The following is a 48,320-nucleotide window of genomic DNA, read 5'->3' on the forward strand; positions in this document are numbered from 1 at the left end:
GCCTGGACTGCGTCGGCCTCGTGCTCGTCGGGCTGGCGGGGGCCGGGCTGAGGCCCGACGTTCCCGCAGATTATTCGCTGAGGGCCGACAATAGGCGTCGCCTTGCCGACGGCCTTCGTTCGGCGGGGCTGATCCGGGTCGACGCCGCAGACGCTGCGCCGGGCGACATTCTGGAATTCGAAGCCGGGCCGGGCCAGCATCATCTGGCGGTGCATGCCGGGCGAACCCTTATCCACACCGATTTTTCGCTGCGGCGGGTCGTGGAGACCACCCCGCCGCCAGAGTGGAACCTTCGCGCGGTCTGGCGCGCGCCTGAAGCGAACGACAGGACGGACTGACATGGCGACACTTTTGCTATCGGCCGCCGGAACGCTGGTTGCCGGTCCGATCGGCGGTGCCGTCGGATCGCTGATCGGCGCGCGGGTCGATTCCCATCTGCTGGATCGTGGCGGCAATCGCGAGGGACCGCGTCTGAGCGATCTGTCGGTGCAAAGCGGCGATTACGGCGCTCCCCTGGCGCGGCACTACGGCGTCATGCGCAGCGCGGGCACGCTGATCTGGTCGGATGGGCTGCGCGAGACGGCTCATCGATCGGGCGGCGGCAAGAAAAGCGGCGGTCGCACGACAAGCTACTCCTATTCGGCGAGTTTCGCCGTCGCACTGGCCGGCAGGCGCATCGACGGGGTCGGCCGCATCTGGGCGGACGGCAAGCTGCTTCGCGGCGCGGCGGGTGACATGCGGTCCGGCGGGCGAGTTCGCGTCTATGACGGCAGCGAACGGCAGACGCCCGATACGCTGATCGAAGCGGCACTGGGGCCGGGCCACGCGCCCGCGTTTCGCGGACTGGCCTATGCCGTGTTCGAAGATCTGGAACTCGCCGATTTCGCCAATCGCATTCCGAACCTGAGCTTCGAAATCTTCGCGGGGTCCGCTGCACCGGAGACGATCGTAGAAGATCTGGGCGCGGCGTGCGATGTGGAGATGTCCGCCAGTCGCCTGACGGGGGACATGACCGGCTTTTCGGCGGCCAGCCATTCCGCGCTGAAGGATTTGCTGGGCGTGCTGGCACCGATCGTTCCGCACAAGGTGCTCGCCTCGCCCGTAGGACTGCACATTGCCGGTCCCGCCGAGACGAAGGCATGGGAGGTTTCGCCATCCGACCTGGTGGGCGGGGAAACCATCGGTGAACGGAGACGTGACGTCAGGAGCGCGGCGAGCGGATCGCCCGGCATCCTGACCCTGGCTGCCGCCGATCCGGACCGAGACTTCCAGCCGGGTGTCCAGCGCAGCTTTCGCGTCGGTGCCCGGCAAGCCGGCGTTCGGCATATCGAATTGCCGGTGTCTCTGCATGCCGGCCGGGCCAAGCAGGTGGCGGAAGCCTGTTTGAGGCGCCTGTGGGACAGGCGCCGGTCAGGAGAGCTGCGGCTGCCGTTCCATCACATCCATCTCGCGCCGAATGACGCGATCCGCTTGTCGGACGGCAGCGAGTGGACCGTGACCGGGACCGAGATTGCGGGGTTCACGGTGACGCTGTCGGTCGAGCAGCGGGTGGGGGCGGGACCGCAGACCCCGCCAGCCGCCGACGGCGGAACCCCGCGGGTGGAGGCGGACATACCGCAAGGCGAGACCGTCACGCGCGTCTTCGAACTGCCGCCGATGGACGGCGACCCGGACAGTTCGATCCGGCTGCGCATCGCCGCGGGGGGACGCAGCCCGGGCTGGCGATATGCCGAGATCTGGGCGAGCCTGGACGCCGAGGAAAGCTGGCGTTCCATCGGAGTGATCAGCACGGCCGCGAAGATGGGGCGCGTATCGGCGGTTCCGATGAGTGCGGATTCTTCGTTTTGGGACATGCAGTCCTCCGTGATCGTCGACATGCTGGACGACCAGGCGCTGGAGAATGCCAGCCGCAACGCGGTCCTGTCCGGCGCCAATCTGGCGAAGGTCGGCGACGAGCTTCTGCAGTTCTGCCGCGCGGAGGAGATCGCGCCTCGGCGCTGGCGATTGAGCGAATTGCTGAGAGGACGCCGCGGGACAGAAGCAGCCATGGCGACCCATGTCGAGGGCGAGGCGTTCCTGCTGTTGGAACCCGAAGCGATCATGCCCTTCGATGTGCCCTTGGACCGGCTGGGTGGAACGATTCATATCAAGGCCGCAGGGCCTGCCGACTCGCTTCCCCTGGTTCCTGTGGAGGCGGTTACGATCAGCGGCGCCAATCTGCGGCCCCTGTCCCCAGTCCATATCCATATGCGGCGCGGCGCGGATGCGGGGCTGAACGTCTGCTGGATCCGCCGCAGCCGGCGTGGCTTCGGCTGGCCCGACCATGTCGACGTGCCGCTTGCCGAAGGGCGGGAACGCTACCGGCTTCGCCTGTCCTCGCAGAACGGCACGGCCGAATATCTGGTGGACGAGCCGCAGTTCGCACTGTCCGCCGCCGATCAGATCGCGACCTTCGGAGCGCCGGTCACCGGGGGCACTCTGGCGGTCTCGCAGCTCAGCGACCTCGTCGGTGACGGTCCGGAAACGGTTTTCGAATTCTAACCTCCAGAGCATGCGGGAGCATTTGAATGTCCGAACATACGGGCCGCCTCGGCCTTCCCTTGATACAAACCGGTCAGGCGCAAAAGGAGGTGACGCATAACGCCGCCCTTCACAGGATCGATCGCTGCATCGGTCTGCACGTTCGCAGCCGAAACCTACCGAACGCTCCCGGAGCGCCGCAACCCGGCGATACCTGGATTGTCGGGACAGACGGCCAGGATGTCTGGCACAGCAAAGACGGGCTTCTTGCCGAATGGGCCGGCGAACAGTGGACCTTTCGCGCCGCGCCCGATGGTGTCACCGCATGGGTCGAGGATGAAGATGCCTTCATCGTTCGCAGCGCGGGGCAGTGGAGGCGAGGCCTGCCTGTGGCCGGACTGGTCATCGGCGGCCGCGAGGTTCTGGCGGCAGAGCCATCCGAGGTCGCGCAGCCGCATGGCGGGGCCGTGGTGGACGTAGAGGCTCGTACGGCTATCGCGGCGCTGCTGACCGGTCTGCGCGCGATGGGTCTGGTTTCCTGATGGTTCCGAGAGATGTGATGCCTTTTTGCCACAAAATGAAAATGATCGAAGCTTGCTTGGGAAATAAAGCCAGATTACAGCGTTCAGCGCGTGTTCCAGTAGGGATGTGTGTAAATATGAAAGGGGAACCTTATGCGTAGACTGGTCCTTGCCGCTGCCCTGGCGGGCACGGCTTTGGCAGGTCCGGCGCTCGCGCGTGATGATGCGTGGTACGTCGGTGTTGAAGGCGGTGCCTTCATTCCTGAGACCAATGGCTTCGATCTTTCGGACGATGCCGACAATATTGCCGATAACGGCGTCGAACTCGACTATGACAATGGTTATGAGCTCGGCGGTCTCGTCGGTTATGACTTCGGCGTGTTCCGCACGGAGTTCGAGGTGGCCTACAAGGACACCAATCTGAACTCGGTAAGCGTCAATGCGCCGGGCGATCTTGCTCTTCCGGGCGGCGTAGGCACGGGTGCTTTCGACACCGCGCGTGGTAACGTGTCGTCGCTTAGCTTCATGCTGAACGGCATGTTCGACTTCGGCGCCAACGAAGATACGCCCATCGGCGGTTATGTCGGTGGTGGTGTCGGTGTCGGCCGCACGGAAATCGAGAATGCGCGTCTGGCCTCCGGGTCGCAGGCGTTCCTCGACGACAGCGACACGGGTTTCGCCTGGCAGCTGCTCGCGGGTGTGACGTACGCCCTGAACGAGAATGTCGACATCGGTGCGCGGTACAAGTTCTACAACCACGACAAGGTTGAGTTCGTCGGCACGAACGGCGCCGCTGTGGAAGGTGACTTCCAGACGCACTCGCTGCTTGCGACGCTGAGCTACAATTTCGGCGAGCCGGCCGCACCGCCGCCTCCGCCGCCTCCGCCGCCGCCGCCGCCGCCTCCCCCGCCTCCGCCTCCGCCCCCGCCGCCGCCGCCTCCGCCGCCGGTCGTTGAAGACTTCATCGTGTTCTTCGATTGGGACAAGTCGGACATCACGGCGGAAGCCGCCGACACGCTGAACCGTGCGGCCGCGGCCTACAAGGAAACCGGCTCGGCCCGCATCACGCTCGCCGGTCACGCCGACCGTTCGGGTCCGGCCGACTACAATGTCGGTCTGTCGCAGCGCCGCAACGAAGCGGTCCGCGACTATCTGACGGGTCAGGGCATTCCGACGGGTGTCATCTCGTCCGAGGCGTTCGGTGAAAGCCAGCCGCTCGTCGAGACGGCCGACGGTGTGCGCGAGCCGCAGAACCGCCGCGTCGAGATCAATCTCGGCGGTGCCGGCTCCTAAGAGCCAGCGCCTTCAAGGCAAGAAAGAGGGCCGCTCCCATCATGGGGGCGGCCCTTTTTTTGTCGTGACGGAGACCGGAATCCCAAAAGGGTGCCGGAACAATCGCGGCGTCCCCAGGGAGTTCGTGGGCCCGGTATCCGGAACAATTGCGGTTGGGCTTTGCCTCCCGCGGAGGCGATAATGATTAATCGCGGACCGAACTCGTCGCTCTGCACCTGTCATTGCAAGGCGGCGGTAAAGCACGATCGGCTGCGAACGATGAGCGAAGGGATGTGCGGCGAGGAGAACGCGTCGCGGGTGAAGCCATCATCGCGGCGTGCGCGCTCGTTGCGGCGGCTAAACTCGTTTTAGTCCCTGAGCCCGCCCCGGCGCTCGCCGACCAAATCCGGGGAGCGGGCAGGGCATAAAAAGGGCGCCGAACCCCATGTCCGACGCCCTCGATCTTTTTGCTTATGAGGATTTCGTCAGCCGAAAACCTTGCCCAGCTGCATCGCAACCGACATGTCTCCGTCGATTTTCAGCTTGCCCTGCATGAAGGCCATCTGCGCGTTCAGGTCGCCGGAGGCGATCTTCTCGAAATCCGATTTCGACACCTTTACCGTGCAATCGGTAGACGCGTCCTCATTGTCGACGACGGCCGGCGACTGCGTATCGTCGATACGCACGATGCCATCATCCCCGAAATCAAACTTAACGCTCTTGTTCAGCCCGGCATCCGCCCCGACGCGGCTGCGCATGTTCTCCGTAATTTCGTCCAGCGTCATCGATCCTCTCCCATCATAGCTTCGTGCCTATTCGGCGGTTTCGTCTTCCGGTGCGCCTTCTGCTGTCGCCGCATCCTGTTGCAGCATTTCGATGCCCGCGTCGGCAGTGCTCGGGTCCGCCTGTGCCGGGGCGCCGCCCGCAACGACATCCACGGACATTGCGTCCATGGTCGAAGCGTCGAAGTCGATACCCTCCTCGGCGAGTTCCCGGTTGACCGCGCTGCCCGCCGGCGCCGCATTGTCATCGCTGTCGCCGCAGGCTGACAGTGCGAGCACGCTGATTGCGCCGGCAAAGGCTAGTTTGCTGAAACTGTTCATAAACCTGCCATCCCCTTTCGGACCTGCAATGCCCTACCCGGATTATGAGCGGCCCTCAAGTGCGGTCGGCATCTCTTGCTGCCGGATTAACCAATCCAAAACCTTCCGCTGCTAGAGTGGCGGATATGATGGCGACTTCTGCCTCTCCTTCGATGAACCGCGACGACGGGTTGCTGCTGATCGTCTATGCTCTTGGAGCCTGTGTCCTGACATGGCTTGGGCCTGCTCTTTGGGGCGTATCGCAGGGCGTGGCCGTGATATCCGCCTGGGGGGCGGCGGGTGTCTTCATTCTCACGCATTTGAGCCTGCGGATCGGCGCCGGCTTCTCCGCCATATGGCGAAACGAAGGCAGCGGAGAAGAGGCGTCGCCATTGGGCGCGGGCGAGAGGCCGTCAGGAGGATTCAACTTGGCGCTTGCGGAGGCGGAAGCGCCGTCTTCTGACGAACCGGAGGCGCCAAAGCCGGCGGGAAGCCCGCCCGTCGAGCTGTTGCTGCAGCCTGTTGTTGCGCTGCGCGACGGCAGGGCGCGACACTTCCTTGCGCGTTTCGCCACCGGCGGCGTCAACTGGAATGAAACGGCGGCCGATTGGGAAGCGGCATCCGACGCGAATCGCATCGATGAACTGGCGGATCTTGCGCTGGGCTGGGGTGCCCGTTCCGCGGAGACGAGGCTGATGGTGCGCGTTTCGAACGCGGGTGCCCGTGATGCACGCGCTCTGGCGCACCTCCGTGACACCCTGCAGCGTCATCCCGAACTGCGGGCGCGGCTTCTGCTGATCGCAGGTGCTGCGGTCACTGCCGAACTGGCTGCAATCGGATTCGCCACTGGAACGCTTATCGACGCCCCAATCGACCTTGCGGGGGTCGATCCCGGATCGACCTTGTTCCTGACGGAGGCAGCCCTGGCGCCTCTGCGGACTGCGGACATGAAGCTGGCCAGACGACTAGGCATCAACGTCATCGGTTGGAATCTCTCCCGTGAAATTGCCGCAGAAGCCGCCCTCCTTGGGGTGGTGCTGGCCTGGGGCGACAGCTTTGGAGAGGCGCGTGCACCGGTGCGCACGGAGAAGCTGGCCACCCCCTTGCAAGTCGCGGCCTGACCCGCGCTAAAAGGGGGAGTGGCGCCGCAATGCGGCGTCGATGTCGTCGAGAGGGACTTCGATGCCGAGAGCCGAGAGGCTTGTGACCGGGTAAGGAAGGCCGCAGGGCACGATCCCGCGGAAATGATCGAGGTGCGGACTGACGTTGATGGCAAGCCCGTGCATCGTCACCCACCTGCGAACGCGGACACCGATGGCAGCGATCTTCGCCTCCCCCTGAGGGGTGTCCACCCAGACGCCGATCCGGCCGCAGCGAAGTTCCCCCTGCACGCCGAAATCGTTCAGCGCGGCGATGATCCATCGTTCCAGATCCTCGACATAAGCGCGAACGTCGCGGCCGCGACGCTTCAGATCGATGGAGGGATAAACCACGCGCTGGCCGGGGCCGTGATAGGTATACTCTCCGCCGCGGCCACTTTCGAAGACCGGAAATGTCGCCGAATCGAGAAGGTCCGCTGCCTTCGCGCTTGTGCCCGCCGTGTAAAGCGGCGGGTGCTCGAGCAGCAGGATGCGATCGCCCGCCGTCTGTGCATGTATCGCTGCTGCGCGGCTCTCCATATCCGCCAAGGCGTCCGGGTAGGGAGTAAGGCCCGCGAGGGTCGTCCATTCGGTCATGCCGCCCTAGATAGTGCGCGTCGCCGTAAAGTGCTGCCACAAAATCCGTACGGCTTGCCCGGCGCACACTTGCGTCCGCTGCCGCTTGAGAGGCGCCGGCAATCTTCGGCCTTTTATCGCTTCATTTCGTCTCCCGGCGTGACGGTCACGCCGCAAGCGCCCCGTGGCGCTCGGCGAGGATCGTGTCGGAAATCTTCTCTGCGATCATGATCGTCGGAGCGTTCGTATTGCCGGAAATGAGCGTCGGCATCACGGACGCGTCGACGACGCGCAGGCCGTCGACCCCGCGTACGCGAAGGTCCGTTCCGACGACGGCATCATCGCCGCGCCCCATATGGCAGGTGCCGACCGGGTGATAGATCGTCTCCGCCCATTCGCGAATGCGTTCGACGAGCTGGTTCCGACCCTGGACATCCGCGCCAGGCCACTGCTCCCTGGCGCCGAGGCGGGCGAAGGCAGGCTGGCGGCCCAACGCGCGCGTTATTTCGAGGCCGGCCAGCAGGACCTCCAGGTCTTCCGGCGCGCCGAGATAATTGGGGTCGATGCGTGGAGGCGCCGCCGGATCGTGTGATGCCAGGCGGACCGTGCCCCGGCTTTCCGGCCTCAGCTGGCAGACATGAATGGTGAAACCATGCACCTTTCCCAATCCCCCGCGACCATGCGGGTCGCCGAGTGCGGGGAGGAGGTGCAGCTGAATGTCGGGTGCGGCAAGATCCGGGCGCGTCGACAGGAACGCCCCGGCCGGCGTCGGCATGAAGCTGCCGGTGCCCTGCCGCACCGCGAGCCATGACCCGAGTGCCTTCAGCTGGTTCGTCAGCTTGGCGTTCGAATTCAGGCTTACAGGCTCATCGATCCGCCACTGCACGAGCAGGTCGAGATGATCCTGCATATTACCACCCACGTGCGGGCTGTCATGAACGACGGCAAGCCCATGCGACTTGAGATGGTCTGCCGGGCCGATGCCGGACAGCATGAGCATTTGCGGAGAGTTGATGGCGCCGCCACACAGGATGATCTCCCGCCCCACGGCGATTTCGCTCTTGCCACCGGCGCGGTAGCCGACGGCATGGGCGCGGCGGCCCCGGAACAGCACACGTTCGGCCTGGACGTCCGTCAGCACGTCGAGATTGGCGCGGTGCAGGATGGGCGTCAGATAGGCCCGCGCCGCAGACCATCGTTCGCCGCCGTGAATCGTGGCGTCATAGCGTCCGACCCCTTCAAACCGGGGCCCGTTGAAATCATCCGTCAGATCGTGACCGGCCTGCTCGCCCGCTTTCAGGAAGGCGTCGACCAACGGGCTCTGCATCGACTTTTTGGACGTGTGCAACGGCCCGCCCGCGCCGTGCCAGTCGGTTGCTCCGCGTTCCGAATCCTCGGACTTCCGAAAGTACGGCAGGACGCTGTCCCAGTCCCATCCGGTACAGCCCATCTGCGCCCAGCGATCGTAATCGCTGCTGTGTCCGCGAATATACACCATGCCGTTGATGGAGGATGAGCCGCCAAGGCAGCGCCCGCGCGGCCAGTAGAGACGCCGGCCGTTCAGGTGTCGCTGCGGCTCGGTCCAGTATCCCCAGTTTTCCTTGGCGATCCGATCGGGACTGATCAGCTTGCCGATACCGGCCGGGAAGTGGATGAAGGTATTCTTGTCGCGGCCCCCGGCCTCCATCAGCAGGACGCGAATGCCGGGATCGGCGCTCAGCCTGTTCGCAAGAACGCAGCCGGCCGAACCCGCGCCGACGATGATATAGTCATAGTCCTGCATGCCCTGTCTTCCCCCCGATTGTTGTTTTCTGCCGGGTTAGCCGAGCCGTGAGGAGCGGCAAGCTGTCAGTTTGCTGCGGCGCGCACGGCCGCTGCGGCGCGTTCCTCCTTCGTCGCCTCCGCCTCCGGCAGCCGCCGATAGAGCATGATGAGACAGGTCAAAGTGACCGGCACCATCAGGAGCAGGCTGAGAACGCCTGTCGACAGGCTGCCTGTTCGGGCCGACATCTCTCCGGCGAACCAGGGTCCGAGACCCAGGCCGATCAGGGTGGTTCCCAGGAAATAGGTCGCGGTCGCGGCACCGCGCATGCGGGGCAGGACAAGATCCTGGCTCGTCGCGGCTGCAACGCCGATCCACATGCTGGCGATCATCTGCGCCGGAAAGTTGAGAACATAGAACAGCGTCAGGTTGTCGGTCGTGAAGAGGACGAGGATAAACGGAATCATGAGGAGGATCGTCGCAATTCCGATCACGATCCGTCCGCTCGGTATCCGTCGGCGCAGAGCGTCGGAGATGCGACCGCCGAGGATCGCGCCGATGAAGCCGCCGCCGGCCCCGGCCCCGCCAAGGATCAGGCCGACAGTCGCCGCATCGACGCCGGGAAAGGTGCGCAGCACATAGGGGGCGGCCCAGAATGCCGCCGCATAGGTGTTGAAGGCGATGGAGCCGAACCCGACCAGCATCAGGATGAAGGACGGCGTGCCCCAAATCAGAGCGAATGTCGCGGGGTCGCGGCGGCGGATCGACTGCGCCCAGGAGAAGACGGCATAGGCGCCGAGGCCGATGGCGGAAAACTGCAGGACGGCGCCGGTGAGCGCTATGATGCCGAGAGCGGCCGCGACGATGACGGCGAGGCCAGCCAGATTGACCATCAGCGCGCGCGTGCCGCCGCGAGCGGCATCGATCAGGGTGAGGGGCGGGATCACGCTGGCCAGTTCGCCGAAGAATTTGCGCCAGGGGTGCGGCTCCGCCGGTTCGACGAAGCCCTCAGACATGCCGCGCAGAGGCTCGCGCAGGGACGCGATCCAGAACGCAACGAGAAGGCCCGGGATACCGACGGACAGGAATGCGGCCTGCCAACCGACGATGCCGTGCCATCCGCCGGGAAAGGCCGCGTTCCAATTCCCGGCGATGGCGCCGCCTATGAACAGCGAGATACCGCCGCCCAGATAAAGACCGCCGGAGTAGATGGCGAGCGCGGTCGCCCGGCCCTCCTTGGGAAAATAGTCCGACAGCATGGAGAAGGCGCAGGGACTTGCGGCCGCTTCGCCCACCCCCACCCCGACACGCGCCGCAGCGATCTGACCGAAATTCTGGGCGAGGCCGGAAAGCGCGGTCATGGTGGACCAGACAGCCAGCCCGATGGCCATCAGGCGTTTGCGAACCCACATGTCGGCCAGCCGGCCCAGGGGGATACCGAAAAGAGCATAGAAGACGGCAAAGGCGGTGCCGTAGAGAAAGCCCATCTGGCCATCGTCGATGCCCAGGTCGGCCTTGATGTCTTCCGCCAGGATCGAGAGGATCTGCCGGTCGATGAAATTCAGCATGTAGACCAGGACCAGAACGCCCAGCACGTACCAGGCATAGGGGCTGCCGACATCCTTCGCACGCTCGTCCGGCACGGGGGTCGCGCCCTCCGGCAGCGAATCCCTGCGCGCTGCGATCCCTGGATTCATCGTTTCACTCCCCCGGACGTGGTCACCTTTTGCAGTGATCCGGCGAATTGGCTAGCAGGCGCCTTCAACCTTGGAAAGCCGAGAGAAATGCCGCCCGTACGCGTCCTGTTCGTTTGCCTAGGCAATATCTGCCGCTCGCCGGTCGCGGAGGCGATGTTTCGTGCCCGCGCGGCGGAGGCGGATCTCGATGTTCATGTGGAGAGCGCCGGCACGCAGGATTACCATGTCGGCGAGGAGCCGCAGCCCGGTTCGCAAAAGGTTGCGACCGCGGCGGGCCTCGACATGGCTCGGAAGCGGGCGCGGCAGATCGAGACGGAGGATTTCCGGCGCTTCACGCACATCATCGCGCTCGATGAGGACAATATGGATGTGCTTCGCCAGCGTGCGCCGGAAGACAGCACGGCAACCGTCCAGCGCCTGATGTTCTATTCCGACCGTTCGGAGGAGCACGTCCTTGATCCTTACGGGCTGGACGATGATGCGTTTCAGACGATGTTCGAGCAGTTAGAAAGTGGAATCACCGGCCTTGTCGCCGACCTGAAGCAGGCTCACTGAACCCATTCCTCAGCAGATCGGGGCGGCACGAACCCATCATAATCGCCCGGATCGAAGAGAGAGCCCTGCGCGAATTCATATCGCTCGACGATGGAATAGACGGCACCCTCCTGCGTCAGGTGACTTTCGAACAGGCAGAAGTCGCTGACCATGAAGGGCGGGATGCGGAAACCGCCATGCTGCGCCATGAAGTGGTCGAGCGGCCCGGCGCCGCGAGAAAACCGCGCGATGGTCAGATGGGGGAGATAGGCACGGCTGTCCGGACGAACGCCGACACCCTCCAGCGCGCGGGACACCTTCTTTTGCAGGCGGCGGACGTCGTCCGCCGGGCGCACGCCGACCCAGAGTGATTCGGGCCGGCCCTTGCGGTCGAACTGCCCGATTCCCTCCAGCCCCATCGCGGCGGAACGTGCAGAGACGTAGGACAGGCATTCGGCGATATCGTTCGCCTCCCGCGCGGGGCGTTCTCCCAGAAAGCGCAGGGTGATGTGAAGCTGGTCTTCGTCCTGCCAACGCGCACCGATGATGCCGCCCATGATGTCCATGACCGCATCCTTCACGTCCGAAGGGGGCTCTATGCCCACGAACAGGCGGTGCATGGCGGCGCTCCTTCGCGTTCGAACGCATCAGCGCTATTCGGCGTCACCTGCGCCGGTCAAGAGGCTTTGCGAAGCGCCGCCTCCACGCTGGGCAGGATGCCGCGGACGATTGCTTCGACGCCGTCCGCATTCGGGTGCAGATTGTCGGGCAGCAGCAACTGCCGCTGGAAGATGACGCCGTTCAGGAAGAACGGATATAGATCAAGATCGTGCCGGTTGGCGAGAAACGGATAGACGGCATTGAAATAGCGCCTGTTGTCTTCGCCCATGTTCGGCGGTCCGAGCATGCCGGTCAGCAGCACGTCAATGCCCCGGCCCTTCGCCTCCTCGATGATGGCATTCAGATTGCGCAAGGTCTCGCGCGGGTCGATGCCGCGCAGCATGTCGTTCGCGCCGAGCTCCAGGATCATCAGATCGGGCGTCCGCTCCAGATTGTCGAGCGTCCATTCGATCCGCCGCCGGCCGGCCGCGCTGGTATCGCCCGACACGCCGGCATTGATCACGGTCACGTCCATGCCGCGGGCGGTCAGCGCCTCCTGCAAGCGCGGCGCAAAGCCCTCCCCAGGCTTCAACTGATAGCCGGCGGTCAGGGAATCGCCGAAGGCAAGCACCGTCCTTTCCTGCGCACGCGCCTCTCCGGCGAAAGCCATTCCCGCCAGCCAGACGAGCGCCAGAAGCGCCGCAAGCCGCGCAAGTGCCGCATGGACAAGCCGGGGCGAAGCGCCATAACGCTGGTGCGCTGCAACAAGGGGCATACCGAACATCCTCATGGTTTCCGACATCTCCGATCCGGTCATCCGGGCTACGAACGTCAGCCTGACCCTGACGGGGACCGCCGGTCCCGTCCATATCCTGAAGGGCGTGAGCCTCGAACTGAACCGGGGCGAAAGCGTAGCGATCCTGGGACCGTCGGGTTCCGGAAAATCCTCCCTGATGGCCGTTCTGTCGGGCCTGGAACGTGCGACGGCCGGCGACATCCATGTTGCGGGCGCCGATTTCGGCACGTTGTCCGAAGACGGGCTGGCCACTGCCCGTCGCGGCCGGATCGGCATCGTTCTACAGGCCTTTCACCTGCTTCCGACCATGACTGCGCTTGAAAATGTCGCCGTGCCGCTGGAGCTTGCGGGCGTCGGCGATGCGTTCGAGAGGGCGGAGGCGCAGCTGCGAACGGTCGGCCTCGGCCACAGGCTGTCCCATTATCCCGCGCAGCTGTCGGGCGGGGAACAGCAGCGCGTTGCCATCGCACGCGCGACGGCGCCCGGACCCGCCATCGTCTTCGCAGACGAACCGACGGGCAATCTCGATGCGGCGACCGGGCAGGACATTATCTCGCTCCTGTTCGAACGTCAGGATGCGGGGGATACGACGCTTCTGCTCGTGACGCATGATCCGGAGGTCGCGGCCCGCTGCGGCCGCGTGGTGGAAATGCGCGACGGGCAGATCGTCTCCGACCGGGCGCACGGTCCCGCATGACGCTCGCCTGGCGTCTGGCGCTGCGCGAAATGCGTGGCGGACTTGGCGGTCTGCGGCTCCTCGCCGTGTGCCTGTTCCTTGGCGTTGCGGCCATTTCCGGTGTCGGCAGCCTGTCGAGCGCCATTCTCTCCTCCCTCGCCAGTGAGGGGCGCGTCATCCTGGGCGGCGATGCGGCCGTCGAGATCGCGCAGCGCCGGGCCATGCCGGAGGAGCTCGCCGCTTTTCGCGATGCGGGAACGGTTGTCGAAATCCTCCAGATGCGCGCCAATGTGTCGACCGCCGACAATGCGGAAACGGTCATCGGCGAGTTGAAGGCCGTCGGGTCCGGCTATCCCCTTTACGGCGAGTTCACGCTGCAGGGGGGAGGGGACTTTCAGGATGCGCTCTCCCGCGGTGTTCTCCTCGGCCGCGAAGGCGCGAACCGCCTCGGGCTGCGCGTGGGCGATGCTGTGCGGGTCGGCGGCGCGCGGCTGCCGCTGACCGGGATTCTGGATCACGAACCCGACAAGGTGGCGGAGGGCTTCGTGCTTGGCCCGACGATCCTCATGTCGAAGGCCGACTTCGCGCGGACCGGGCTGGAACGGCCCGGCACCCTGTTCGAAAGCGAATATCGCATTCGCATGCCGGCAGGCGCTGACCTGGAGGCGTTCGAGGAAGATCTGCTTGAGCGGTTCCCGGATGCGGGATTTGACGTCGACACGCGGGAAAATGCAGCGCCGGGCGCGCGCCGCTTTATTTTGAATACCGGGCAGTTCCTGACCATGGTGGGACTGACGGCGCTGCTTGTCGCCGGAGTGGGCGTGGGCAGCGGGGTCACATCCTATCTGCGAACGAAGACGCGCAGCATCGCGTCGCTGAAAAGCGTCGGCGCGGATTCGGGCCTGATCTTTCGCATCTACTTCCTGCAGATCGCGCTGGTTTCCGCGGCCGCGACATTTTCCGGTGCAGTCCTCGGCAGCCTCGTTCCCATGATCGTTGGCTCCGCGGCGGGGGAAACGCTGCCGGTGCCGCCGGCTGCGGGCGTCTACCCGCTCCCCCTTGTCAGCGGCATCGTCTACGGCCTGCTGGCGGCTTTCATTTTCGCGCTTTGGCCGCTCAGGCAGGCGCGCGAGATTCCGGCGGCGCGGCTGTTCCGCGCGGGCGCCGTGTCCGTGGGACGGCCGCCCCGTTCCGTGCTCGTCGCCATGGGCGTCGGCGCGCTTGCGATTTTTCTGATCGCAATCCTGCAGGCCCGCGCGCCGCTTTTCGCCGCCGGCTTTCTGGCCGCGGCGGTTGCCGTGCTGTTCCTGCTGGCCGGCCTCGCACGGGGAATCGTGCTTGCCGCGCGTCGTATCCCGCGCCCCCGGCGCCCGCTCCTGCGCCTCGCGATCGCGAACCTCACCCGGCCGGGCGGGATGACGATGGAGCTGACGGTCGCGCTCGGCCTCGGTCTGACGCTGTTCGCCGCGCTCGCCATCATAGAGACCAATCTGTCCCGGCAGATCGAGGAGACCATACCGGTCGATGCGCCCAGCCATGTCATTCTCGACATTCCATCCGAGGGGGTGGACGGGTTCCGCCAGATCGTCCGCGACGAGCGCGCGGCAGGCGGCCTGCGCATGGTGCCCAGCCTGCGCGGTGCCGTCACGGCGCTGAACGGCGTCGAGGTTTCCGAGATGGAAAATATCCCGGAAGAGGCGTGGGTTCTGCGCGGCGACCGCGGCCTGACCTATACCGGCCGTATTCCGGAGGGAAACCGCGTCACGGCGGGGGAATGGTGGGACGAAAACCATGCCGGCGAGCAGCTCGTGTCGCTGGAGGCCGAGATGGCCGAAACGCTCGGCCTCGCCGTGGGCGATACGCTGACCGTGTCCGTTCTCGGAATGCCGCTCCAGGCGCGGATCGCGAACTTTCGGGAGGTCGACTGGCGCAGTCTTGGCTTCAATTTCGCACTCGTCTTTTCGCCCGGCCCCATAGAAGACGCGCCGCACAGCTATATGGCCACGGTCCATGTGCCGGAGGGCGGCGACCGCGCCCTTTCGCGCGCTGTCGGCACCGCCTTTCCCAGCGCCTCCATCATCCGAATCGCTGACGTCATTGCAGGTGCGCAGGATATCCTCGGCCAATTGTCAGCGGCCATCCGGGCTGCTGCCTCGGTGGCGATCCTGGCCGGCATCGCCGTGTTGATCGGCGCCGTCGCCGCCGCGCGGCGGGCAAGAAGCTACGACGCCGTCATGCTGAAGATCCTCGGTGCCACGCGCGGGCAGATCCTTGCGGGATTTCTGGCTGAGTTCGTGATCCTCAGCACATTGGTGGCGGTTCTCGCGCTCCTCCTGGGGGCAGCGGGAGGCTGGTATGTCGTGACGCAAATCTTCGAGCTGGAATGGCTGCCCCTGTGGGGGCCGGTCGTTCTGGTGGTGGCGCTGGGCGCCCTTATGGTTGTCGTCCTCAGCCTTTTTGGGTCATGGGCGGCGCTTCGCACCCGGCCGGCGGCGGCACTGAGAGCGCTGTAGCGCCCACGGAAATGGCAGATGCGGCGTCTTGTCCGGTTTCGCTTGAAACCCGCTCTCAACAATACCAAATTATAAAGACAGGCCGGACGTATCCCGTCCGGACCAATTTGGGAGAGACATAGAGATGGTAAATCGCACCGATCCGCGCTTTGCGGCGCGGCAGCAGATGGGCGGAGCCGCCGTCCCGAAGGCAGGCGCGCGCTTCGATGCGGGTCTGCGCAAATATATGCTGAGCGTCTATAATTACATGGCGTCCGGCGTGCTTCTGACCGGCGTCGTCGCGCTGCTGACCTATACGTCGGGTTTCGTGACGGCGTTCTTTACGCCGACCGGGCCGTCGCTGCTCGGCTATATCGTCATGTTCTCGCCGCTCGCCTTCGTGCTGGCGCTGTCGTTCGGCATCAATCGCATGTCGACCTTCGCGGTGCAGGCCACCTTCTGGGCGTTCGCGGCGATCATGGGTCTCAGCATGTCGACGATCTTCATCACCTTCACGGGTGCGTCGATCGCGCAGGTCTTCTTCGCCACGGCAGCAGCCTTCGCAGGCCTCAGCCTGTGGGGCTATACGACGAAGAAGGATCTCAGCGGGATGGGCACGTTCCTGATCATGGGTCTGATCGGTCTGATCGTGGCGAGCGTGATCAACATCTTCCTGCAGTCCGGCGCGATGCAGTTCGTGATCTCGATCATCGGGGTGCTGATCTTCGCGGGTCTGACCGCCTATGACACGCAGAAGATCAAGAACATGTATTTCCAGGTGGCCGGTTCCGATTTCGCCGGCAAGGCGGTGGTGATGGGCGCCCTGTCGCTCTACCTCGACTTCATCAACATGTTCATGTTCCTGCTCCAGCTGTTCGGCAATCGCGAATAGCTGTTCGCAGGGTAGATCCCGATAGCAGAAGAGCCCGGCGGATCGACCGCCGGGCTCTTTCTTTTTGACGTTCGTGCATGGGCGGGCAGCGCGCCCGCACTTATGCGTCCACAATCTTGGCGCTTCCGCCTAATCTATGGAAATCGCGGACCTGATCCTGTCACCGGCGGCCGAGACGCCTACGCGGGCCATCTGTTCGCCCACGGCGTTCATCTCGGCCTCGACGGCGCGGCGTTCCTCCTCGCTCTCCGCATCTTCCAGACGGTCGGACAGATCGTTCATCTCATCGGCAAGGGTTTCGAGCTGCGCCTCATAGGCCTCGATGCCGGCTTCGAACTCCGCATCGAAACTGCCATCAGAGGCAATCTCGACGCGGGAGACATGCGTCTCATCGTCATCGTCCCAGTCAAAGGATATCTCGTCGCTGGCTGCATCGCTGATGACGCCCAACGCCAGAATCCCGCCGACGATGGCGCCGGTGCGTTTCCAGTTGATGTGGCCAGTGTCAGGCATCGACCTTGTCCCCTTCGTCATCGCCGCCGGCAGACTGCGTCTTCGGAGTTTTGCCGCGGCCTTTCTTCTTCGTGCCCTTCGGCGGGGCGGCGGTGATCTCAAAGGCCGGCTTGCCGTCCTTCAGATGCACCACGACCTCACCGCCATGCATCAGCCGGCCGAAGAGCAGTTCCTCCGCGAGCGGCTGCTTGATCTCCGTCTGGATAAGGCGCGCCATGGGCCGCGCGCCGTATAGCTTGTCATAGCCGCGCTGCACCAGCCAATCCTTGGCATCGTCCGCGAGCGAGATATGCACCTCCCGGTCGGCAAGCTGCAATTCCAGCTCCAGCACGAACTTCTCGGCCACCATCGCGACGACTTCCGTCGGCAGATAGTCGAACGGCACGACCGCATCCAGGCGGTTCCGGAATTCCGGCGAGAACATGCGCTTGATCGCTTCCTCGTCCTCGCCCTCTCGTGCGGATACGCCAAAGCCAATGGCTTCGCGCGCCATTTCCGCCGCGCCGGCGTTGGTCGTCATGATCAGGATGACGTTGCGGAAATCGACGGTCTTGCCGTGGTGGTCGGTCAGCTTCCCGGCGTCCATGACCTGAAGCAGGATGTTGAAGAGGTCGGGATGCGCCTTCTCGATCTCGTCGAGCAGCAGCACGCAGTGCGGGCTCTGGTCGACGGCGTCGGTCAGCTGGCCGCCCTGATCATAGCCGACATAGCCCGGCGGTGCCCCGATCAGCCGGCTGACGGAGTGACGCTCCATATATTCCGACATGTCGAAGCGGTGCAGGGGGATGCCCATGATCGACGACAGCTGCTTCGCCACCTCCGTCTTGCCGACGCCGGTGGGGCCGGAGAACAGATAATTGCCAATGGGCTTGTTCGGTTCGCGCAGGCCAGCACGCGACAGCTTGATGGCGGAGGACAGGATTTCGATCGCCTTGTCCTGTCCGAACACGACCCGCTTCAGATCCTGCTCAAGCGTGGCGAGCTGCATCTTGTCGTCCTTGGAGACGGATTTCGGCGGAATGCGGGCCATCGTGGCGATGACGCTTTCCACTTCCTTCACGCCCATGGTCTTCTTGCGCTTCGACTTGGCGACGAGGTTCTGGCTGGCGCCGACCTCGTCGATCACGTCGATCGCCTTGTCGGGCAGTTTGCGGTCGTTGATGTACCGCGCCGACAGCTCGACCGCCGCCTTCAGGGCGTCGTTCGTGTAGCGGACGTCGTGATGCTCCTCGAAATAGGGCTTCAGGCCCTGAATGATCTTGATGGCATCCTCGACCGTCGGCTCGGCCACGTCGATCTTCTGGAACCGGCGCAGAAGCGCGCGGTCCTTCTCGAAGTGATTGCGGAATTCCTTGTATGTGGTGGAGCCGATACAGCGGATCGCGCCGGACGAAAGCGCCGGCTTCAGAAGGTTCGAGGCATCCATGGCCCCGCCAGACGTGGCGCCCGCGCCGATGACGGTGTGGATTTCATCGATGAAAAGAACCGCGTGGGGCATGTCTTCGAGTTCGGACACCACGCCCTTCAACCGCTCCTCGAAATCGCCGCGATAGCGCGTGCCGGCGAGGAGGGCGCCCATGTCGAGAGCGTAGATTACCGCCTCCTGCAGGACTTCGGGCACGTCGCCCTCAACGATACGGCGCGCCAGACCCTCCGCGATCGCGGTCTTGCCGACGCCGGGATCGCCGACGTAGAGTGGGTTGTTCTTCGAACGGCGGCAGAGAATCTGCACCGTGCGATCGACCTCTCCCTGTCGACCGATCAGCGGGTCGATCTTGCCGCTTTCCGCGCGTGCGTTCAGATTGACGGTGAACTGGTCGAGCGGCGATTCCGCCTTCTTCTTGCCCTTCTTCGCGCCGGCCTCAGCCGTTTCCTCCTCCGCGCCGCGCGCCGGTCGGCTCTCACTGCCGCCCGACTTGGCAATGCCATGGCTGAGGTAGGAAACCGCATCCAGGCGCGTCATGTCCTGCTGCTGCAGGAAATAGACGGCGTGGCTCTCCCGCTCCGAGAACAACGCGACAAGGACGTTCGCCCCGGTCACCTCGTCTCGGCCGGACGACTGGACGTGCAGGATGGCGCGCTGCACGACGCGCTGAAAACCCGCTGTCGGGTTCGGGTCGATCGCCTCGCTGGTGCGAAGCGGTTCGAGTTCGGTGTCGAGATATTCGGTCAGCTGCCCGGCAAGGACGTCCGTGTCGACGCCGCAGGCACGGATCACCGCCCCGGCATGGTTGTCGGCAATGAGGGCGAACAGCAGATGTTCGAGCGTCGCATATTCGTGGGTGCGCCGCGACGCCTCCGCAAGCGCGTTGTGGAGAGTGTTTTCGAGTTCCCGAGAGAATGCTGGCATCAGGGCTCCTTCGCCAAGGAACCGGCCGCATACCGGCCCCGCTTGAGCGTTAGATTTGCACGGCTGGCGCAGGAATCAAGAGCGAAGCGGTGAAGCGCTGCAGGCCGTGCCTCGGCTCAGGCGATGAGGTCGGGATTGATGATGTCGCGCAATCGCTCGATCTCGTCCTTCATATGCAGTTTCTTCCGCTTCAGCCGTGCGATCTGAAGCTGATCGGGGGCGGCGGAATCCGCCAGGGCCTGGATTGCGGCATCGAGATCGGAATGTTCGACCAGCAGACCCTGCAATCGGATCCGCGCCTCCCGCTCGTCCATGATGAAATGCCCCTTCGCTGCGGTGAACCCTGACCACCTGAAAATTTCGCCGAGTCGGATTGATGACATCCGCATGGATTTGATGTCTGGTACCGAGTCCCACGAGTACCAACAAGGAGGTTCACTGATGGGACAAGCCTATACCGATTCTCTTCTCCGCAAGCACGCCGCTCTGGATAACGAGATCAGCCAAGAGGCGCATAGGCCCCATCCGGACGACCTTCGAATGCGACATTTGAAACGCGAAAAGCTCAAGCTGAAGGACGCGATGTCCGTCCAGCTCTGAAGACCGGTCCGGCGGAGGCGCGGCGCTGAGAGGCTAGTCCGCGTCGGGTGCGGCGCCGACGCCGGCCGACATCATCATTCTGGCCGCCCGGATTTTGGATTCGAGGTCGGATCGCCACGGGGCGCCCGGCGGCGTGCGTGCCATGAGTGTTTGCCAGACACCGAGCGCGTCCTGGGGGTCGCCGGCCTGCAAATAGGCAAGGCCGAGAAAATAGGGCGGTGCCGGATGGTCCGGCTGCATCGCAGAGGCGCGGCCAAATGCAAGCCGGGCGGCGGGCGTCACGACGCCATCCGCATGCGCCATCAATGCCGTGCCGAGCAGGATCTGCAGGTCGGCGTTCGGCGGCAGGTTACGTGCGGCGAGGGTCAGCCCGCGCACGGCCTCCTCGGTTCGTCCCTCCGCGATCAGTGCGCTGGACAGTGCCCCCCATTGTCGAACGTCGGCGGGATTCTTGCCGAGCGCGTCGCTGGCCCGTGTCAGCGCGGCGCTCATTTCCGCTGAGGGCTGTTCGGTTCGGTGCTCGCGACTGGGCTGCGAGGGATGCCCGGCCATTGCGTACGCTGCGACCGCCGAGGCCAGGATCGGCACGAGCCACAATGCAGGCATCCGCGCCCGCAGAAGCGCCGCAAGCGTCGCTGCGCCGAGAAGGACCGGGCCCAGCCAGATCATGCGTCCGGCCGCTTCCGGAACAGTCGGATGGCGGCAATGCCGCCGATCAGCAGGAAGACGAGCGGGGCCAGCCAGAGGAACAGGTTGAGGCCGCGCTTCGGCGGCGAAAAGGTGACCCAGTCGCCGTAACGGCTGACAAGGTATGAGCGCACCGCCTCCGGATCCTGCCCATCCTCGATGCGCTCCCGGACCAGCGCGCGCATGTCGGCGGCCATGTCGGCGTCCGAGTCGGCGATGGATTGCCCCTGGCAGACCAGGCAGCGCAGTTCCTTCATCAGCGTCTGCGCCTGCGCCTCCTCCGCCGGGTCGGGCAGCGGCACGTCCGCCGCCAGCGCGGGGACGGGCCCTGCGAGAGCCAGCAGCAGAGCGGGAAGGGCCACCCTCATTTCCATCGCTCCAGCTCGGCGAGAATTTCCGGCACCTGCTCATCGCGAATCTGGCCGATCCATTGCCGGCGGATGACGCCGTTTCCGTCGATCAGAAAGGTTTCGGGCACACCGCTGGCGCCCAGTTCGATTTGCATTCGTCCGCGCGGGTCCAGTCCGATGCGCGCGAACGGATCGCCATTCTCTGTCAGGAACCGCTCGACGTCGCGACGCTCGTCGCGAATGGCGATGGCATGAACGACTGCGCCGCCTTCGGCGAGTTGCGCAAGTTGCGGCGCCTCCAGTCGGCAGGGCACGCACCAGCTGCCGAACAGGTTGACCAGCACAGGCCCACCCCGGCGCAGGTCGCTGGCAGCAAGACCGGGATTGTCGGCGTTGAGCCCCTCCAGCTCGAAATCGGGCAAGGGCTGTCCGATGACCTGCGACTCGATCGGGGCATTCTGCGGCGTCTCAAGACCGACGAGCGCCACGACCACGAAGGCGATGAAGAGCGCGAGCGGAACGATGATCGACAGTCGTTTCGTAATCGTCATTGGGCCGCTTCCCTCCGTTCGCGCCGCCGCCGCCGCCCGCCGGCAAGGGCACCGACCAGTCCGCCTGCCGCCGCAATCAGGCCGCCGATCCAGATCAGCGCGATCATGGGCTGCCAGTGTAGACGGACCTGCCAGCGCCCTTCCGCATCATTATCGCCGATCACGGCGTAGAGATTGCCTGTCCACAGCGGCAGGATATCGGTTTCGGTCGTGACCTGCATGGGGCTGATGAAGGCCCGCCGCTCCGGCTCCAGCGGCATGACCCTGCCATCGACGAGCACGGAGATCAGGCCCCGGACGCTCGTGTAATTGGGGCCGGCGACCGGCTCAACGCCGTCCAGGCGCACGGCAAAGCCGGCCACCCTGTCCGTTTCCCCGGGTGCGAGGTTCGTGATCCGCTCGCTGGAGCCGGCTGCGCTGATGGCAATGCCGAGTGCGGTTATCGCCACGCCAAGATGGGCGATTGCGGTGCCGGCGCTCGCGGCGGACAGGCGGCGCGCGCCCTTTCCCGCGACGATCATCACGCTGGCCGCACCCAGCCAGGCAGCAATGGCAATGCCGAGGATGGTCAGCACCCCGCGAATTCCGACCGCAAGGGCGACTGCGGCGAAAATGGCTGCGGTCACCAGCGCCGGAACCATACGACGCGCAGCGGCGCCCGTCTGGCTGCGCCGCCAGCGCAGGAATGGACCGATGGCCATGACGATCAGGAGCGCCAGCATCAGCGGCATCAGCGCGCTTTCGTAATAGGGCGGCCCGACGGACACGCGTCCGCCGCCCAGCGCCTCCAGCACGACGGGATAAAGCGTGCCGATGAAGACGACGCCGAGAATGGCGCTGAGGATCAGGTTGTTGAAGACGAGCGCCCCCTCCCGGCTGAGCGGGCGGAATGGCGCGCCGTGTGTGACGCTGCCGGCGCGCACCGCATAGAGCGTCAGCGCGCCGCCGACATAGAGCGCAAGAAGTGTCAGCAGGAACAGTCCGCGTTCGGGATCGACGGCGAAGCTGTGGACGCTGGTCAGCAGTCCCGAGCGGACGATGAAGGTGCCGATCATGGAAAAGCTGAAGGCGGCGACGGCAAGAAGGATCGTCCAGTTGCGGAGTGCATCGCGGGCGGCGAGGACGCCCACCGAATGAAAGAGTGCGGTGGCGGCGAGCCACGGCATCAGCGAGGCATTTTCGACCGGGTCCCAGAACCACCAGCCGCCCCAGCCGAGCTCGTAATAGGCCCAGAAGCTGCCGAGCATGATACCGCCGGTCAGGAATGCCCAGGCGGTCAGAACCCAGGGTCGCACCGTGCGTGCCCACAGCGGACCCACCTGCCGTTCGATCAGCGCGGCAACGGCGAAGGCAAAGGTGACGGACATGCCGACATAGCCCAGGTAGAGGAGCGGCGGGTGGAAGGCGAGGCCGGGATCCTGCAGCAGCGGGTTGAGGCCGGCGCCCTCCGCCGGCGGATTGGGCAGACGCGCGAACGGATTCGAACTGATCAGCAGATAGGCATAGAAGCCGAGGCCGATTGCGCCCATGGTCTGGATCAGCCGGGCGCGGAACCGTGCGCCCAGCGCCCTGACGCGCAGCGCGGCGACTGCGCCGAAGATGGCCAGCACGCAAACCCACAGCAGCATCGACCCCTCGTGGTTCGCCCAGGCTCCGGTCAGCTTGTAGAGTTCGGGCTTGGCGGTATGGCTGTTGTTCGCGACAAGGGCGACGGAAAAGTCGGAAACGGCGAACGCCCAGATCAGCGCGGCAAAGGCGATCAGACAAAGGATGCCCTGGGCCGCCGCGGCCGGCACCAGCAGCCGCAGCGCAGCCTCATGCTCGCTCCGGCGCAGGAAATGCCAGCCGCCGAAAAGCTGCGCGACCGCAAGCGCGGCTGCCAGCCAAAGCGCGAAATGTCCGGTTTCTGGGATCATGAGGCGCCGCTCCTATGCCGCAGCGGAGGAATCGGCAACGCCGGAGAGGCCGGGCGTATTGCCGCTGCACCTCTTGCTCGGCGCCCCTTCGGACGTCAGCCGGCGGGTGCGGACCGCGCCTTCGCCTCCGCTTCCGCACGTTCGACGGCTTCGGCCACCTCCGGCGGCATGTAATTCTCGTCATGTTTGGCGAGCAGCGTATCGGCCAGGAACACCCCATCGGGCTGCATCCGGCCATCGGCGATGACGCCCTGTCCTTCCCGGAACAGGTCGGGGACGAGTCCGGCATAGCGCACCGGTACGCTTTCAAGCCTGTCCGTTACGCGAAAGGTCATGGTGATGCCGTCCGGCAGGCGCGCGACCGATCCTTCTTCTACCAGCCCGCCCAGACGGATGGCCTGACCGGGTGTAATTTCCGCCGCAGCCAGATCGGCGGGCGCGTAGAAATAGGCCGCGCCCTGACGCAGCGCCGGCATGGCCAGCAGCGCGGCGACGATCAGCGCCGCCACCGCCGCACCGATCATGATGAGGCGCTGGGTCTTCGGCTTCATACGGGTTTGCGCGGCGGTCATCGCTCGCGCAGCCGCTGCGCCGCCCGTTCGGCGCGGCGCATGGTCAGATAGGCCCACAGCACCGCGCTGCCGATGCCGACCGCGGCAACGACATAGGCGGCGATGACGTAATCGGTCTGGGTCATGCGGCCGCCATTGCCATCCTGGCGGTGCGCGCGGCAACCTTACGCTCCGCGATCAGCGCGCGCATCCGCATCAGGACCGCGCTCGCCATCAGAAGCGCGAAGCCGACGGCGCTGGTCAGGAGCGGCCAGAGCATGGCGCTGTCGATGCTGGAGCCGCTCAGCGTGATCGAAGCCGGCTGGTGCAGCGTGTTCCACCATTCCACCGAGAACTTGATGATCGGCAGGTTGACGAGGCCGAGCAGCGCGAGGACAGAGCCCATCCGCGCGCCCTGCGATGGTTCGTCATAGGCCCGCATCAGCGCGATGACGCCAAGATACAGGAAAAGAAGAACGAGCATGGAGGTCAGGCGTCCGTCCCACACCCACCAGGTGCCCCATGTGGGACGGCCCCAGATCGAACCGGTGATCAGGCAAACGGCGGCAAAGGCAGCGCCGATGGGCGCGAGCGCCGCCAGCACCACTTCGGCCAGCGGATGTTTCCACACCAACACCGAAAAGCCAGCGATGCCGAGGCCCAGATAGGCGGAAAGCGACAGCCAGGCCGTGGGGACGTGGACGTACAGCATGCGCACGCTTTCCCCCTGCAGATAGTCGCCGGGCGCGAGGAACACCCCCCAGGCGAGGCCCGTGGCAACAATGGCGAGACCGGTCCAGAAGGTGAGCGGCGTCGCCGGGCGTGCGATCCTCAAAAATCGGGCAGGGTTGGCGAAGCGGTGCATGACGCGCCGTTAGATAGCGATTTGCCCGCGCGATGCCAGCCATGGCGACGCCAGGCGGGCATGGCGGCATGTCGCACGGATGGGGCAGGGCGGCCGCGGAGGCGCGTAAGGATCGGCGCTCCAGCCGTCTCATTGCACTAGATCACCGGCGGCCGTCATCCTATGTAGCGGGCTGAGCAGGGAATAGAAACCATTGGGGAACCACCACATATGATGCGAACGATTTTGCTTGCCGGTGCCGGCGCGATGACGCTGGCCGCCTGTGCCTCCACCAACATGGACGGCGGCACGGCGACCGCGGGCGAGCGGACCGAAGCCGCTGCAGAGGAAACGAGCTTCAACATGACCGAACCGCACGACGTTCTGCTTGCCGAATGGCCTGGACCGCATGGCGGACTGCCGCCCTTCGACAAGGTCGATCCGAACTTGTTTCCAGCCGCCTTTGACGAGGGCATCGCCCGCATGAAGGCGGACGTGGCTGCGATCACCGCAAACACGCAGCCGGCAACCTTCGACAATACGATGGTCCCCCTTGAGGAGGCCGGCGCGGAGCTCGAGCGCGTGGCCACGCTGTTCTTCACGATGACGTCGAACATGAACTCGCCGGAATATCAGGACCTGTCGAAGACCATCTCTCCGCAGCTGTCGCAGGCCTATGACGAGATGAACTTCAACAAGGACCTCTTCCAGCGCGTGAAGGCCGTGTACGACGCGCGCAATTCCAGCGGCCTGAACCCGGAACAGATCCGCCTGGTTGAGGAGACCTATGAGGGATTCGTCCGCCGGGGCGCGGCTCTGGAACAGGCGCAGCAGGAGCGGGTCGGCGAGATCAACACCCGCCTGTCGCAGCTGTTCACGTCCTTTTCGAACAAGGTCCTTGCTGACGAGGGCAAGCTGATTTCGGTCGACGAGGCGGCCACGAAGGGCTTGCCGGCCGCGCTGAAGGCAAGTTTCAAGACCGCTGCGACCGATGCCGGCATGAGCGGCTATGCCGTTGCGAACACGCGGTCCTCCGTCGATCCGTTCCTGACCTTTTCGGACGACCGCGCGGCGCGTGAAAAGGTCTGGCGCGCCTTCGTCGACCGCGGTGACAATGGCGACGAGAACGATACCAACGCCCTGATCGCCGAGATCGTCAAGCTGCGCGCCGAGCGGGCGAAGCTGATGGGCTATGCGAACCACGCCGAATGGCGCATGTCCGACACGATGGCGAAGGACCCGCAGGCCGCGATGGACCTGATGATGCGGGTGTGGAAGCCAGCGGTCGCGCGCGTTCACGAGGAGGTTGCCGACATGCAGGCGCTGGCCGACAAGGAAGGCGCCGGCATCACGATCGAGCCGTGGGACTATCGCTATTATGCCGAGAAGGTCCGCAAGGACCGCTACGCCCTCGATCAGAACGAGTTCAAGAATTACTTCGAACTCAACAACATGATCGAGGCGTCCTTCTACATGGCGGACCGCCTGTACGGATACTCCTTCGAGGAGGTTACAGGAAAGTACCCGACCTTCCACCCGGATGTCCGCATCTATCATGTGACGAACACCAGCGACGGCAGCCATGTCGGCTACCTCTACCGCGACGATTTCGCGCGGCAGTACAAGCGGTCGGGCGCGTGGCAGTCGACCTATCGCGGTGAGGACCAGCTGGGCGGGGAGAAGACCTATCCGATTGCGTCGAACAACAACAATTTCACCAAGGGTGCGCCGGGCGAACCCGTCCTCATCAGCCTGGACGATGCGGAGACCCTGTTCCACGAATTCGGTCACGCGCTGCATGCGCTCACCAATTCGGTCACCTATCCGTCACTCGGCGGCACGCCGCGCGATTTCGTCGAGTTTCCAAGCCAGGTGCACGAAAACTGGGTGCTGACGCCGGAAATCCTCGACAAATATGCGCGTCACTACAAAACCGGCGAGCCGATGCCGCAGGCGCTGATCGACAAGCTGAACGAGGCCCGGACCTTCAATCAGGGTTTCGCGACGGTCGAATATCTCGCCGATGCCATCGTCGACATGAAGCTGCACATGGATCCCAATCCGCCGGCGGACTTCGATCCCGATGCCTATGAGCGGGAAACGCTCGAAGAGATCGGCATGCCGGACGAGATCGTGCTGCGCCACCGGCTGCCGCACTTCCTGCATCTGTTCTCCTCGGACGCCTATTCGGCCGGCTATTACAGCTATCTTTGGTCGGACGTGATGGCGTCGGATGCGTGGGCGGCGTTCGAGGAAACGGGCGATCCGTGGGACCCGGCGACTGCAAAGAAGTTCAAGGAGATCATCCTTGCAACGGGCGACGCCATTCCGCGCGACGAAGCGTACCGCGAATTCCGCGGGCGCGACCCGAAGGTCGAGGCGCTGCTGGAAAACCGGGGTTTCCCGACCGGGCAATAAGCTGCGGGAAATCTTGAAGGGAAAGGGGGGCGGCGCTGCTGGCGGGCGCCCCCTTTTTTCTGGCCGTCAGTCGGCGCCGGCGACCTGGTAGAGCAGATCGACATAGCCCATGGTCGCATCGACGAGGCCCTTCACCGCCGGGTTCGTCGAATCGATGACATAATATTCGTCCGGTGCGTGCGCTCCCGATCCATGGCCCATGCCGAAATGGCCGGCGGGCAGGGACAGGGGCGGTGCCGTGAACATCGCCCCCCGGCCATGATCCGGCCGAGCGCGGGATCAGCGTCGCCGGCACGTCGTTCTGGCGATAGGTCGCCAGGATGGATTGCATCAGCCGCGTATTCTCCGGCGTTTCCGTCGGGTCGTAGCCGCCCGTGACCTTGACCTCGATATCGGGATAACCGGCCGCGTCGAGATGGGCGCGCAGCTTCTCCTCCGCTTCAGCCCGCGTCTGGTTCGGCACCAGCCTCAGGTCCAGCTTCGCGACCGCGCGCCCGGGCAGGATGGTCTTGCCGCCCTCTCCGGTGTAGCCGGCGACCAGTCCTTCGATATTGACTGTCGGCTCCTGCGCCAGCCGCGTCATGGCGTCGGGATAGGATAGGTCGTCGATCCAGGAATCGATGCCGAGCATGCGCTTCTGTTCCTCGGGATCGACCTTCCCCGCCGCCTCTGCGATCAACGCCTTTTCCCGTTCCGTCAGTGGGCGGACATTTTCGAACCAGCCGTCGATGGCGACCTTGTTGCCGTCATCCTTCACCAGCGTCTGCAGCGCGTAGACGAGCCGCCATGCCGGCGATTCGACTGCGGCCTTCAGGCTGGAATGAATATCCTTGTCCGGACCGGGTCCCCAGCTTTCTCCGCTGGAGATCAGTTCGAGTTCGACGATTCCCTTCGACCCGAGGCTGACTTCGACGGCGCCCGATTTGTCCTGCCATCCGGCGGGTATGAAGATCCCTTCGGTTCTTTTCAGCGCCTCCATGATATGCGGCTTCGCCGTAATCTGGCTGAAATGCGGGGAGCCGATTTCCTCCTCGCCCTCGGCGATCAGCACCAGATTGACCGGCAAGGTGACGCCGGCCTGTTTGAAGGCGTGCAGCGCGGCGAGGAACGTCGCCTCCGGCCCCTTCTGGTTCGTCGCACCGCGCCCCATGATCGCGCGGCCGAATCCCTCCTTGTCGACAAAAGCCGCCTCTGTCGGCGGCGACGACCATTCGCTGGGATCGAACTGCTTCACATCGTACATGAAATAGACGCCGAGCGTGCGCGCGGCGCCGACATCGTAGGTGGCGAAGACGCCGGGATGTCCATCCGTCAGGACGATTTCCACCTCCTGAAAACCCGCATCGCGCGCCAGCGCGGCCATATATTCGGCGCCCTCCTGCATGTTGAGGTTCTGGGCGGCGATCGAGGGATTGCGGATCCAGTGCTGAATGCGCGCAACCGACGCATCCTTCTGGGCCTCGGCGGCTGCGCGGATCGCAGCGCGGTCGTCATTCTGTGCGAACGCCGCCCCCGGAAGCAGGCTTGCGGCGGCCAGCATGCTGCCTGCCAGAAGCGCATTGCGGCGATCCAATTTCATCATGATTTTCCCCCCTTATTTGTCCAGGGGCGAATGATTTGCCTGCGCGAGAGGCCGCGTCAACTGACGGAAAGGGGCAGGTTTGGGCAGGCCCGCAGCCATGGCTGTCCGCCAGTGTTCTCGTTATTTCGAACGTGCCGCGCGGGCCGGCGGCGGCCGACCCGCGCGGAGCCCGCTCAACCCAGTGTCAACCGTTCGTAGCGGCGCAGATAGTGGTCCGTGGTGCCGAACTGCCCCTCCAGAATCGTGCCGCGCTTGAAATAATGACCGATGGCATATTCGTCGGAGATGCCGTTGCCGCCGTGAAGCTGCACAGCATTCTGCCCGACAAAGGTAATACCTTTGCCGATCTTCGCCTTCGCCATTGCGACGCTGGCCGTGTCGGGCAGCTTGTTCACGGCCATATAGGTCATCGAAAGCGCCTGCTCTGCCTCCATGAACATGTCGACCATCCGGTGCTGCAACACCTGGAATTTGGAGATCGGAACGCCGAACTGCTTGCGTTCCTTGGTATAGGACTGCGTCAGTTCGTTCATCTGCTGCATCAGACCGACGGCCTCCGCGCAAAGCCCGACGACGGCTTCGTCCATCACCTTGCGGACGGTCGCGGATGCCTTGCCGGCTTCGCCCAGCAGCGCGTCATGGCTGACCTCGGCATTTTCGAAGTAGACCTCGGAGGCGATGCCGCCGTCGACCAGCGGATAGTCGCGGCGCTGCACGCCGGCGCTGTCCGCAGGGATCAGGAACAGCGAGACGCCCTCCGCATCGGTCGTCCCGCCGCCGGTGCGGGCAGTCACGACGAGATGCGTGGCGGAGGGGGCATCGCGCACGACGGCCTTGTGGCCGTTGAGGACGAAGCCGCCATCCTTTTCCTTTGCGGTGACTTCGACATGGTCGGGGTCGAAGCGGCCTTTCGGTTCCGCCCAGGCAAAGGCGATGCGCATTTCGCCGCCAATGATTCCCTCGACAATGTCGGTCCGGTCATATTCGCGGGCAAAGCCGCCGCCGATGACCACGGTGGACAGATAGGGTTCGACGACCAGCGACCGGCCAACCTCTTCCATGACGATCATGTTCTCGATCTGGCCGCCGCCAAGGCCGCCCTGGTCCTCTGAAAAGGACGCACCGAGAATGCCCAGTTCCTCGGCAAAGGCCTTCCAGATTTCGGGCGACCACCCCTTTTCTGATCGGCTGATCTTCTGCCGGGATTCAAAGTCGTAGCGGTCCTTCAGGAAGCGTTGCAGCGTGTCGCGGACCATGGTCTGCGTTTCGGTGAAATCGAAATTCATCCGGTAGGTATCCCCTCTTCGCCGCACCGGCGCCGGCCGGTGCGGTTCGTCTCAACTGATCGGTTGGGTGGCTGGCGCGTTTCAGAGGCCCAGGACCATCTTGGCGATGATGCCGCGCTGGATCTCGTTCGATCCGCCATAGATCGACGTCTTGCGCCCGTTGAAATAGGTCGGCGCAGCGCGTTGGGCGTAATCCGGCCCGATCGCATATTCGTTGCCGCCCTCGCCATATCCGCGGAAATAGGGCGCTCCGTAATGGCCGACTGCCTCCAGAACGAGTTCCTGAATACGCTGCTGGATTTCCGTGCCCTTGACCTTCAGCAGGGAGGATTCCGGACCGGGACCCTTGCCGGCCGCCTCTCCGGCGAGCGTGCGAAGCTCGGTGAACTCCAACGCTGCCAGGTCGACCTCGAGTTCGGCCACCTTGCGTTTGAAAAACGGGTTCTCGATCAGCGGCTGATCCTCATCCAGCTCGGTGGATGCGATCTTTTTGATGCGGTCGATGCCGACCTTCGACCGGGCAACGCCGGCGATACCGGAACGCTCGTGCGCCAGCAGGAACTTGGCGCAGGTCCAGCCCTTGTTTTCCTCGTAGATGCGGTTTTCGGCGGGCACCTTCACATTGTCCAGCCAGACCTCGTTCACCTCATGCTCGCCGCCCAGCGTGATGATGGGCCGCACGGTGATGCCGGGCGTCTTCATGTCGATCAGCAGAAAGCTGATGCCCTCCTGCGGCTTGGCGGCATTGGGATCGGTGCGGACCAGAAAGAAGCCCCAGTCGGCATGCTGCGCCAGCGTCGTCCAGGTCTTCTGGCCGTTGACGATATAATAGTCCTTACCGTCCTCGGTGACGCGCTCGGCCTTCGTCTTCAGGCTGGCAAGGTCGGATCCCGCGCCCGGTTCCGAATAGCCCTGGCACCACCATGTCGTGCCGGCGACGATGCCGGGCAGGAACCGCTCCTTCTGTTCCGGTGTGCCGAAGGTGTAGATGACGGGACCGACCATGCTGACGCCGAAGGGCAGGGGCGGGATCGTCTCGGCCCGGGCGGACTCCTCGTTCCAGATATATTTTTGCGTCGGATTCCAGCCGGTGCCGCCATATTCCTTCGGCCAGGAGGGGACGGACCAGCCCTTCTTCCCCAGAATCTGGTGCCAGGCGAGCATGTCGTCCTTGCCGAGATCCTCGCGTCCGCCGACCTCCTTCAGCTTCGCGGGGTAATTGTCCGCGATGAAGCTGCGCACCTCCTCGCGGAACGCCTCTTCTTCCGGTGTAAATGACAGATCCATCTTCATCTCCCTCGAGCCTCGCAGGCCGCCTTGCCGGTGCCCACGTCCAATTCGCATACGCCGTGCCTCACCCGCTTTTCATTTCTTTTCCAACTCTCTTTTATACAGGTGGTATGGCGCAGATCGGCGTCGCCCGCCGGCAAACGCGACCAAAAAAGAAGGGCGACCACGGCATTGAAACCGTGATCGCCCGCAATGTTCGCTGCCGCCGGATCTCCGGAAGTGCCGGATGCCAGAAACGATCGGCGTTAGGCCGCCATGCTCCTCAACATCCATGCCGCCTTGTCGTGTACGGTCATGCGTTCGATCAGCATGTCGACCGTGACCTCATCCTCCACGCCTTCCGCGACCTTCAACTGTTCGCGGCAGGTGCCGGCGACCGTTTCATGATCGTGGGCCAGTTGCCGGGCCATGTCGAGCGCGGCCGGCGGCGTGTCCGGCGCTTCGTCCAGCTTGGACAGCTTGGCGAAGCGGGCATAGCTGCCGGGTGCGACTTCGCCGAGTGCGCGAATGCGTTCCGCCAGATTGTCGACTGCGACGGCGAGTTCCGTATATTGCTCTTCGAAAAGCGTATGCAGCGAGTGGAAATGGGGTCCGCTGACGTTCCAGTGATAATTGTGCGTCTTCAGATAGAGGGTGTACTCGTCGGCGAGCACCTTTCCTAGCCCCTTGCCGACTTCCGCGCGGCCGTCCTGGGTGATTCCGATATGGGGAGTTTCGGTTTTCGTTGCGGTAGCCACTGAGTCTCCGTCCTTTCCTGCTGAAGTCGCGCTCCGGCGGGGAGCTCGACGATCATTGATTTCAGTAAAAGAACGGCGGGGCTGCAACCCCGTTCCAGCGACAATATCGCTTACTCTAATCGGTCGTCCGCGCGCCTGCGAGGGCCTTGAACCGTCAGGCCTTTTCCAGCGTCATCTGCAGGGGGTGTTCGTTCTTGCGGGCGAAATCCATGACCTGGTTGACCTTCGTTTCGGCGACTTCGTAGGTGAAGACACCGCACAGGCCGACCCCCTTTTGATGCACGTGCAGCATGACCTGCGTGGCCTCCTCCGTGGACATGCGGAAATACCGCTGCAGAACGGCCACGACGAACTCCATCGGCGTGTAATCGTCGTTCAGCATCAACACCTTGTAGAGCGATGGTTTCTTCGTCTTGGGCTTCGTACGGGTGGCGACGCCGGACTCGCCGTCGGGCGGACCGGTAGTGCCGTCTTCGTCGGCCGCGATGATGAGACGTCCGGAGTTCTGCATTGCACCCCCTATTTTAGGATTCGATGGCCGCGAGGCAAGGCACTCCCTCCACAGCAGTGGCGGCAGCCGAACGGGTTCGGGGCGGACCGGCGTGCCGCTGTGCGCGAATATAACGAAAACGGGCCGCCAGCGTGTCGCTGGCGGCCCGCCCGAAATTCTCACTATCCCACCGGGGGGACGTGTCTGCCGCGGGTTACGCGACCTTCGTGAACTTCTCCATGGCGGTCGCCATGCGGTTCTGGAACGGCGCCATCATGTCGCTGGACAGCTTCAGCGCGCGTTCGGTCATGGAGGAGGTCTGCGCGACCACCGCGTCGAACTGACCGCGAACATATTTGCCCTGCAGCTCGACGACCTCGTTCGGGTTCTTGACGCTGGACAGGGCCTGCATCGTCTCGACCGTCTCTTCGGTCTGCTTCTTCGCAAAGTCCGCCGTGTCACGGGCCATGGCCTGTGTCGCTTCGGCATAGATACGGCCGGCTTCCACCATCGCCTCGACATTGCCGCGCGTCATCCCGCTCAGCTCCTCGAGCGCCTTGGCGTTCTTCTCCATGGCTTCCTTCGACTTGGCGGTCACGTCCTCGAACACGGCCTTGGACTGGTTCATGGCCGTTTCGGTCTGCGCCTTCATGGTTTCGGTCGGGTTCTGCTTCGTTGCCATTGTGCTGTTCCTCATCGATGTCGGTTTGGTCGATTTCGGAGCGGAGATGGTCTTCCGGGCCGAAACCTTGCTCTTGCTCGTCTTCCTGGTTCCCGCGGAGGGCTTTCCAGCCGTCTTCTTTTTCGGGGATCGTGCCTGATCCGGCTTTGCCGTCTTCGCGGCCTTCCGCTTGGGAGCAGGCGCCTGGGACGCCATCTTCTGTGGCGTGTCCGTCGTCGCGGATGAGCTGGCGCTCACCGGCCCGTCCTTGTCGGCCTGGGCCGTTCGTACCGTCGCGATTGCCGTTTCGGCATTTGCAGCGGCGCGGTTCGTGTCGTCAGCGACTTTCTCCGCAACCGGCTTCGGATCCGCCTTCGGCGCTTCGTCTGCCATGGATGCAACGCTCCTATCGGTTATGTTGCGCTGCACAATAAACCGAGAAACCGACTCGGTCAACCGATTTTTGTGCAGCGCAGCAATACCTGGCAGACCAGAGCGAGAGACGCGCCTAAAGCGTGACCGGGGCCACGTCGGAGGCCGTCAGCTGCTCGTTCAGATTGGCGATCAAACGCTTCAGGGCATCATCGCTTTTGGCCTCGGCGCGGGCGACAAGGACGTTTTGCGTGTTGGAGGCGCGCAGGAGCCACCATCCATCGGGCGTGTTGACGCGGACACCGTCGATTTCGCTCATGTCCGCGCCCGCTTCGCTCAGTCGCTTACGCACCTCCTCGATGATGTCGAACTTGCGTTCCTCCGGCACCTCGAAGCGAAGTTCCGGCGTGTTGATCAGCGCCGGCATGGCACCGCGCATTTCCGTCAGGGACGCTCCTGCGCGCGCGACCGCGCGCATCAGCCGGATGGCTGCGTAAAGCGCATCGTCATAGCCGTAATAGCGATGCGCGAAGAAGATGTGGCCGGACATCTCTCCGGCAAGGGGGCTGCCGGTTTCCTTCATCTTCGCCTTCACGAGGCTGTGGCCGGTCTTCCACATCAGCGGCTTGCCGCCCCGGTCGGCGATATGATCGAACAGGGCTTGGCTGGCCTTCACGTCGGCGATGATGGTGCCGCCCGGAACGTCCGCCAGCACATCCTCTGCCAGGATCATCAGCAACTGGTCGCCCCAGATGATGCGGCCCTTCGCATCGATGGCGCCGATCCGGTCGCCGTCGCCGTCGAAGGCAAGGCCGAAGTCGAGCTTCTTCTCGGCGACGACCGCCCGCAGATCCTCCAGGTTCTTCTCCTCCGTCGGATCGGGGTGGTGGTTCGGGAAGTCGCCGTCGATCTTCGTGAACAGCAATTCATGCCGTCCGGGCAGCCTGGCCGTCAGTTTCTCGACCACGCGTCCGGCCGCGCCGTTGCCGCAATCCCATGCGATCTTGAAATCCTGGGTCGGGGCGTCGGCGAGAAGCCGCTCGACGTAGCGATCCTCGATATCGACATCCTCGCTTAGCCCGCTGCCGCTTTCGACGTCGCCCGAGGCGGCGAGCGTACCGAGATTGCGGATGTCGTCGCCGAAGAACGGACCCGTGCCCATCATGAACTTGAAGCCGTTATATTCGGGCGGATTGTGGCTGCCCGTGATCATCACGCCACCGTCGGCGCCAAGCTCGTTGACGGCATAATAGAGCATCGGCGTGGGGCCCAGGCCGACGCGCAGGACATTGAGGCCCGCCGCGCGCAGCCCCGTCACCAGGGCCGCCTCCAGCGCGGGAGAACTGTGCCGGCCGTCGTAACCGACCGCCACCTTCGCGCCGCCATTGCGGCGCACCATGGTGCCGAAGCTGCGCCCCAGCCACTCCGCATCGGCCTCCGTCAGCGTATCGCCGACGATGCCCCGCGCATCATATTCGCGCAGCAGCGTCGGGTGGAATTGATGCGATGCGGATTCGGTCATGGAAATGGTGCCTCCGGGTTCAGGGTATCTTGGGTTGTTTGGCCGCAAGGAGAACCGTGCGAGCCTCGTTCAGTTCAGAAGTTTTTTCGTGACTGCCACCCCGGTCCGGATGAGCGGCGGCGACCGCGAGGCGATAGGCCTTGCGGATCTCGCTTTCGCTTGCGGTCGGCGACACGTGGAGGAGGGCCGCTGCCCGCTCGACGGTCATTCCGGCAGGCGAGCGGCGCTTCAGACCGCGCCACAGGAAGTAGCTGCCGAGGCCCGCAACCGGAACGCCGGCAAGTGGCGCGCCGCGAAGCGTCACGAACAGGCCGATAAGGGCAAGGCCGATGCCGCCGATGATGCGAAGCCGCTCGGGCGTCAGCAGGCCCAGATACCAGAAGACGGCGATGGCGCCGAGGAGAACGACGACCAGCGGACCCATCAGCCGGCGACCGCTCGCTTCGCCGTGGCGGGCCGGTCGAGATCGAGCGCCTCAACGAGTTCGCGCAGCTCCGCACGCGCCGCCACATGGCTGAGGCGGGTGTCGTCGATCGCATCCATGTCGAGGAGGGTCAGTCCCTGCGGAAAAAGCTCGCGGTAGATGACGCGCTCCGACAGGCCCGGCGCCACCCGGAAGCCGACGCGCGGGCCAAGCTGTTCGAGGGCGGCCGCGACCCGCTGCATGTTCTTCGCGTTCAGCTGCGCCAGACGATTCCTGACGATCACCCAGTCGATGGAGCCTGCATCGTGGCGTGCCCGCGCCTTGCGGGATTGCCAGACGAGTTCAGCATAGAAGCTGGGCCGCTTCACCTCGAAGGTTTCCGCATCGACCTGCCCGATCAGATCGAAGTCGACGAAGCTGTCGTTGATCGGCGTGACCAGCGTGTCGGCGCGCGACAGGGCAGCGCGGGCAAGGGGGCTGTCGCGGCCGGGCGTGTCGATGACCACGAAATCCGCGTCCGTACCCAGCGCAGATGCAAGTTCCGTCTCCGCCGTCTCGCTCTCCGCTATCACCGTCATTCGCGGCAGCGGGAGGCCGAGGCCGCGTTCGCCCGAAAAGCCCTGTCGGTTTTCCATATAGCGCGCGAACGTCCGTTGCCGCGCGTCGAGATCGATGGCCGCGACAGTGCGGCCGGCGGCAAGCAAGGAGACCGCCACATGAACGGCCGTGGTGGACTTTCCGGTGCCGCCCTTCTCGTTTCCGAAGGTGATGATATGCGCCATGGCGTTCGCCGCCGTCCCCCTTGAACAAGATGCAACCCTGATAGCGGCCGCCACGCCCGATGGCGAATGGCGATCGTCCCCTTGACGGCCGCGCCGCTGTTTCGGACAGGGCCTTGGTCAAGTCAACGAACTGCGGGAGAGATCATGTCCAGCGCACCGCGCATCGTCAGAACCGTGGCTGCCCTGCGCGAAGTGATTGGCGAGTGGCGGCAAGGCGGCAAGACCGTGGGACTGGTGCCCACCATGGGTGCGCTGCACGCGGGGCATCTGTCGCTGGTCGCCGCGGCGCGTCGACATTGCGACCGCGCCGTCGTCACCATCTTCGTCAACCCGAAGCAATTCGCGCCGGGCGAGGATCTCGATCGTTACCCGCGGCAGGAAGCGCAGGATGCCGAGCGGTTGGCCGAGGCGAACTGCGACCTTCTTTTCGCCCCGGATCCCGCGGAGGTGTATCCGCCGGGATTCGCGACGACGGTTTCGGTCGCGGGCTTGGGGGAACCGCTGTGCGGCGCAAGACGGCCGGGACATTTCGACGGCGTCGCGACGGTGGTGACGAAGCTGCTGAACCAGGCGCGCGCCGACGCCGCGTTTTTCGGAGAGAAGGACTGGCAGCAACTGACGATCATCCGGCGCCTGGCTGCCGACCTCGACATCGGAACGCGGATCGAGGGGGTGCCGACGGTGCGGGAGGCGGACGGCCTCGCCCTCTCGTCCCGCAACGCGTATCTGTCGGCGGAGGAGCGCCGCACCGCCGCCGAACTGCCGCGCGCCCTCTCCGCCGCCGCGAAGGCGATCCGCGCGGGGACCCAGACCGCGGACGCGCTGGAGGAAGCCCGTACGCACCTGGCGCGGGCGGGCTTCTCGCCGGAATATCTCGAGATGCGTGACGAGCGGGACCTGAGCGAGTTGCAAGCCATGACACCGCATGCGCGCCTGTTCGTGGCCGCCCGGATCGGCGGCACGCGGCTGATCGACAATCTGTCCGTCGCTGGGAAATGACGGTTCGCCGCTGGACCGGCAGCGGCATTAACCATTCCTCAATCTTCCCTACTCACAGGTGAATCGCAGGGTCGAAGGGCAAAGGGCAGGGCGGCGATGATGGGCGGTGGTGGAACGGTGGGAAGCAATCTCGCCCTGGCAGCGCTCGCGCACGAACTGCGCACGCCGATAACGACCATTCTGGGCTATGGCGAATTGATCGGTCATGCTGGCGGCGGGGCGGATACGGTCCGCTACGCCGAAGCCTTGCTGGAAGCGGCGCGAACGCTCGATGCGACGCTGAACGCCATGCTGGACCTGATCCAGATCGAGCGCGGAGATCTTACGCTTGCCGACGACGACGTCGACATCGCCCGTGAACTGCTGGCCGCTGCCCGTCTTCTCCACGGCGCCGGCGCTGCCAGAGCGATCCGCATCCTGACGGAGGTCGAAGGCGATCTGCCCGCCGTGCTTGGCGATGCCCGGATGCTGCGGCAGGTCTTCCTGAACCTCATCGGCAACGCTCTGAAATATGGCGCCTCGGACAGTTCCGTCCTTCTCCGCGCTCGGCGTATGCCGGATGGAGGACTGGCCGTCACGGTATCCGACAGGGGTGCGGGCATGCGGACGGAGGATATTCGCCGCGCCTTCATTCCCTTCGACAGGCTGGGGCGGGACACGACCGATGCCCCGCAGGGAAGCGGCATCGGCCTGCCGCTCTGCAAGGCGATTGCCGAATTGCATGGGGGGCATGTGGTTCTGCGCAGTGAAATCGGAGTCGGCACCACGGCGACGCTCATCCTGCCGCCGGAGCGGATGCGCTGTCCGGCGAATCATCTTCAGCCGACGTTTGCCTTCGACAAACAGCCGGAACTCTGCGGATAAAGCCGCGGCAGCGCGCCTTAACCATTTTTTTAAACCACGCGCGGCAAAACCTGTCCCATTCAGATGGACCAACATGGGTTCGGGGACGGAACATGACCAAGATCTTCAATGCCCAGGCGCGGGATCTCCAGCGCCAGTTGCAGCGCGCGATCGTCGGCGAGGCCGACGCGCTCTATGAACTGGGCGTCGCCTATTCGTCCGGCCGGGAAGGCATGACCATCGACCTCATCGAGGCTCATAAATGGTTCAATCTCGCCGCGATGAAGGGCGACCTCCGCGCCGCTGAGGATCGCCGCGAACTCAGCGCTGAGATGAGCAAGGTGGAAATCGCCGAGGCGCAGCGCGAGGCCCGCGCCTTTCTGTCCCGCCAGGCAGCATAAACCGCCCGGACGGGAAGGTGCGGGCGTCAGCCCCGCTTGAAGGGGGTATGGCGCGACAGTGCGGCCACGTCGGCATCGACCATTTCGCGTTCCTGCTCAAGATAGTCGCCGATTGCCGCCCGTAGTCCGGGATTGGCGATCCAGTGGGCGGAATAGGTCTTCACCGGTTCATATCCGCGCGCCAGCTTGTGCGGGCCCTGCGCGCCCGCTTCCACCCGGGCCAGGCCGCGTTCGATGGCAAGGTCGATCGCGCGGTAATAGCAAAGCTCGAAATGCAGAAACGGCACGTCCGCAAGCGCGCCCCAATAGCGGCCGTAAAGACAATCATCGCCGAGCAGGTTGAGAGCGCCGGCGATCGGCTCGCCCTGGTGGCGTGCCAGGAACATGATCAGCCGGTCCGGTATCAGCTCGCTGAGAAGTGAAAAGCAGGCCCGCGTCAAATAGGGGGTGCCCCATTTGCGGGCGCCCGTGTCCTGATAGAAATCCCAGAACGCGTCCCAATCATCCTCGGTAATGGCGCGCCCTTCCAGCTGCACGATGTCGAGACCGTGCGCGGCAGCCCCCGCGCGTTCCTTTCGGATCGCCTTGCGTTTTCGCGAGGAGAGGGCGGATAGAAAATCGTCGAAGTCGCGATAGTCGCGATTGAACCAGTGGAACTGCTCGCCGCTGCGCAGCAGCCAACCCGCGCGCTCGAACGCGTCACGCTGGGCGGCCGGCAGAAAGGTGGCGTGGGCTGAGGAGAGCCCATGCTGGCGGCAGACCGCCTCGGCGCCGGAAATCAGCATGGCCGCATCTTCCGGCGTGCCGCCCATGAAACGCCGGCCGGTCGCGGGCGTGAACGGGAAGGCCAGTTGCAGCTTCGGATAATAGCGCCCGCCCGCGCGCTCGAAGGCCTCGGCCCAGCCATGATCGAAGACATATTCGCCGCGGCTGTGCGATTTGACGTAGGCGGGCATGATCGCGTCTGGCGGCGCGTTCTCGCTGCCGCTCAGCAGCAGATGCGCCGGTTGCCAGCCGGTGTCGGCCGCCGCACTGCCGGACCGTTCCAGGGCGGCGTAAAATCCGTGCTGCTCGAACGGATTGCCGCCGCCGGCACAGCGGTTCCAATCGGCCGCCTCGACAGCATCAATGCTGGTGGCGAGGCTAAGCGGCAGAACTGCCCACCACGGCTTCGCGTTCGGACAGCACCGTTTGTGCCGCTGCCCCTTCGACGATCAGCTGATCGGCATGGGCGCGGGCGGGCGGTAGATGGGCATCCTCCCGCACGGTCCAGGTGTAGACACGCCGTCCAGTACGGCGAAAGCTCTCGGCCGATTTGCTGGGTAGGGACCGGACGTCATAGGCAAGAAACTTGGCGCGCGAATGATAAAGCGACCATTGCCGGGCAAGCGCCGTCCGGCGCCACTTCGCCGCTGTCTCCTCATTCTCCTCGCTGACGACGAGACCGTTCAGCATGCTAGGGAAGTGCTCATGAAACCAGCGCGGAATGCCGGGATGGAAAGACATGATGCCGACCGGCCCCACATAGCCCTCCAGCGCCCGCCTGACGGCCAGCGCAAGCGCGATAGGCGAATTCTTGCCCACTTTCGCCTCGATCAGGAGCGGCGTTCGGCCGGCAATGTGGTGCAGGACGTCCTGAAGCGACCAGATGCGGTCGCTGGAATTTTTTAGCGGGACCTGGCTCAGCGCCTTCATGGTGCGGCCGACGACCGGGCCGGTTTCCCCGGTCAGGCGTTCCAGCGTTTCATCGTGAAACACGACGGCGCCTGCCTCCAGCGTCAGCTGGACGTCAAGCTCTATGCCAAGGCCTTTCTCGATCGCCGCCTCGAAGGCGCTGATGGAATTTTCCACCGCGCCGCCGCTGCCGTGCAGACCCCGATGCGCGAAGGGGCGGGCCGACAGGTGCGTCAGCCGCTCCTCCGCCTTTCGGGTGGCTGCACGGCCGAAATCAAGCATCGGCAAGCGCGATGACCGCATCGATTTCGACTGCCACGCCCAGCGGCAACGCCGCCACGCCGACCGCACTGCGGGCATGACGTCCGGCGTCGCCGAAAACGTCGCCCATCATGTCACTGGCCCCGTTCGCGACCTTCGGCTGGTCGGAGAAATCCGGCGCAGACGCCACGAACACATTCAGCTTCACGATTCGCGCGACCCTGTCCAGCGACCCTGCCGCGGCCTTGGTCTGGGCAAGGATGGCCAGCGCGCAGCGCTGCGCAGCCGCATAACCTTCCTCCGTGGACACGGTGTCGCCAAGGCGGCCCCGGATAAGTTCGCCCTTTTCATCGAACGGGATCTGCCCTGCGACATGAAGCAGCGAACCATGCTGCACGTACGGCACGTAATTCGCGGCTGGCGCGGGGGCGGCCGGAAGGGTCAGGTTCAGCTCTTCGAGGCGTTCTTCGATACTCATGGATTCGGCTGTCTCCGATTGGGGCGTTTTCGTCTTGATGACGCTGTTACGCAAGGCGTCCGCTATTGGCGAGGTCTTGCAGATAGGGCTCCGCGTCGGCCCAGCTATCGATGCGGACATGGGCCGCCTCCGCCTTGGGAATCAGGTCGCGAAGCTGCTTGTCCGCGACCATGTGGACGCGGTGCACGTCCGGCGCCGTCTTCGCGACCGAGTCGTGGTGTGGTGGCAGATCGTCGATGAAAACCGCGGGCGGCATATCATGCGCGTCCAGCAGCCGCAGGAGAGCCGGACCCTTCGGCCCCCGATTGCAATAGACCTCGTAATCCATGCCGTGACGGCGGAGCTGCTCGCGCCGGGCGTTCCGGAACTCATCTTCGATATTGGTCAGGATCACCACATCGTACAAGGCCGACAGGCGCGACAGCGCAGGTTCGACCCCGGGGACCGGGCGTTGCCGGTGCATGCCGCTGCGGAAGAAGCCGGAAAGAAGGCCGGGAAACTCCGCCTCCGGCACGAGCTCTCCCGTTCCGTGGCGCCGAATATTCCCGGCGAGCGCAAAGCTGCTGAGCGTCAGCGTCATGCCGTGTTCGTCCCTGAGATGCTCGGAAAAGGGGGCGGCGAACCCCATCAGCACCTCGTCGCAGTCGCAGATCAGCAGCGGTTTCAAAACGCGTCGTTCCTTCCGTCGGGGTGAAGGGCATCGCGCGCCGCGATCAGGTCCTCCGGCGGCAGGCCGAGCGCGCTCGCACAGGCCCTAAGATCCGGTTCGTGGGCCGCAAGAAAGTCCAGCGCGGCGGCGCCGATCGCGGGGCTCGCGACGGATTCGCGCAAATCCTGCACGCCTATGCCGCTAAGGTCCAGAAAGCGCCCGGCAAGTCGGTCGTCGCCCATGACGTGTCCGATCGCCAAAAGTGCGATGACTTGAGGGTCAGTCGCGGCGTTTGATGCGTTTGTGATCTTCAAGCCCCTAGATAGTGGCAACTTTTCCGCTAAGCCCTAGTTGAAGGCGCATGCGCGGCTACGAAGCGGACTCGGACATGGCTAAAACCGTTCTCGTTGTCGAAGACAATGATTTAAACATGAAGTTGTTCTGCGACCTTCTGGAGGCGCACGGTTACGCCACCATGCAAACGCGTGACGGCCAGCGCGTGCTGAACATGGTTCGCGACCGGCGGCCCGACCTGATCCTGATGGACATTCAGCTACCGGATGTATCGGGGCTGCAGGTGACGGAGTGGCTGAAGGGGGACGAGGATCTGAAGACGATTCCCGTGATCGCCGTGACGGCCTTTGCCATGAAGGGGGACGAGGAGCGGATCCGTGCGGGCGGCTGCGAGGCCTATATCGCCAAGCCGATCTCGGTCGCCCGGTTCATAGAAACAGTGCGTGAATATGCCTGACGGAGAGGCACGGCGCTGCGCCTGAGCGGTGCCCGCTTGATCCCGTGAGCCAACACTTCCGACGTACATCCGGCATAAAGACGTACATCCGGCAAAAACGCCGCGAATCGCCCAGGAATGAGCGCCGCGGCGTCCTGGCATTGTCTGCGAGCGACAATGCCTGTCTTGAGGGGCAGGCCGCCCGTCCGGCTCTTACTTGATCTTGGCTTCCTTGAACTCGACGTGCTTACGCGCGACGGGATCATATTTGCGGAAGGTCATCTTCTCGGTGATGTTCCGCGGGTTCTTCTTCGTCACATAGAAAAAGCCGGTGTCTGCGGTCGAAACCAGCTTGATCTTGACGGTCGTCGGCTTCGCCATGGCGCTACCCGTACCTTTCAGTAGAAAAGAAAAAGGCGGCAACCCGGGGTCACCGCGCGATCAGGGCGGGCAGATGCCGCCGGGCTGCGAAAAAGTCAAGCGGAAAGCCGCTGGCCTTGTGGCCTCGCCTCTCCTATGTCGGCTCGCGATCATGAGCAAGAAGCCCGCCGCGATCCGCGGCACCAACGATTTCATCGCGGAAGATGCCGCGCGGTTCGATCAGGTCGTGGAGACCTTTCGGCGCGTCGCACGCCTTTACAATTTCAACTCCGTCCATGTCCCCGTGTTCGAGCATACGGGCGTTTTCGCCCGTTCTCTCGGCGAGACGACCGACGTCGTCGCCAAGGAAATGTACACGTTCGAGGATCGCAGCGGCGATTCGGTAACGCTCCGCCCGGAATTCACCGCTGGTATCGCCCGCGCCTATATTTCCAACGGTTGGCAGCAGCACGGCCAGATGAAGCTGGCGGCCTGGGGGCCCTGCTTCCGCTACGAGCGGCCGCAAAAAGGGCGCTTTCGGCAGTTCCACCAGCTCGACGCGGAAATGCTGGCAGCGCCCGACCCGATGGCGGACGTGGAGATCCTCGCGTTCGGACAGCAATTGCTGGAGGAACTGGGCATTGCGAAGAGCGTCACCTTGCGCCTCAATACGCTCGGCGATCCAGAAAGCCGGGAGGCGTGGCAGACTGCGCTCCTCTCCCATTTCCGCGCGCATGAGCCGGAGCTGAGCGCCGACAGCCGCGACCGCCTGGCACGCAATCCGCTGCGCATTCTCGACAGCAAGGATGCCGCCGATCGGGCCATCGTCGCGGACGCGCCGGTAATCGACGATTACCTGTCCTCCGAAGCCGGGGCATGGTTCGCGGCGGTGCAGGAGGGACTGTCGGCCGCTGGCATCGCTTTCGAACGGGACGCCAGGCTGGTGCGCGGCCTCGATTATTACCGGCATACGGCGTTCGAGTTCGTGACCGACGCGCTGGGGGCACAAGGCACCGTGCTCGGCGGCGGTCGCTATGATGGGCTGATCGAGGCGATGGGCGGGCCGCCCACGCCCGCAATCGGCTGGGCAGCCGGTATCGAACGGCTTGCGCTCCTGCTGCCCGGCGCGGCCGGCGGCAAGGTCGACGTTGCCTTCATTCCCATGGACCGGGAGGCTGAGCTTGTCGGTGTGCGCCTGCTCGGTGCGCTGCGCAGCGGCGGCGGCATCAGCGCCGAGACCTTTGCCCGCGGCAATATGAAGAAGCGCATGCAGCGCGCGGATGCCAGCGGTGCGCGCCTTGCTCTTATTCTGGGCGAGGATGAGCGCGCCCGGCGCCGGGTGCAGGTGAAGGACCTCGCCGCGGGCGACCAGACCGCGCTCGCTTATGGCGATATCGGGTTCATCGGCGGCTATATGGCGGAACTCCGCCTGCGTGAGATGGAAGGCGAGGGCGCCGAAATGCCGCCCTTTTCCGCCTGGCTTCCCGCAACCATGTTGACGACACGATGAGCAGCGCCCCCGCCGTCCCGCAAGAGCGTGTCGATGCGATCATCGGCCGCCACAGCGACCTCACTCATCAGATGGCCTCTGGGGACCTGCCGCCGGAGAAGTTCGTCGAGCTTTCGAAGGAATATGCCGAGCTCGACCCGGTGGCGTCCGCCGCCAAGTCGGTGCGGGCCCTGCGCGAGGAGGTCGCCGAACTGACGGCGATGGCCGCCGATAGTGCCAGCGATGCCGACATGCGCGAGCTTGCCGAAACGGAACTGGCGGCCGTCCAGAAGCGCCTGGTCGAGGGGGAGCGGCAATTGGCGCTGCTGATGCTGCCGAAGGATGTTGCCGACCAGCGCTCCGCCATCCTTGAGATCCGCGCCGGTACGGGCGGGGAGGAAGCCGCGCTCTTCGCTGCCGATCTCTATCGCATGTATCAGCGCTATGCGGAGGGCCGGGGCTGGCGCGTCGAGACCATGGAGATGTCGGCTGCTGACGCTGGCGGGATCAAGGAAGTGATCGCCAATGTCAGCGGCACCGGCGTGTTCGCCAGGCTGAAGTTCGAATCGGGCGTCCACCGGGTCCAGCGCGTTCCGGCGACGGAGGCATCGGGCCGGATCCACACCAGCGCGGCCACCGTGGCCGTCCTGCCGGAGGCGGAGGATGTGGATATCGAGATCAACGACTCCGATCTGCGCGTCGACGTCTTCCGCGCGTCCGGGGCGGGCGGCCAGCACGTCAACACAACCGACAGCGCGGTCCGCATCACGCATGTGCCGAGCGGGCTCGTGGTTTCGCAGCAGGACGAGAAGTCGCAGCACAAGAACCGGGCAAAGGCCATGAAGGTCCTGCGCGCCCGTCTGTTCGAAATGGAGCGGGAAAAGCTCGCGTCCGAGCGGGCCGGCGCGCGCAAGTCCATGGTCGGTTCCGGCGACCGGTCTGAACGGATCCGCACCTATAATTTTCCGCAGGGACGCGTTACCGATCACCGGATCAACCTGACGCTGCACAGATTGCCGAGCATTATCGAGGGCGAAATGGACGAGCTTATCGGCGCCCTGATCGCAGAAGACGAGGCCGAGCGCCTGGCCGGTCTCGGGGCGCAGTGAGCCTGCGCGCTTGACGGTCCCGCAGCAGGTTGCGGAGGGCGCGAGGCGTCTTGCCGCCGGCCGGGATCCCACCACCGCTCGGCTGGATGCGGAATTGCTGGCGGCGCATCTCGCCGGGATCAGCCGCGACCGACTGCTTCTTGATCCGCCTCCGGCTATGGACCAAGCGGCCTATGATGCCCTGATCGCGCGGCGTGCAGCGGCGGAGCCGCTTGCCCATATCGTCGGCGAAGCGGAGTTCTGGTCGCTGCCGATCCGCGTGAGTCGCCACGTTCTGACGCCGCGTCCCGACAGTGAGACGCTGATAGAGCTGGCGCTGGAGCTGCGCGGCGGACGTTCGACACGGACCATCGTCGACTATGGTACGGGAAGCGGCTGTCTCTTGCTTGCGGGACTTGCGGAATTTCCCGCGGCGGAGGGGCTGGGCATCGACCGAAGTGCCGCTGCCATCCGAGTCGCCAGCGAAAATGCGGCGCTGCTGGGGGTGGAGGGTCGTGCGGCGTTCCTGATCGGCGACTGGGCAGCCCTCGAAGCCGGCAAGTTCGACCTCCTCCTTTGTAACCCGCCCTATATCGAGGAGAATGCGGAGCTCGGCCCCGGTGTCCGCGACTATGAGCCTGCCGGTGCGCTGTTCGCCGGCGCGGACGGCCTCGCCGCCTACCGCGTGGTCCTGCCGCTTCTTCGCCGGCACCTTGCGCCGGACGGGCATGCGGTTGTCGAGATCGGTGCGGGACAGCAGGCCCAGGTGACGCAATTGGCGGCGCGGGCAGGGCTGGAGCCGGTGGGGGCACGGCGCGATCTCGGCGGGCATGTCCGCGCTCTCGGATTCTCCGTTCGGTGAGCGTGCGAGGTGACGGTGACGCAGTCCCGGTAGCAGGCCGTCAAGAAAAAATGTCTTGGAATTGTCTGTCCGCATGGTATGGCTGGATATGTGGACGCCGCCTATCGGGGTAGATGGCGCCGTCTTCAGCAACTTTCGACAGATCGAATGTCGCCGGGCGACAGTTCGTAAATGCGCTTAGGAAAGCGCCTGATACCGGACCAGGGGTTCGGTAAGTGAGGATCGAAACCAAACCCATGAGAAATCCGCAGTCGGGACGTCGCCGCCGTAGCGGCCGTTCGAACTCCGGGGGAATGCCCCAGAACCAGCAGCGTCAGCGTGGCAACGCCAACCAGCTGCTGGAAAAATACAAGAACATGGCCCGTGATGCCGCCCAGGCGGGCGAGCGTGTCCAGGCCGAATATTATCTGCAGTTCGCGGATCATTATTTCCGCGTGGTGGCCGATATGCAGGCTCGCAAGGAAGAGCAGCAGGGCGCCAAGCGCCGGGGGCGCGGCGGCAACGATGCCGACGATGATGATGACGAGGATGAGGATGACGATGATTCATCCGAAAACTCGCGTCAGGACCGCGGTCGCGGGCGGAACACTGCGCGCAAGGGGCGTGGTGGCCGCCAGGAGCAGGGGCGCGATGAAAATCGCGACGATGACGAGGATGATTCCGAAGGCGACGGCGATGACGACGCTGAGGAGGAAGAAGCGCAGGAGGAGCGGCCAAAGCCGCGCCGTCGCCAGCGCCGTCCCCGCGCCGACAGCGACCAGCGTGAGGCCGTCGACGCCTGATCATACCGGGTAAGGGGCGGCGCCTTCAGTCGCCCCGGTCCCCGTCCTGCAACCAACCGCCGGGTTCTTGCCGCGCGGCTTCGTCGGCCGCGGCCTGATCGTGTCCGCTTTCGTTGGACAGGAACATCAGGCCCATCAGCCCGGCAGCCAGGAACATGGACAGTGTGATCGCCAGCGTGACGGCGATCACCAGGTGCAGGCGAAGCGCCGTGTCGTTCGCCGCCATATAGATGAGCGCTGTCGCCGTCAGAGCTGCGGACGCAAGGCCCGCGCAGGCGAAAATCGTGCGAAAACGGCTCATATGCCGTCCTTTCCGGAAAAGCTTTCCTTCCCCTTGGGGCTCTTTTGCGCAAAGCTCAACGCATAGGAGTGCCGAAGGGGAGGTGCCTTGTGAATATTGGGTCCATTATCAGGAACCGCGCAGAGGTGGTGAGTGTCCAGCCGGGCGCGCCGGTTCCAATGGTCATCGAAACGCTCGTCGAGCACCGCATCGGTGCGGTTCTCGTTCTCGAAGGCGACCAAATCGCCGGCGTGTTGTCCGAACGGGACATTGTTCGCTGTCTCGCCGAGCAGGGCGAGGCGGCCCTTTCGAAATGCGCCAGCGATCTGATGACCGCCGACGTCGTGACCGTCGCGCCGGACGAATCGGTGTATGAAGCGATGTCGAACATGACCCGCAGGCGCTTTCGTCACTTGCCGGTCGTCGACCGCGGCCGTCTTGTCGGGATCGTCTCGATGGGAGACCTGGTCAAGGCGCGGATCGATGAGGCCGAGCGGGAGGCGGAATCGCTGAAGGACTATATTCAGCACGCCTGACTGTCCGCTCGGATGGACGACCAGCGCCGGGAATTACCACAAATCACAGTGGCTTACCAAAATAATGACATTTTTGTTCAGATAGGTGTTGACGGTTTTGTGATGGTGGCCATATAAGCCGCTCAACGCTGACGGAGCGGACGCCGCTTCGCCAGACCCCATTCGATGCTTTGACCGGATGTCCGGCCTTGAAGGTGCGGGTGGGGATGTTATCGCTCTTTCTCATTGTCGTAGATGTAAGAAGGGACATGTGGGCGGCGGCCTGCGGTCCGGCAGCTCAAGGTGCCGTGTACCGTGGTAATGTTAAGTCGTTCACCTGTCCTTACACACCATTTGTAATGTGCAGGAATTGAACGGCTCCTTGAACGGATGTTTGGTTCGGGTTTCACCGATTTTCGGTGGG

Annotated in this window: 53 protein-coding genes (1 of these 53 cut by a window edge); 20 read left to right on the forward strand and 33 right to left on the reverse strand. The window is 64.6% G+C overall.

The features are described from left to right. The 4 genes from C725_RS10755 to C725_RS10770 form a co-directional block, all read left to right on the forward strand. Positions 1 to 338 carry the 3' portion of an NlpC/P60 family protein gene (locus C725_RS10755; RefSeq protein WP_008602813.1) on the forward strand. Its footprint begins 85 nt before the window's first position, so only the last 338 of its 423 coding nucleotides appear in the window; its start codon lies beyond the left edge, outside the window; the stop codon is at positions 336 to 338. A gap of 1 nt (position 339) precedes the next feature. Further along, entirely contained in the window at positions 340 to 2,541 is a 2,202-nt protein-coding gene (locus C725_RS10760; protein ID WP_008602815.1) for a phage tail protein, read from the forward strand. 26 nt (positions 2,542 to 2,567) lie between these two features. Next, entirely contained in the window at positions 2,568 to 3,062 is a 495-nt protein-coding gene (locus tag C725_RS10765) for a DUF2793 domain-containing protein (RefSeq protein WP_008602816.1), read from the forward strand. Positions 3,063 to 3,194: 132 nt separating this feature from the next. Then, entirely contained in the window at positions 3,195 to 4,334 is a 1,140-nt protein-coding gene (locus tag C725_RS10770) for an OmpA family protein (protein WP_008602817.1), read from the forward strand. Positions 4,335 to 4,798: 464 nt separating this feature from the next. Here the strand turns inward: C725_RS10770 and C725_RS10775 are convergent, their stop codons facing one another. Then, a complete protein-coding gene (locus tag C725_RS10775; RefSeq protein WP_008602818.1) occupies positions 4,799 to 5,098 on the reverse strand; it encodes an SCP2 sterol-binding domain-containing protein in 300 nt (99 codons plus the stop codon). 27 nt (positions 5,099 to 5,125) lie between these two features. After that, a complete protein-coding gene (locus tag C725_RS10780; RefSeq protein ID WP_008602820.1) occupies positions 5,126 to 5,416 on the reverse strand; it encodes a hypothetical protein in 291 nt (96 codons plus the stop codon). Positions 5,417 to 5,541: 125 nt separating this feature from the next. On the opposite strand from C725_RS10780, the gene C725_RS10785 reads away from it, so the two are divergent. Continuing rightward, positions 5,542 to 6,516 carry a hypothetical protein gene (locus C725_RS10785; protein WP_149864646.1) on the forward strand — a complete coding sequence of 325 codons (975 nt, stop codon included), beginning with the start codon at positions 5,542 to 5,544 and terminating at the stop codon, positions 6,514 to 6,516. Positions 6,517 to 6,522: 6 nt separating this feature from the next. Here the strand turns inward: C725_RS10785 and lipB are convergent, their stop codons facing one another. From lipB to C725_RS10800, 3 genes are all read right to left on the reverse strand, one after another. Next, complete coding sequence (gene lipB, locus C725_RS10790; protein ID WP_038282895.1) at positions 6,523 to 7,131, reverse strand: lipoyl(octanoyl) transferase LipB; 609 nt, start codon at positions 7,129 to 7,131, stop codon at positions 6,523 to 6,525. Between the two features lie 145 nt (positions 7,132 to 7,276). Beyond that, entirely contained in the window at positions 7,277 to 8,893 is a 1,617-nt protein-coding gene (locus C725_RS10795) for a GMC family oxidoreductase (protein ID WP_008602824.1), read from the reverse strand. A gap of 65 nt (positions 8,894 to 8,958) precedes the next feature. Beyond that, positions 8,959 to 10,569 (reverse strand): MFS transporter, encoded by a 1,611-nt coding sequence (locus C725_RS10800; RefSeq protein WP_008602826.1) that lies wholly within the window; start codon positions 10,567 to 10,569, stop codon positions 8,959 to 8,961. An 87-nt stretch (positions 10,570 to 10,656) separates the two neighbouring features. Here C725_RS10800 and C725_RS10805 point away from each other — a divergent pair, with 87 nt between their 5' ends. Beyond that, on the forward strand, positions 10,657 to 11,124 hold the full coding sequence (locus C725_RS10805; RefSeq protein WP_008602827.1) for a low molecular weight protein-tyrosine-phosphatase: 468 nt from the start codon (positions 10,657 to 10,659) through the stop codon (positions 11,122 to 11,124). On the opposite strand, the gene thpR is transcribed toward C725_RS10805, so the two are convergent. After that, a complete protein-coding gene (gene thpR, locus C725_RS10810; RefSeq protein WP_008602828.1) occupies positions 11,118 to 11,723 on the reverse strand; it encodes an RNA 2',3'-cyclic phosphodiesterase in 606 nt (201 codons plus the stop codon). The two genes, C725_RS10805 and thpR, sit on opposite strands and share 7 nt — an antisense overlap. A gap of 56 nt (positions 11,724 to 11,779) precedes the next feature. Then, positions 11,780 to 12,478 (reverse strand): arylesterase, encoded by a 699-nt coding sequence (locus tag C725_RS10815; RefSeq protein ID WP_008602830.1) that lies wholly within the window; start codon positions 12,476 to 12,478, stop codon positions 11,780 to 11,782. A 13-nt stretch (positions 12,479 to 12,491) separates the two neighbouring features. Between C725_RS10815 and C725_RS10820 the strand changes: the two genes are divergently transcribed. From C725_RS10820 to C725_RS10830, 3 genes are all read left to right on the forward strand, one after another. Further along, on the forward strand, positions 12,492 to 13,196 hold the full coding sequence (locus C725_RS10820) for an ABC transporter ATP-binding protein (protein ID WP_008602833.1): 705 nt from the start codon (positions 12,492 to 12,494) through the stop codon (positions 13,194 to 13,196). Then, a complete protein-coding gene (locus tag C725_RS10825) occupies positions 13,193 to 15,688 on the forward strand; it encodes an ABC transporter permease (RefSeq protein WP_008602835.1) in 2,496 nt (831 codons plus the stop codon). The genes C725_RS10820 and C725_RS10825 overlap by 4 nt, the downstream gene beginning before the upstream one ends. A gap of 124 nt (positions 15,689 to 15,812) precedes the next feature. After that, positions 15,813 to 16,559 (forward strand): Bax inhibitor-1/YccA family protein, encoded by a 747-nt coding sequence (locus C725_RS10830; RefSeq protein WP_008602836.1) that lies wholly within the window; start codon positions 15,813 to 15,815, stop codon positions 16,557 to 16,559. A 129-nt stretch (positions 16,560 to 16,688) separates the two neighbouring features. On the opposite strand, the gene C725_RS10835 is transcribed toward C725_RS10830, so the two are convergent. The 3 genes from C725_RS10835 to C725_RS10845 all read right to left on the reverse strand — a co-directional run bounded on the left by C725_RS10835 (position 16,689) and on the right by C725_RS10845 (position 19,736). Beyond that, positions 16,689 to 17,072 (reverse strand): hypothetical protein, encoded by a 384-nt coding sequence (locus C725_RS10835; RefSeq protein WP_008602838.1) that lies wholly within the window; start codon positions 17,070 to 17,072, stop codon positions 16,689 to 16,691. Next, the gene (clpA, locus tag C725_RS10840) at positions 17,065 to 19,422 is read right to left on the reverse strand and encodes an ATP-dependent Clp protease ATP-binding subunit ClpA (protein ID WP_008602840.1); all 2,358 of its coding nucleotides are present in this window, start codon (positions 19,420 to 19,422) and stop codon (positions 17,065 to 17,067) included. The genes C725_RS10835 and clpA overlap by 8 nt, the downstream gene beginning before the upstream one ends. A gap of 116 nt (positions 19,423 to 19,538) precedes the next feature. Next, the gene (locus C725_RS10845; protein WP_008602845.1) at positions 19,539 to 19,736 is read right to left on the reverse strand and encodes a YdcH family protein; all 198 of its coding nucleotides are present in this window, start codon (positions 19,734 to 19,736) and stop codon (positions 19,539 to 19,541) included. Between the two features lie 73 nt (positions 19,737 to 19,809). Between C725_RS10845 and C725_RS15845 the strand changes: the two genes are divergently transcribed. Continuing rightward, positions 19,810 to 20,022: a YdcH family protein gene (locus C725_RS15845; protein ID WP_243442737.1), complete on the forward strand. Its 213-nt coding sequence runs from the start codon at positions 19,810 to 19,812 to the stop codon at positions 20,020 to 20,022. A 33-nt stretch (positions 20,023 to 20,055) separates the two neighbouring features. Here the strand turns inward: C725_RS15845 and C725_RS15430 are convergent, their stop codons facing one another. The 7 genes from C725_RS15430 to C725_RS10880 all read right to left on the reverse strand — a co-directional run bounded on the left by C725_RS15430 (position 20,056) and on the right by C725_RS10880 (position 24,942). After that, positions 20,056 to 20,691, reverse strand: coding sequence for a tetratricopeptide repeat protein (locus C725_RS15430; RefSeq protein ID WP_008602849.1), 636 nt, complete (start codon positions 20,689 to 20,691; stop codon positions 20,056 to 20,058). Further along, positions 20,688 to 21,077, reverse strand: a complete 390-nt coding sequence (locus C725_RS10860) for a cytochrome c-type biogenesis protein (RefSeq protein ID WP_008602851.1) — start codon at positions 21,075 to 21,077, stop codon at positions 20,688 to 20,690. Before C725_RS10860 ends, C725_RS15430 begins: the two co-directional genes overlap by 4 nt. Continuing rightward, complete coding sequence (locus C725_RS10865; RefSeq protein ID WP_008602853.1) at positions 21,074 to 21,610, reverse strand: DsbE family thiol:disulfide interchange protein; 537 nt, start codon at positions 21,608 to 21,610, stop codon at positions 21,074 to 21,076. Before C725_RS10865 ends, C725_RS10860 begins: the two co-directional genes overlap by 4 nt. After that, positions 21,607 to 23,526, reverse strand: a complete 1,920-nt coding sequence (locus C725_RS10870; RefSeq protein WP_008602855.1) for a heme lyase CcmF/NrfE family subunit — start codon at positions 23,524 to 23,526, stop codon at positions 21,607 to 21,609. The genes C725_RS10865 and C725_RS10870 overlap by 4 nt, the downstream gene beginning before the upstream one ends. A gap of 95 nt (positions 23,527 to 23,621) precedes the next feature. After that, positions 23,622 to 24,077, reverse strand: a complete 456-nt coding sequence (gene ccmE, locus C725_RS10875) for a cytochrome c maturation protein CcmE (RefSeq protein WP_038282977.1) — start codon at positions 24,075 to 24,077, stop codon at positions 23,622 to 23,624. 17 nt (positions 24,078 to 24,094) lie between these two features. Then, positions 24,095 to 24,223: a hypothetical protein gene (locus C725_RS16855; protein WP_008602859.1), complete on the reverse strand. Its 129-nt coding sequence runs from the start codon at positions 24,221 to 24,223 to the stop codon at positions 24,095 to 24,097. Further along, the gene (locus C725_RS10880) at positions 24,220 to 24,942 is read right to left on the reverse strand and encodes a heme ABC transporter permease (protein ID WP_008602860.1); all 723 of its coding nucleotides are present in this window, start codon (positions 24,940 to 24,942) and stop codon (positions 24,220 to 24,222) included. The genes C725_RS16855 and C725_RS10880 overlap by 4 nt, the downstream gene beginning before the upstream one ends. Positions 24,943 to 25,152: 210 nt before the next feature. On the opposite strand from C725_RS10880, the gene C725_RS10885 reads away from it, so the two are divergent. Beyond that, positions 25,153 to 27,339 (forward strand): M3 family metallopeptidase, encoded by a 2,187-nt coding sequence (locus tag C725_RS10885; protein WP_008602861.1) that lies wholly within the window; start codon positions 25,153 to 25,155, stop codon positions 27,337 to 27,339. Here C725_RS10885 and C725_RS10890 read toward each other — a convergent pair. From C725_RS10890 to C725_RS10930, 9 genes are all read right to left on the reverse strand, one after another. After that, complete coding sequence (locus C725_RS10890; RefSeq protein WP_338046276.1) at positions 27,224 to 28,921, reverse strand: M20/M25/M40 family metallo-hydrolase; 1,698 nt, start codon at positions 28,919 to 28,921, stop codon at positions 27,224 to 27,226. The two genes, C725_RS10885 and C725_RS10890, sit on opposite strands and share 116 nt — an antisense overlap. 173 nt (positions 28,922 to 29,094) lie before the next feature. Beyond that, the gene (locus C725_RS10895; protein ID WP_008602864.1) at positions 29,095 to 30,207 is read right to left on the reverse strand and encodes an acyl-CoA dehydrogenase family protein; all 1,113 of its coding nucleotides are present in this window, start codon (positions 30,205 to 30,207) and stop codon (positions 29,095 to 29,097) included. 81 nt (positions 30,208 to 30,288) lie between these two features. Then, on the reverse strand, positions 30,289 to 31,494 hold the full coding sequence (locus C725_RS10900; protein WP_008602865.1) for an acyl-CoA dehydrogenase family protein: 1,206 nt from the start codon (positions 31,492 to 31,494) through the stop codon (positions 30,289 to 30,291). 248 nt (positions 31,495 to 31,742) lie between these two features. Continuing rightward, positions 31,743 to 32,234: a Dps family protein gene (locus C725_RS10905; protein WP_008602867.1), complete on the reverse strand. Its 492-nt coding sequence runs from the start codon at positions 32,232 to 32,234 to the stop codon at positions 31,743 to 31,745. A 154-nt stretch (positions 32,235 to 32,388) separates the two neighbouring features. After that, complete coding sequence (gene clpS, locus C725_RS10910; protein WP_008602869.1) at positions 32,389 to 32,745, reverse strand: ATP-dependent Clp protease adapter ClpS; 357 nt, start codon at positions 32,743 to 32,745, stop codon at positions 32,389 to 32,391. 193 nt (positions 32,746 to 32,938) lie between these two features. Next, a complete protein-coding gene (locus tag C725_RS15435) occupies positions 32,939 to 33,778 on the reverse strand; it encodes a phasin family protein (protein WP_008602871.1) in 840 nt (279 codons plus the stop codon). Between the two features lie 115 nt (positions 33,779 to 33,893). Next, positions 33,894 to 35,279 (reverse strand): phosphoglucomutase/phosphomannomutase PgmG, encoded by a 1,386-nt coding sequence (pgmG, locus tag C725_RS10920; protein WP_008602873.1) that lies wholly within the window; start codon positions 35,277 to 35,279, stop codon positions 33,894 to 33,896. 19 nt (positions 35,280 to 35,298) lie between these two features. After that, positions 35,299 to 35,703, reverse strand: coding sequence for a DnaJ domain-containing protein (locus C725_RS10925; RefSeq protein ID WP_008602875.1), 405 nt, complete (start codon positions 35,701 to 35,703; stop codon positions 35,299 to 35,301). Next, positions 35,703 to 36,485, reverse strand: a complete 783-nt coding sequence (locus tag C725_RS10930) for a division plane positioning ATPase MipZ (RefSeq protein WP_008602877.1) — start codon at positions 36,483 to 36,485, stop codon at positions 35,703 to 35,705. Before C725_RS10930 ends, C725_RS10925 begins: the two co-directional genes overlap by 1 nt. Before the next feature lie 144 nt (positions 36,486 to 36,629). Between C725_RS10930 and panC the strand changes: the two genes are divergently transcribed. The 3 genes from panC (at position 36,630) to C725_RS10945 (ending at position 38,728) form a co-directional block, all read left to right on the forward strand. Then, the gene (gene panC, locus C725_RS10935; protein WP_008602880.1) at positions 36,630 to 37,484 is read left to right on the forward strand and encodes a pantoate--beta-alanine ligase; all 855 of its coding nucleotides are present in this window, start codon (positions 36,630 to 36,632) and stop codon (positions 37,482 to 37,484) included. Positions 37,485 to 37,580: 96 nt separating this feature from the next. Next, the gene (locus C725_RS10940) at positions 37,581 to 38,348 is read left to right on the forward strand and encodes a sensor histidine kinase (RefSeq protein WP_008602882.1); all 768 of its coding nucleotides are present in this window, start codon (positions 37,581 to 37,583) and stop codon (positions 38,346 to 38,348) included. 92 nt (positions 38,349 to 38,440) lie between these two features. Beyond that, positions 38,441 to 38,728, forward strand: coding sequence for an SEL1-like repeat protein (locus tag C725_RS10945; RefSeq protein WP_008602885.1), 288 nt, complete (start codon positions 38,441 to 38,443; stop codon positions 38,726 to 38,728). A gap of 26 nt (positions 38,729 to 38,754) precedes the next feature. On the opposite strand, the gene C725_RS10950 is transcribed toward C725_RS10945, so the two are convergent. The 5 genes from C725_RS10950 to C725_RS10970 are packed head-to-tail and all read right to left on the reverse strand — an operon-like array spanning position 38,755 to position 42,122. Next, positions 38,755 to 39,882 carry a GNAT family N-acetyltransferase gene (locus C725_RS10950; protein ID WP_038282901.1) on the reverse strand — a complete coding sequence of 376 codons (1,128 nt, stop codon included), beginning with the start codon at positions 39,880 to 39,882 and terminating at the stop codon, positions 38,755 to 38,757. Beyond that, the gene (locus C725_RS10955; protein ID WP_008602889.1) at positions 39,872 to 40,684 is read right to left on the reverse strand and encodes a glycerophosphodiester phosphodiesterase family protein; all 813 of its coding nucleotides are present in this window, start codon (positions 40,682 to 40,684) and stop codon (positions 39,872 to 39,874) included. The genes C725_RS10950 and C725_RS10955 overlap by 11 nt, the downstream gene beginning before the upstream one ends. Further along, a complete protein-coding gene (locus C725_RS10960; RefSeq protein WP_008602891.1) occupies positions 40,677 to 41,141 on the reverse strand; it encodes a RidA family protein in 465 nt (154 codons plus the stop codon). Before C725_RS10960 ends, C725_RS10955 begins: the two co-directional genes overlap by 8 nt. A 46-nt stretch (positions 41,142 to 41,187) precedes the next feature. Next, positions 41,188 to 41,808 carry a hypothetical protein gene (locus C725_RS10965; RefSeq protein ID WP_008602894.1) on the reverse strand — a complete coding sequence of 207 codons (621 nt, stop codon included), beginning with the start codon at positions 41,806 to 41,808 and terminating at the stop codon, positions 41,188 to 41,190. Further along, positions 41,805 to 42,122: a DUF3572 domain-containing protein gene (locus tag C725_RS10970; protein ID WP_338046277.1), complete on the reverse strand. Its 318-nt coding sequence runs from the start codon at positions 42,120 to 42,122 to the stop codon at positions 41,805 to 41,807. The genes C725_RS10965 and C725_RS10970 overlap by 4 nt, the downstream gene beginning before the upstream one ends. 56 nt (positions 42,123 to 42,178) lie before the next feature. On the opposite strand from C725_RS10970, the gene C725_RS10975 reads away from it, so the two are divergent. After that, the gene (locus C725_RS10975) at positions 42,179 to 42,541 is read left to right on the forward strand and encodes a response regulator (protein ID WP_038282987.1); all 363 of its coding nucleotides are present in this window, start codon (positions 42,179 to 42,181) and stop codon (positions 42,539 to 42,541) included. Positions 42,542 to 42,733: 192 nt separating this feature from the next. On the opposite strand, the gene rpmG is transcribed toward C725_RS10975, so the two are convergent. Continuing rightward, positions 42,734 to 42,901, reverse strand: a complete 168-nt coding sequence (gene rpmG, locus C725_RS10980; protein ID WP_008602901.1) for a 50S ribosomal protein L33 — start codon at positions 42,899 to 42,901, stop codon at positions 42,734 to 42,736. Between the two features lie 151 nt (positions 42,902 to 43,052). Between rpmG and hisS the strand changes: the two genes are divergently transcribed. The 4 genes from hisS (at position 43,053) to C725_RS11000 (ending at position 47,101) form a co-directional block, all read left to right on the forward strand. Beyond that, on the forward strand, positions 43,053 to 44,390 hold the full coding sequence (hisS, locus tag C725_RS10985; RefSeq protein WP_051051355.1) for a histidine--tRNA ligase: 1,338 nt from the start codon (positions 43,053 to 43,055) through the stop codon (positions 44,388 to 44,390). After that, positions 44,387 to 45,478: a peptide chain release factor 1 gene (gene prfA, locus C725_RS10990; RefSeq protein WP_008602905.1), complete on the forward strand. Its 1,092-nt coding sequence runs from the start codon at positions 44,387 to 44,389 to the stop codon at positions 45,476 to 45,478. The genes hisS and prfA overlap by 4 nt, the downstream gene beginning before the upstream one ends. Positions 45,479 to 45,488: 10 nt before the next feature. Beyond that, positions 45,489 to 46,319, forward strand: coding sequence for a peptide chain release factor N(5)-glutamine methyltransferase (gene prmC, locus C725_RS10995; RefSeq protein ID WP_008602907.1), 831 nt, complete (start codon positions 45,489 to 45,491; stop codon positions 46,317 to 46,319). Between the two features lie 215 nt (positions 46,320 to 46,534). Further along, positions 46,535 to 47,101 (forward strand): DUF4167 domain-containing protein, encoded by a 567-nt coding sequence (locus C725_RS11000; RefSeq protein WP_243442738.1) that lies wholly within the window; start codon positions 46,535 to 46,537, stop codon positions 47,099 to 47,101. 25 nt (positions 47,102 to 47,126) lie between these two features. Here the strand turns inward: C725_RS11000 and C725_RS11005 are convergent, their stop codons facing one another. Continuing rightward, positions 47,127 to 47,402, reverse strand: coding sequence for a hypothetical protein (locus tag C725_RS11005; RefSeq protein WP_008602910.1), 276 nt, complete (start codon positions 47,400 to 47,402; stop codon positions 47,127 to 47,129). 89 nt (positions 47,403 to 47,491) lie between these two features. Between C725_RS11005 and C725_RS11010 the strand changes: the two genes are divergently transcribed. Further along, positions 47,492 to 47,917: a CBS domain-containing protein gene (locus tag C725_RS11010; protein ID WP_038282906.1), complete on the forward strand. Its 426-nt coding sequence runs from the start codon at positions 47,492 to 47,494 to the stop codon at positions 47,915 to 47,917. The last annotated feature ends 403 nt before the right edge of the window (positions 47,918 to 48,320 follow it).

Source organism: Pacificimonas flava, assembly GCF_000342165.1.
GTDB lineage: Bacteria > Pseudomonadota > Alphaproteobacteria > Sphingomonadales > Sphingomonadaceae > Pacificimonas > Pacificimonas flava.

Bases quoted from the DNA above. Each gene is read 5' to 3' on its own strand.
- C725_RS10765 (WP_008602816.1), top strand. From the start codon at position 2,568: ATGTCCGAACATACGGGCCGCCTCGGCCTTCCCTTGATACAAACCGGT.
- C725_RS10800 (WP_008602826.1), bottom strand. From the start codon at position 10,569: ATGAATCCAGGGATCGCAGCGCGCAGGGATTCGCTGCCGGAGGGCGCG.
- C725_RS10795 (WP_008602824.1), bottom strand. From the start codon at position 8,893: ATGCAGGACTATGACTATATCATCGTCGGCGCGGGTTCGGCCGGCTGC.
- C725_RS15435 (WP_008602871.1), bottom strand. From the start codon at position 33,778: ATGGCAGACGAAGCGCCGAAGGCGGATCCGAAGCCGGTTGCGGAGAAA.
- C725_RS10815 (WP_008602830.1), bottom strand. From the start codon at position 12,478: ATGCCCCTTGTTGCAGCGCACCAGCGTTATGGCGCTTCGCCCCGGCTT.
- C725_RS10865 (WP_008602853.1), bottom strand. From the start codon at position 21,610: ATGACGATTACGAAACGACTGTCGATCATCGTTCCGCTCGCGCTCTTC.
- C725_RS10925 (WP_008602875.1), bottom strand. From the start codon at position 35,703: ATGGGTCCGCTGGTCGTCGTTCTCCTCGGCGCCATCGCCGTCTTCTGG.
- C725_RS10820 (WP_008602833.1), top strand. From the start codon at position 12,492: ATGGTTTCCGACATCTCCGATCCGGTCATCCGGGCTACGAACGTCAGC.
- C725_RS15430 (WP_008602849.1), bottom strand. From the start codon at position 20,691: ATGATCTGGCTGGGCCCGGTCCTTCTCGGCGCAGCGACGCTTGCGGCG.
- C725_RS10930 (WP_008602877.1), bottom strand. From the start codon at position 36,485: ATGGCGCATATCATCACCTTCGGAAACGAGAAGGGCGGCACCGGAAAG.
- C725_RS10945 (WP_008602885.1), top strand. From the start codon at position 38,441: ATGACCAAGATCTTCAATGCCCAGGCGCGGGATCTCCAGCGCCAGTTG.
- panC (WP_008602880.1), top strand. From the start codon at position 36,630: ATGTCCAGCGCACCGCGCATCGTCAGAACCGTGGCTGCCCTGCGCGAA.
- lipB (WP_038282895.1), bottom strand. From the start codon at position 7,131: ATGACCGAATGGACGACCCTCGCGGGCCTTACTCCCTACCCGGACGCC.
- C725_RS10775 (WP_008602818.1), bottom strand. From the start codon at position 5,098: ATGACGCTGGACGAAATTACGGAGAACATGCGCAGCCGCGTCGGGGCG.
- thpR (WP_008602828.1), bottom strand. From the start codon at position 11,723: ATGCACCGCCTGTTCGTGGGCATAGAGCCCCCTTCGGACGTGAAGGAT.
- C725_RS10940 (WP_008602882.1), top strand. From the start codon at position 37,581: ATGATGGGCGGTGGTGGAACGGTGGGAAGCAATCTCGCCCTGGCAGCG.
- C725_RS10845 (WP_008602845.1), bottom strand. From the start codon at position 19,736: ATGGACGAGCGGGAGGCGCGGATCCGATTGCAGGGTCTGCTGGTCGAA.
- C725_RS10960 (WP_008602891.1), bottom strand. From the start codon at position 41,141: ATGAGTATCGAAGAACGCCTCGAAGAGCTGAACCTGACCCTTCCGGCC.
- C725_RS10870 (WP_008602855.1), bottom strand. From the start codon at position 23,526: ATGATCCCAGAAACCGGACATTTCGCGCTTTGGCTGGCAGCCGCGCTT.
- C725_RS10805 (WP_008602827.1), top strand. From the start codon at position 10,657: ATGCCGCCCGTACGCGTCCTGTTCGTTTGCCTAGGCAATATCTGCCGC.
- C725_RS10770 (WP_008602817.1), top strand. From the start codon at position 3,195: ATGCGTAGACTGGTCCTTGCCGCTGCCCTGGCGGGCACGGCTTTGGCA.
- pgmG (WP_008602873.1), bottom strand. From the start codon at position 35,279: ATGACCGAATCCGCATCGCATCAATTCCACCCGACGCTGCTGCGCGAA.
- C725_RS10885 (WP_008602861.1), top strand. From the start codon at position 25,153: ATGATGCGAACGATTTTGCTTGCCGGTGCCGGCGCGATGACGCTGGCC.
- C725_RS16855 (WP_008602859.1), bottom strand. From the start codon at position 24,223: ATGACCCAGACCGATTACGTCATCGCCGCCTATGTCGTTGCCGCGGTC.
- C725_RS15845 (WP_243442737.1), top strand. From the start codon at position 19,810: ATGGATTTGATGTCTGGTACCGAGTCCCACGAGTACCAACAAGGAGGT.
- prfA (WP_008602905.1), top strand. From the start codon at position 44,387: ATGAGCAGCGCCCCCGCCGTCCCGCAAGAGCGTGTCGATGCGATCATC.
- C725_RS11005 (WP_008602910.1), bottom strand. From the start codon at position 47,402: ATGAGCCGTTTTCGCACGATTTTCGCCTGCGCGGGCCTTGCGTCCGCA.
- C725_RS10955 (WP_008602889.1), bottom strand. From the start codon at position 40,684: ATGCTTGATTTCGGCCGTGCAGCCACCCGAAAGGCGGAGGAGCGGCTG.
- C725_RS10900 (WP_008602865.1), bottom strand. From the start codon at position 31,494: ATGGATCTGTCATTTACACCGGAAGAAGAGGCGTTCCGCGAGGAGGTG.
- C725_RS10760 (WP_008602815.1), top strand. From the start codon at position 340: ATGGCGACACTTTTGCTATCGGCCGCCGGAACGCTGGTTGCCGGTCCG.
- C725_RS10780 (WP_008602820.1), bottom strand. From the start codon at position 5,416: ATGAACAGTTTCAGCAAACTAGCCTTTGCCGGCGCAATCAGCGTGCTC.
- C725_RS10890 (WP_338046276.1), bottom strand. From the start codon at position 28,921: ATGATGAAATTGGATCGCCGCAATGCGCTTCTGGCAGGCAGCATGCTG.
- rpmG (WP_008602901.1), bottom strand. From the start codon at position 42,901: ATGGCGAAGCCGACGACCGTCAAGATCAAGCTGGTTTCGACCGCAGAC.
- C725_RS10880 (WP_008602860.1), bottom strand. From the start codon at position 24,942: ATGCACCGCTTCGCCAACCCTGCCCGATTTTTGAGGATCGCACGCCCG.
- clpS (WP_008602869.1), bottom strand. From the start codon at position 32,745: ATGCAGAACTCCGGACGTCTCATCATCGCGGCCGACGAAGACGGCACT.
- C725_RS10835 (WP_008602838.1), bottom strand. From the start codon at position 17,072: ATGCCTGACACTGGCCACATCAACTGGAAACGCACCGGCGCCATCGTC.
- hisS (WP_051051355.1), top strand. From the start codon at position 43,053: ATGAGCAAGAAGCCCGCCGCGATCCGCGGCACCAACGATTTCATCGCG.
- C725_RS10785 (WP_149864646.1), top strand. From the start codon at position 5,542: ATGATGGCGACTTCTGCCTCTCCTTCGATGAACCGCGACGACGGGTTG.
- C725_RS10825 (WP_008602835.1), top strand. From the start codon at position 13,193: ATGACGCTCGCCTGGCGTCTGGCGCTGCGCGAAATGCGTGGCGGACTT.
- ccmE (WP_038282977.1), bottom strand. From the start codon at position 24,077: ATGAAGCCGAAGACCCAGCGCCTCATCATGATCGGTGCGGCGGTGGCG.
- clpA (WP_008602840.1), bottom strand. From the start codon at position 19,422: ATGCCAGCATTCTCTCGGGAACTCGAAAACACTCTCCACAACGCGCTT.
- C725_RS10860 (WP_008602851.1), bottom strand. From the start codon at position 21,077: ATGAGGGTGGCCCTTCCCGCTCTGCTGCTGGCTCTCGCAGGGCCCGTC.
- C725_RS10830 (WP_008602836.1), top strand. From the start codon at position 15,813: ATGGTAAATCGCACCGATCCGCGCTTTGCGGCGCGGCAGCAGATGGGC.
- C725_RS10895 (WP_008602864.1), bottom strand. From the start codon at position 30,207: ATGAATTTCGATTTCACCGAAACGCAGACCATGGTCCGCGACACGCTG.
- C725_RS10975 (WP_038282987.1), top strand. From the start codon at position 42,179: ATGGCTAAAACCGTTCTCGTTGTCGAAGACAATGATTTAAACATGAAG.